Source organism: Streptomyces sp. NPDC052023, assembly GCF_044548465.1.
Classification (GTDB): Bacteria; Actinomycetota; Actinomycetes; order Streptomycetales; family Streptomycetaceae; genus Streptomyces.
The window spans coordinates 111414-155018 of sequence record NZ_JBIUBW010000020.1; the positions used below are offsets into that span (position 1 = coordinate 111414).

General features: G+C 71.0%; 43 protein-coding genes and 1 pseudogene (1 of these 44 cut by a window edge). 22 read left to right on the forward strand and 22 right to left on the reverse strand.

The genetic code is table 11. From position 1 onward, the window contains the following. Positions 1-51: the 3' portion of an alkaline shock response membrane anchor protein AmaP gene (amaP, locus tag ACIHCM_RS30480; protein ID WP_399902796.1), read on the forward strand. It extends 537 nt beyond the left edge of the window; 51 of the gene's 588 nt are visible here — the last part of the coding sequence; its start codon lies off the left edge, out of view; its stop codon occupies positions 49-51. A gap of 5 nt (positions 52-56) precedes the next feature. Here the strand turns inward: amaP and ACIHCM_RS30485 are convergent, their stop codons facing one another. The 5 genes from ACIHCM_RS30485 to ACIHCM_RS30505 all read right to left on the reverse strand — a co-directional run bounded on the left by ACIHCM_RS30485 (position 57) and on the right by ACIHCM_RS30505 (position 4908). Then, positions 57-812, reverse strand: coding sequence for an SDR family oxidoreductase (locus ACIHCM_RS30485; protein WP_399902798.1), 756 nt, complete (start codon positions 810-812; stop codon positions 57-59). Between the two features lie 5 nt (positions 813-817). After that, positions 818-2668, reverse strand: coding sequence for a glycoside hydrolase family 15 protein (locus ACIHCM_RS30490; RefSeq protein WP_399902801.1), 1851 nt, complete (start codon positions 2666-2668; stop codon positions 818-820). 69 nt (positions 2669-2737) lie between these two features. Next, the gene (locus ACIHCM_RS30495; protein ID WP_399902804.1) at positions 2738-3529 is read right to left on the reverse strand and encodes an SURF1 family protein; all 792 of its coding nucleotides are present in this window, start codon (positions 3527-3529) and stop codon (positions 2738-2740) included. A gap of 64 nt (positions 3530-3593) precedes the next feature. Next, positions 3594-3827, reverse strand: a complete 234-nt coding sequence (locus ACIHCM_RS30500) for a hypothetical protein (RefSeq protein ID WP_381348773.1) — start codon at positions 3825-3827, stop codon at positions 3594-3596. A gap of 79 nt (positions 3828-3906) precedes the next feature. After that, positions 3907-4908, reverse strand: a complete 1002-nt coding sequence (locus tag ACIHCM_RS30505; RefSeq protein ID WP_399902807.1) for a DEDDh family exonuclease — start codon at positions 4906-4908, stop codon at positions 3907-3909. Between the two features lie 226 nt (positions 4909-5134). Between ACIHCM_RS30505 and ACIHCM_RS30510 the strand changes: the two genes are divergently transcribed. Continuing rightward, positions 5135-6019 (forward strand): sterol desaturase family protein, encoded by an 885-nt coding sequence (locus ACIHCM_RS30510; RefSeq protein ID WP_399902810.1) that lies wholly within the window; start codon positions 5135-5137, stop codon positions 6017-6019. Then, positions 6016-6753, forward strand: coding sequence for a lysoplasmalogenase (locus ACIHCM_RS30515; RefSeq protein WP_399902813.1), 738 nt, complete (start codon positions 6016-6018; stop codon positions 6751-6753). Before ACIHCM_RS30510 ends, ACIHCM_RS30515 begins: the two co-directional genes overlap by 4 nt. A gap of 80 nt (positions 6754-6833) precedes the next feature. Here ACIHCM_RS30515 and ACIHCM_RS30520 read toward each other — a convergent pair whose 3' ends face one another. Further along, a complete protein-coding gene (locus tag ACIHCM_RS30520) occupies positions 6834-8348 on the reverse strand; it encodes a S8 family peptidase (protein WP_399902816.1) in 1515 nt (504 codons plus the stop codon). A gap of 102 nt (positions 8349-8450) precedes the next feature. Further along, on the reverse strand, positions 8451-9974 hold the full coding sequence (locus ACIHCM_RS30525; protein ID WP_399902819.1) for a S8 family serine peptidase: 1524 nt from the start codon (positions 9972-9974) through the stop codon (positions 8451-8453). A 335-nt stretch (positions 9975-10309) separates the two neighbouring features. Here ACIHCM_RS30525 and ACIHCM_RS30530 point away from each other — a divergent pair, with 335 nt between their 5' ends. The 3 genes from ACIHCM_RS30530 (at position 10310) to moaA (ending at position 13454) form a co-directional block, all read left to right on the forward strand. Beyond that, positions 10310-10669: a DUF485 domain-containing protein gene (locus tag ACIHCM_RS30530; protein ID WP_399902823.1), complete on the forward strand. Its 360-nt coding sequence runs from the start codon at positions 10310-10312 to the stop codon at positions 10667-10669. Beyond that, positions 10666-12291 (forward strand): cation acetate symporter, encoded by a 1626-nt coding sequence (locus ACIHCM_RS30535; protein WP_399902826.1) that lies wholly within the window; start codon positions 10666-10668, stop codon positions 12289-12291. Before ACIHCM_RS30530 ends, ACIHCM_RS30535 begins: the two co-directional genes overlap by 4 nt. Positions 12292-12464: 173 nt before the next feature. Beyond that, positions 12465-13454: a GTP 3',8-cyclase MoaA gene (moaA, locus tag ACIHCM_RS30540; RefSeq protein ID WP_399902829.1), complete on the forward strand. Its 990-nt coding sequence runs from the start codon at positions 12465-12467 to the stop codon at positions 13452-13454. Positions 13455-13486: 32 nt separating this feature from the next. Here moaA and ACIHCM_RS30545 read toward each other — a convergent pair whose 3' ends face one another. Together ACIHCM_RS30545 and ACIHCM_RS30550 are read right to left on the reverse strand one after the other, a co-directional pair. Further along, the gene (locus ACIHCM_RS30545; protein WP_393111355.1) at positions 13487-13702 is read right to left on the reverse strand and encodes a hypothetical protein; all 216 of its coding nucleotides are present in this window, start codon (positions 13700-13702) and stop codon (positions 13487-13489) included. Between the two features lie 202 nt (positions 13703-13904). Further along, positions 13905-14288, reverse strand: a complete 384-nt coding sequence (locus ACIHCM_RS30550; RefSeq protein ID WP_399902832.1) for a DUF3099 domain-containing protein — start codon at positions 14286-14288, stop codon at positions 13905-13907. 244 nt (positions 14289-14532) lie between these two features. Between ACIHCM_RS30550 and ACIHCM_RS30555 the strand changes: the two genes are divergently transcribed. Continuing rightward, complete coding sequence (locus ACIHCM_RS30555; protein WP_399902835.1) at positions 14533-14808, forward strand: GlsB/YeaQ/YmgE family stress response membrane protein; 276 nt, start codon at positions 14533-14535, stop codon at positions 14806-14808. Between the two features lie 67 nt (positions 14809-14875). Here ACIHCM_RS30555 and tyrS read toward each other — a convergent pair whose 3' ends face one another. Genes tyrS through ACIHCM_RS30570 form a run of 3 tightly spaced genes read right to left on the reverse strand, consistent with a single transcriptional unit; the run spans position 14876 to position 19119 of the window. After that, entirely contained in the window at positions 14876-16144 is a 1269-nt protein-coding gene (tyrS, locus tag ACIHCM_RS30560; RefSeq protein WP_399902838.1) for a tyrosine--tRNA ligase, read from the reverse strand. Positions 16145-16201: 57 nt separating this feature from the next. Further along, positions 16202-17599 carry a metallopeptidase TldD-related protein gene (locus ACIHCM_RS30565; RefSeq protein ID WP_399902842.1) on the reverse strand — a complete coding sequence of 466 codons (1398 nt, stop codon included), beginning with the start codon at positions 17597-17599 and terminating at the stop codon, positions 16202-16204. Then, positions 17596-19119, reverse strand: a complete 1524-nt coding sequence (locus ACIHCM_RS30570) for a TldD/PmbA family protein (RefSeq protein WP_399902845.1) — start codon at positions 19117-19119, stop codon at positions 17596-17598. Before ACIHCM_RS30570 ends, ACIHCM_RS30565 begins: the two co-directional genes overlap by 4 nt. A 263-nt stretch (positions 19120-19382) precedes the next feature. Between ACIHCM_RS30570 and fabG the strand changes: the two genes are divergently transcribed. The 3 genes from fabG to ACIHCM_RS30585 all read left to right on the forward strand — a co-directional run bounded on the left by fabG (position 19383) and on the right by ACIHCM_RS30585 (position 21429). Then, positions 19383-20087, forward strand: coding sequence for a 3-oxoacyl-[acyl-carrier-protein] reductase (gene fabG / locus ACIHCM_RS30575; protein WP_399902847.1), 705 nt, complete (start codon positions 19383-19385; stop codon positions 20085-20087). 5 nt (positions 20088-20092) lie between these two features. Then, positions 20093-20860, forward strand: a complete 768-nt coding sequence (gene fabI, locus ACIHCM_RS30580; protein ID WP_399902850.1) for an enoyl-ACP reductase FabI — start codon at positions 20093-20095, stop codon at positions 20858-20860. A 215-nt stretch (positions 20861-21075) separates the two neighbouring features. Then, entirely contained in the window at positions 21076-21429 is a 354-nt protein-coding gene (locus tag ACIHCM_RS30585; protein WP_399902853.1) for a hypothetical protein, read from the forward strand. Here the strand turns inward: ACIHCM_RS30585 and ACIHCM_RS30590 are convergent. After that, positions 21404-22099, reverse strand: coding sequence for a FadR/GntR family transcriptional regulator (locus ACIHCM_RS30590; RefSeq protein ID WP_399902855.1), 696 nt, complete (start codon positions 22097-22099; stop codon positions 21404-21406). The genes ACIHCM_RS30585 and ACIHCM_RS30590 overlap by 26 nt on opposite strands. A gap of 82 nt (positions 22100-22181) precedes the next feature. On the opposite strand from ACIHCM_RS30590, the gene ACIHCM_RS30595 reads away from it, so the two are divergent. From ACIHCM_RS30595 to ACIHCM_RS30610, 4 genes are all read left to right on the forward strand, one after another. Further along, positions 22182-23546, forward strand: coding sequence for a CynX/NimT family MFS transporter (locus tag ACIHCM_RS30595; protein WP_399902858.1), 1365 nt, complete (start codon positions 22182-22184; stop codon positions 23544-23546). Positions 23547-23589: 43 nt separating this feature from the next. Then, positions 23590-23706, forward strand: a complete 117-nt coding sequence (locus tag ACIHCM_RS30600; protein WP_266726844.1) for an SGM_5486 family transporter-associated protein — start codon at positions 23590-23592, stop codon at positions 23704-23706. 196 nt (positions 23707-23902) lie between these two features. After that, entirely contained in the window at positions 23903-24109 is a 207-nt protein-coding gene (locus ACIHCM_RS30605; RefSeq protein WP_399902862.1) for a hypothetical protein, read from the forward strand. Positions 24110-24174: 65 nt separating this feature from the next. Next, on the forward strand, positions 24175-24693 hold the full coding sequence (locus ACIHCM_RS30610; RefSeq protein WP_393111331.1) for a SixA phosphatase family protein: 519 nt from the start codon (positions 24175-24177) through the stop codon (positions 24691-24693). 109 nt (positions 24694-24802) lie between these two features. Here ACIHCM_RS30610 and serB read toward each other — a convergent pair whose 3' ends face one another. Together serB and ACIHCM_RS30620 are read right to left on the reverse strand one after the other, a co-directional pair. Beyond that, complete coding sequence (gene serB, locus ACIHCM_RS30615; protein WP_399902866.1) at positions 24803-26011, reverse strand: phosphoserine phosphatase SerB; 1209 nt, start codon at positions 26009-26011, stop codon at positions 24803-24805. Between the two features lie 629 nt (positions 26012-26640). After that, positions 26641-28638, reverse strand: a complete 1998-nt coding sequence (locus tag ACIHCM_RS30620) for a streptophobe family protein (protein WP_399902869.1) — start codon at positions 28636-28638, stop codon at positions 26641-26643. A 187-nt stretch (positions 28639-28825) separates the two neighbouring features. On the opposite strand from ACIHCM_RS30620, the gene ACIHCM_RS30625 reads away from it, so the two are divergent. Then, entirely contained in the window at positions 28826-31360 is a 2535-nt protein-coding gene (locus tag ACIHCM_RS30625; protein WP_399902872.1) for an FHA domain-containing protein, read from the forward strand. 126 nt (positions 31361-31486) lie between these two features. On the opposite strand, the gene ACIHCM_RS30630 is transcribed toward ACIHCM_RS30625, so the two are convergent. The 3 genes and pseudogenes from ACIHCM_RS30630 to ACIHCM_RS30640 form a co-directional block, all read right to left on the reverse strand. Next, entirely contained in the window at positions 31487-32221 is a 735-nt protein-coding gene (locus tag ACIHCM_RS30630) for a transglycosylase SLT domain-containing protein (RefSeq protein ID WP_399902874.1), read from the reverse strand. Between the two features lie 299 nt (positions 32222-32520). Next, positions 32521-33649, reverse strand: a pseudogene (locus ACIHCM_RS30635) (S-adenosylmethionine:tRNA ribosyltransferase-isomerase). Further along, on the reverse strand, positions 33646-34344 hold the full coding sequence (locus ACIHCM_RS30640; protein ID WP_399902877.1) for an SDR family NAD(P)-dependent oxidoreductase: 699 nt from the start codon (positions 34342-34344) through the stop codon (positions 33646-33648). The pseudogene ACIHCM_RS30635 and the gene ACIHCM_RS30640 overlap by 4 nt, the downstream one beginning before the upstream one ends. Positions 34345-34554: 210 nt before the next feature. Between ACIHCM_RS30640 and ACIHCM_RS30645 the strand changes: the two genes are divergently transcribed. From ACIHCM_RS30645 to chpE, 3 genes are all read left to right on the forward strand, one after another. After that, positions 34555-35700, forward strand: a complete 1146-nt coding sequence (locus ACIHCM_RS30645) for a GAF domain-containing sensor histidine kinase (protein WP_399902880.1) — start codon at positions 34555-34557, stop codon at positions 35698-35700. Further along, the gene (locus tag ACIHCM_RS30650) at positions 35693-36334 is read left to right on the forward strand and encodes a response regulator (RefSeq protein ID WP_399902882.1); all 642 of its coding nucleotides are present in this window, start codon (positions 35693-35695) and stop codon (positions 36332-36334) included. Before ACIHCM_RS30645 ends, ACIHCM_RS30650 begins: the two co-directional genes overlap by 8 nt. 170 nt (positions 36335-36504) lie before the next feature. Then, positions 36505-36750, forward strand: coding sequence for a chaplin ChpE (gene chpE, locus ACIHCM_RS30655; protein WP_393111314.1), 246 nt, complete (start codon positions 36505-36507; stop codon positions 36748-36750). A gap of 185 nt (positions 36751-36935) precedes the next feature. Here chpE and ACIHCM_RS30660 read toward each other — a convergent pair whose 3' ends face one another. Then, a complete protein-coding gene (locus ACIHCM_RS30660; protein ID WP_399902886.1) occupies positions 36936-37718 on the reverse strand; it encodes a hypothetical protein in 783 nt (260 codons plus the stop codon). A 151-nt stretch (positions 37719-37869) separates the two neighbouring features. On the opposite strand from ACIHCM_RS30660, the gene ACIHCM_RS30665 reads away from it, so the two are divergent. From ACIHCM_RS30665 to ACIHCM_RS30675, 3 genes are all read left to right on the forward strand, one after another. Continuing rightward, positions 37870-38667 carry an ABC transporter ATP-binding protein gene (locus ACIHCM_RS30665; protein WP_399902889.1) on the forward strand — a complete coding sequence of 266 codons (798 nt, stop codon included), beginning with the start codon at positions 37870-37872 and terminating at the stop codon, positions 38665-38667. 93 nt (positions 38668-38760) lie between these two features. Beyond that, positions 38761-39192, forward strand: coding sequence for an NfeD family protein (locus ACIHCM_RS30670; protein WP_399902892.1), 432 nt, complete (start codon positions 38761-38763; stop codon positions 39190-39192). 163 nt (positions 39193-39355) lie between these two features. Further along, entirely contained in the window at positions 39356-40306 is a 951-nt protein-coding gene (locus tag ACIHCM_RS30675) for an SPFH domain-containing protein (protein WP_399902895.1), read from the forward strand. Between the two features lie 106 nt (positions 40307-40412). Here the strand turns inward: ACIHCM_RS30675 and ACIHCM_RS30680 are convergent, their stop codons facing one another. The 3 genes from ACIHCM_RS30680 to ACIHCM_RS30690 form a co-directional block, all read right to left on the reverse strand. Next, entirely contained in the window at positions 40413-40919 is a 507-nt protein-coding gene (locus ACIHCM_RS30680; RefSeq protein WP_399902898.1) for an HNH endonuclease, read from the reverse strand. A gap of 187 nt (positions 40920-41106) precedes the next feature. Further along, complete coding sequence (locus ACIHCM_RS30685; RefSeq protein ID WP_399902901.1) at positions 41107-41646, reverse strand: YbhB/YbcL family Raf kinase inhibitor-like protein; 540 nt, start codon at positions 41644-41646, stop codon at positions 41107-41109. 40 nt (positions 41647-41686) lie between these two features. Further along, complete coding sequence (locus tag ACIHCM_RS30690) at positions 41687-42469, reverse strand: sporulation protein (RefSeq protein ID WP_399902904.1); 783 nt, start codon at positions 42467-42469, stop codon at positions 41687-41689. A 138-nt stretch (positions 42470-42607) separates the two neighbouring features. On the opposite strand from ACIHCM_RS30690, the gene ACIHCM_RS30695 reads away from it, so the two are divergent. Beyond that, positions 42608-43258 (forward strand): DNA-3-methyladenine glycosylase, encoded by a 651-nt coding sequence (locus ACIHCM_RS30695; protein WP_399902907.1) that lies wholly within the window; start codon positions 42608-42610, stop codon positions 43256-43258. The last annotated feature ends 347 nt before the right edge of the window (positions 43259-43605 follow it).

A 43605-nucleotide genomic window follows, 5' to 3' on the forward strand; every position in this document is an offset into this window, starting at 1 on the left:
GCGAAGGTGCGGCTGAAGGGCGTCAGGCACCGCGCGGAAAGGGTCAGTTGACGGCCTCAGAAACCGTGCCGCGCCCCGCCGTCCACCGGCACCATGACCCCGGTCACGTAGGACGCGGCCGGTGACAGCAGGAAGGCCGCCGTACGCCCGAACTCCTGCGGCGTCCCGTACCGCCGCAGCGGGATCCGCGACTCGCTGGCCGCACGGGTCGCCTCCGGATCCGCCGACAGCCGGTCCAGTTCCCGCACCCGGTCCGTGTCGATCCGTCCCGGCAGGACGCCGACCACGCGCACGCCCCGCGGACCGAGCTCGTCCGACAGCGACTTGGCGAACCCGGCCAGTCCCGGGCGCAGGCCGTTGGAGATCGTCAGCGCCGGAATCGGCTCGTACACCGACCCCGACAGCACGAACCCGATCACTCCTCCGGCCTCCAGCTCCGCGGCCGCCGCGCGGGCCAGCCGCACCGCGCCGAGAAACACCGACTCGAACGCGGCCAGCCACTGCTCGTCCGTGTTGTCGGCCACGAACCCCGCGGGCGGGCCACCCACGCTGACGAGCATCCCGTCGAAGCGGCCGAACCGCTCCCGCGCCGCGGCGATCAGAAGCGCCGGCGCCTGCGGATCGGCGTTGTCCACGGCCACGCCGTACGCGTTCGGCCCCAGCTCGGCCGCCGCCTCGGCGACCCGCTCCTCGTCCCGGCCCGTGACGACGACTTTCGCACCGTCGGCGACCAGCTCACGCGCGGAGGCGTTGCCCAGCCCGCGGGTGGCCCCGGTGACGACGTACACCCGGTCCTTCAGTCCAAGATCCATGCGACCTATCCTGCCCCCTCGTCCCCGAACAGGGCGAGGGCCGTGTTCACCAGACCGATGTGACTGAACGCCTGCGGGAAGTTGCCGAGCTGGCGGCCGGCCACCGGGTCGTACTCCTCGGCCAGCAGTCCCACGTCGTTCGCCAGCCCCACCAGCTGCTCGAACAACTCGCGGGCCTCCTCCGTGCGGCCCGTCATGTGCAGTGCGTCCGCCAGCCAGAACGAGCAGACCAGGAAGGTGCCCTCACCGCCGGGCAGCCCGTCCACGGCCGTGCGGTCGGCGCTGTAGCGGTGCAGGAAGCCGCCCTGGCAGAGCTCGGCGCGGACCGCGTCGATGGTGCCCGTCACCCGCGGATCGTCCGGCGGCAGAAAGCCCACGCGCGGGATGAGCAATGTCGCGGCGTCCAGTTCGCGGGAGCCGTAGTACTGCGTGAAGGTGTTGCGCTCCGGGTCGTAGCCCTGCTCGCACACCTCCCGGTGCACCTCCTCGCGGAACTCCCGCCAGCCGTCCAGATCGCCCTTCAGGTCCGGATTGCGCTCCATGGTGCGCACGGCACGGTCGGCGGCCACCCACACCATCACCTTGGAGTGCACGAACTGCTTGCGGCCGCCGCGCACCTCCCACAGCCCCTCGTCCGGCTGCCGCCACGCGGACCGCAGGAACTCCATCAGGGCGCACTCCAGTTGCCACATGTGCGGCTTGACGGCCATCCCCGAGATCCGCGCCAGCGACAGCGAGTCCATCACCTGGCCGTACACGTCCAGCTGGAGCTGGCGTACGGCGTCGTTGCCGATCCGGACGGGAGCGGAACCGGCGAACCCGGCCAGCCAGGGCAGCTCGGCCTCGGGCAGCCGTCGCTCGCCGGCCAGCCCGTACATGATCTGCATGTCCGCCGGGGCGCCCGCGACCGCGCGCACCAGCCAGTCACGCCAGGCCTCGGCCTCCTCGTGGTAGCCGGCCGACAGCAGTGCGCCCAGGGTGAGGGTGGAGTCGCGCAGCCAGCAGTAGCGGTAGTCCCAGTTGCGCACGCCGCCGAGCTCCTCCGGAAGGGAGGTCGTGGGGGCGGCGACGATGCCACCGGTCGGGGCGTAGGTGAGGGCCTTGAGGGTGATCAGCGAGCGCAGTACGGCGTCCCGGTGCGGACCGTCGTAGCGGCAGCGCGCCGACCAGGCCTGCCAGTCCGCGAGGCTGTGGCGCAGCGACTCGTACGGGTCGACCAGCGGTGGGCGCGGCTCGTGGGAGGGGTGCCAGGTGAGGACGAACGCGACCTTCTCGCCGGGGCCGACGGTGAACTCCGAGTGCGTGCCGAAGTCCTCGCCCCAGGTGTGCACCGGCGGCTCGCTGCGCAGCCACGCGGAGTCCGGGCCCGCGACGGCCACCCGGTGCCCGTCGGACCTGCGCATCCACGGCACGATCGAACCGTAGTCGAAGCGCAGCCGGAGCGTGCTGCGGACGGTGACGCGGCCGCTGAGGCCCTCGACGATGCGGACGACGTCGGGGGCGCGGTCGCGCTGCGGCATCAGGTCGGTGACGCGGATCGAGCCCTCGGGTGTGTCCCACTCGGTGTCCAGGACCAGGGTCCCGGGGCGGTACGCACGCCGCGTGCAGGTGTGCGGGGTGCCGTCGGCGGCTCCGGCGTCCCCGGTGTCCTTGGGGGCGATGCGCCAGTGGCCGTTGTCCTCGTCGCCGAGCAACCTGGCGAAGCAGGCGGCCGAGTCGAAGCGGGGCAGGCACAGCCAGTCGACGGAGCCGTCCCTGCCGACGAGAGCGGCGGTCTGTTCGTCGCCGATGAGGGCGTAGTCCTCGATACGGCTGGTGGCGATGGACTGGGCGGAGATGCTCGTGGGCGGGTGCACGGAGTGCGGGTTCCCGGGTGACCGGCCGGGCAATCCGGGTGCCCTTGGACGAGGGCCGGCGGGCGCGGGCTACACCGGTGCCGGGGCCGTCTCCTGCTGCTTCTGCGCCGTCGCCGCTGCCCGGTCCCGGGCCTCGCGGCGGGCCAGGATCACCCAGCCGACGGGGACGCCCGCCGCGAACAGCCACCACTGTATGGCGTACGCCATGTGGTTGCCGATGCTGTCGTGGTCCGGGGCGGGGATCAGCTCGGGCGTGTCGCCCTTCGGCCCGGGCTCGGTCAGTTCGACGTATCCGCCGAGGACCTGCCGGCCGAGGCGCTCGGCCTCCCGCGCGCTGTCGATCAGCATGATCTGGCGGTCCGGCAGGCCCTGGACGTTCTTGATCCCGCTCTCGGCGGTGGTCTGGTCGGGCATCAGCCGCCCGGTGACGGTGGTCTCACCCCGCGGGGGCGCCGGAATCCTCGGGAACTCGGTCTGGCTCAGCCCGTCCGAGGGCACCCAGCCGCGGTTGACCAGCAGGACCTTTCCGTCGTCGAGGACGAAGGGGGTCAGCACGTGGTAGCCGACCTCGTCGTCCGCGTTGGTACGGCGGCGTACGACGACCTCGTGGGCGGTGTCGAAACGGCCCTGCGCTGTCACGCGCCGGTACAGGTAGGCGCCGTCGACCTCGGCTCCGGGCGAGGTCAGCGACTCGACGGGGACCGGCTCGGCGGCCAGCGAGCCGGCGATCACGGTGTTCAGCGCGACCCTGCGCTCATGCCGGTGCAGCTGCCAGAAGCCCAGCTCGATCATCGTCGGGATGAGGGCGAGGGCGACAAGGGTGAGGATCACCCACTGCCGGGACAACAGGAAGCGGTACACCCCACGACCGTACATCTCGGGCCGTGGGGTGCGGTGCGTGGGGGTGCGGGAGGGCTGCAGGGGCTCAGACGCGGTCGACGATTCCCACCCTCCCCTCCGCGCGGGCGCAGTGCGCACCGCAGTACCAGTGGCCCTCGACCTCGACCCCCTGCCCGATGATCTGGACCCGGCAGTGCTCGCAGATCGGAGCCATGCGGTGGATCGCGCACGCGAAGCAGTCGAAGACGTGCACCGCGCCCTGCGCGTGGACCTCGAAGGACATTCCGTAGTTATTGCCGCAAACCTCGCAAGTCGCCATGCGCCACAGGGTGAGCCGTCCCCGAGGCGCGGGCGAGCGGGCGCCGGGCGAGTCGCGCACCAATCACCCGTCCGTACGGTCACGCCCCGGACGCCGGCTCCACATCTGCCAGGAGCTGCCCGAACGCCGCCTCGTCGACCACCGGCGTGCCGTACTGCCGGGCCTTGACGACCTTCGACGTGCCCGAGTCCGGGTCGTTGGTGACGAGCAGGCTCGTCAGCCGGGACAGGCTCGTGGCGACATGCAGCCCGGCCTCGACGGCGCGGTCCTCCAGCAGCTCACGTTCGACCGAGGTGTCCCCGGAGAAGGCGATCCGCATGCCCTGCTTGAGGCGCTTGCCCTCCTCGTACCGCCCGGGGTTGGGGTACGGGCACGCGGGCCGCTTCCGGGACGGGCGCCAACTGCCCGGCCGGTAGCCGCTGTAGCCGCCGTGCCCGCCCGCCTGCTGCCCGATGCGCGCCGCGGGTCGCTCCACCCACTCGGTCAGTGGCCGGCACTCGTGCAAGGGGAGCCGCAGCTGCCCCTCCGCCGCGGCCCGCAGGCTCGGCCGGAACGCCTCCGCGAGCACGCGCGCGTCGTCGAGCGCGTGGTGCGCGCGCTGCTGCACGACGCCGAAGTGAGCGGCCAGCGACTCCAGCTTGTGGTTGGGCAGCGGAAGCTCCAGCGCCTTGGACAGGGCGATGGTGCACAGCCGCTGACGCACCGGCGCCTCACGCCGCACGCGCGCGTACTCGCGGGCGATCATCTGCCAGTCGAACACGGCGTTGTGCGCGACGAGCACCCGGCCCTGAAGCCGGCTCGCGAACTCCTCGGCGATGTCCCCGAAGAGCGGCGCCCCTTCGAGCGCCTCGCTCGTCAGACCGTGGATCCACACGGGTCCCGGGTCCCGCTCGGGGTTGACCAGCGTGTACCAGTGGTCCTGGACCTCACCGCGCCCGTCCAGCCGGTAGACGGCCGCGGAGATTATCCGGTCGTCCCGGGCCAGGCCGGTGGTCTCCACGTCAACGACCGCGTATCCCTGGGGATACGCGGTCGGCCAGACTGCCGGGGAGGACGCTGCCGTCGTTCGGTCTTCGAGCATGGTCATTGAGGATACGGGCCGGGACCGACATCGCCGTCCGTCAGGACCCCTGTCCGGTCCGCCTGTTCGAGAGGCGGAGGTCGGTGGGTGTGACGGCCCATCAGGCGTGGGCCTCCGGCTGGGGGTGCGCTTGCCGGAGATCGTCGGCGAACAAGGGCGTACCGCTGGTAATACTTGTCGGTAACAACCTCTAGCCGCGGCCGGTCACGGGCCCTACGGTGCACCCATGCCGAACCTCCCCGATGTCGTGCTCTGGTCCATACCGGCCTTCGTGCTGCTCGCCGTCGTCGAGATGATCGGCGTCCGTCTCCACCCCGACGAGGAGGCGGCCGGGTACGAAGCCAAGGACGCCGCCACCAGCGTCACGATGGGACTCGGCAGCCTCTTCTTCGACGTGCTCTGGAAGATCCCGGCCGTCGCCGTCTACACGGCCCTCTACGAAGTGACGCCGCTGCGGGTGCCCGTGCTGTGGTGGACCGTCGCTCTGATGCTCCTCGCGCAGGACTTCTTCTACTACTGGTCGCACCGCGGTCACCACGTCATCCGCGTCCTGTGGGCCTGTCACGTGGTGCACCATTCGAGCGAGAAGTTCAATCTGACCACCGCGCTGCGCCAGCCGTGGACGTCCTTGACCTCCTGGCCGTTCTACGTGCCTCTGATCGCTCTGGGTGTGCATCCGGCCGCACTGGCGTTCTGCTCGTCGGCGAACCTGGTCTACCAGTTCTGGATCCACACCGAGCGGATCGACAAGATGCCCCGCTGGTTCGAGTTCGTCTTCAACACACCCTCCCACCACCGGGTGCACCACGCCTCCCAAGGCGGCTATCTCGACCGCAACTTCGGCGGGATCCTCATCGTCTGGGACCGTCTCTTCGGCTCCTTCGCCGCCGAGACCGAGCGGCCGGTCTACGGGCTGACCAAGAACATCAACACGTACAACCCGCTGAGGGTCGCCACCCACGAGTACGTCGCCATCGCCAAGGACCTGAAGGCCGCCGGCAGTTGGCGCGAACGCGCGGGACGGGTGTTCGGCGGTCCGGGCCGGCAGCCGGCGCAGCAACCCGGGTCCGCCCCCGCACCGGAGCCGGCCGGCAGGAGTGCGGCCGCGTGAGCGCCTCCCCCGTCCGCCCTCCCGCCCCCGTACCGGCCGCCGCCGTACTCGCCGCCTTCGCGGTGGCCGCCGCCGCCGACCTGGCCTCGCTCGCCGCCGGCTTCGAGCCCGGCCACACCGTCGCCAAGCCGCTGCTGATGCCCCTGCTCGCCTGCTGGGCCTTTCTCGGCGGCGCGCCGCGTCTCCTCGTCGCCGCCCTGCTGTTCGGCTGGGGCGGGGACGTGCTGCTCCTGTCGGACGCCGGGCCCGCCTTCCTGGCGGGCATGGGTTCCTTCGCCCTGGGGCACGTGTGCTACCTCGCCCTCTTCAGGGCGCACGGCCGGCGGGGCACCGTCCCACGCGCGCGTGCGGGCCTTGCCGCCCTCGCCTACGCCGCCGCTCTCACCGGCACCGTCACGCTGCTCTGGCCCGATCTGCCCGGCGGCCTGCGCGTGCCCGTGGCCCTGTACAGCGCGCTGCTCACCGCCATGGCGTACGGCGCGCTGACCCGGCTCGGCCTCGTGGCCGGGCTCGGCGGCGCGCTCTTCATGCTCTCCGACACGTTCATCGCCACCGGCGTCGCCGAGTGGCCGCAGCTGCCGGGGCCGGACTTCTGGATCATGCTCACGTACATCGCGGCGCAGTTCCTGCTGACCCGGGGGACACTCGGCGCGCCCCACACGCCGGTGGTGGCGGAGGATGCGGTGCGGCCCGCCGGCGCACAGGCACGGGCCAGCGCGGCACCGCCGCGCTGAACGGCGGCCGGGCCGGACGGATGACCCGTCCGGCCCGGCCGGTCGTCGCGGGCGCCGCGGGGGACGCCCGTGCGGCGGCGCTACCTGGTCACCGCGTCCAGCGCGTCCGCGGTGCCCCAGCCGTAGAAGCCGTTGTAGTTCTTCGGCCCCTCGCACACCGCGTCGACCTTGCCGTCGCCGTCGATGTCGTACGGGTCCGTGCACGCCGTGCCGTCCGCCTCGGCGTACAGCAGCGCCTTGACGAGCGCCGGCGGGGCGTACGGGTGCGTCGACTTGATCAGGGCGGCGACGCCCGCGACATGCGGCGAGGCCATCGACGTACCGGCCATGTAGCCCCACCTGCCGCCGGGCAGCGTGCCCAGGATCAGGCCGCTGGTCGCGGGGGGCGCCGGCGTCTGGTACGCCGTCGAGTCGCCGCCGGGCGCGGCGATGTCGATGACGCCGAGACCGTGGTTGGAGAAGGACGACTTCAGGCCCTTCGCACCGGTGGCCGCGACCGTCACCATGCCGGGCAGCTGGGTCGGTATGTCGTAGCACTCGGACGGGTCGATCACCCGCTCGGTGGGCGTGGAGTCGTTGGGGGAGACCGGGTCGGTGATCTCGTCGGCCGCGAGGTCGTAGTTCTCGTTGCCGGCCGCGGCGACGTTGACCGCGCCCTTCCGCTCCGCGTACTTCGACGCCCGGGTGATGGCCTCCACGAGTGCCTTCTGGTCCGGGTCGTTCTTGCAGTTGAAGTACCAGGGGTCGGTGTAATAGCTGTTGTTCGTGACGTCCACGCCGTGCTCGGCTGCCCAGACGAAGCCGCAGACGACGGCCTCGGTGTAGAAGAAGCCGGCCGGGGTGGACACCTTGATGCCGGACACCTTCACGCCCGGCGCCACGCCCGTCATGCCGACGCCGTTCTTGGCGGCCGCGATCTCCCCGGCCACATGGGTGCCGTGCGGGCTCTCCGCAGCACCGGGCCGCCAGGCGCCGTCGGTGGTGTCCGGCTTGCCCGTCACGCAGTTGACGGACGCCTCGCGGTCGAAGTTCGGCGCGATGTCCGGATGGGTGTCGTCCACGCCGGTGTCGATCACGGCGACGGTCACCTTGTCGCTTCCGAGCGACTTCTCGTGCGCCTTGTCCGCCTTGATCGCCGGCAGGTCCCACTGGAGCGGCTGGAGCGGGTCCTGGCCCTCGACGGCGTCCACGTCCGCCAGGTCGCCGGCCGTGAGCACCTTCGGCGTGCCGACGTCGGTGGTCGACTGCGCGGGCAGCGGCGCCGTCCGGGTGGAGCCGGCCGACTGCACGCCGCGCACCTTCCTGATGGTCCGGGCGAAGTCCGCGTTCGCCGAGTGCACGACGATCACACCGATCTGGTGGTACGACATGACGATCGTGCCGCCTGCCTTGGCGATCGCCTTCCTCACCTGCTCCGTGTCGCTTCCGGGGCGGACGTTGACGACATAGCTGAGCGAGGTCGTGTCGGCCGTGACCGGCGCGGGGGCCGGCGCCGCGGACGCGGTAACGCCCGGCAGGAAGGCGAGAGAGGTCGCCATGGCCATCCCGACCGGGATCACCAGGGCACGGCGGTAGCGGGGGTGAGGCACTGTCATGGTGTCGGGTCTCCACTTCGTTCGCGGTGCGGGCGGACCGTGCGGGAGGTGCTGGGGGCGGGCGGTGCGGCCGGAGGGCCGGCCGCACCGCCCGCGGGGCGACTACTTGACCGCGCGCAGCGCGTCGACGATGCCGTGTCCGTAGAAACCGTTGACGCGTGCGCCGCCCTCGCACACCGCGTCCTGCGTGCCGTCACCGTCCTGGTCGTACGACCCGGGGCAGGCCGTGTCGTTCGCCTGCGCCTTCAGCAGCCACTGCAACTGCGCCGGGCTCGCCCACGGGTGCTCCGACTTGAGCAGCGCGGCGACGCCCGCGGCGTGCGGCGAGGCCATCGAGGTGCCCTGGAGGAAGGCGTACTGGTTGTTGGGCATGGTCGACAGGATGCGGCCGTTCTTCGACGGCGTGTCCGGGATCTGGTAGAGCCGGTCGCCGCCCGGCGCCGCGACGTCGACGACGCCCTTGCCGTACGAGGAGTAGTACGACTTGAGGTTCTGCACGCCCGTGGCGCTGACCGTGACGATCCCCGGGAGCTGCGTCGGTACGTCGAAGCACTCGTGCGGGTCGATGGTGCGCTCGACCGGGGTGGAGTCGTCGGGGCTGGAGTCGTCGACGATGGCGTCCGCGTCCAGGTCGTGGTTGGAGTTGCCCGCCGACGCCAGGTGCAGGGTGCCCTTCTTCTGGGCGTACAGCTGGGCCCGGTTGACCGCGTCGACGATCGCGCGCTGGTCCGGGTCGTCCATGCAGTTGTACAGCCAGGGGTCGACGTAGTAGCTGTTGTTCGTGATCTCGACGCCGTGGTCGGCGGCGAACACGAAGGCGCAGACGACGTTCTCCGGGTAGAAGAGCCCGTTGTGCGGGTCGCTCACCTTGATGCTGGCGACCTTCACACCCGGCGCCACACCGGCCACGCCGATGCCGTTGCGGGCCGCCGCGATCTCACCGGCGACATGCGTGCCGTGGTAGTCCTCCGGGGTGTACGGCCGCCAGGCGCCCTCGCTGGTGTCCGCGACGCCGCCGACACAGTTGGCGGACTGGCTCGCGGAGAAGTTGGGGGCGAGGTCGGGGTGGGTGTCGTCGACGCCGGTGTCGATCACGGCGACGGTGACCTTGCGGCTGCCCGGGTTGATCTGCGCGGCCTTGTCGGCGCCGATCGCGCGCAGGTCCCACTGGTCGGCCTCGAGGGGCTCGCTCCCGGCCGTCGCGGCCGCCTCGACCTTCGCGGCCTCCGCGGCGGTCAGGTAGTCGGCGGCGCCCTGGTCGGTCGTGCCCGCGGCGACCAGCGGGGCGGTGCGGGTGGCACCGGCCGACTGCACGCCGGGGGCCTTGCGTATCTGTGCGCCGAAGTCCGGGTTCGCCGAGTGCGCGACGATCACGCCGATCCTGTCGTAGGTGGTCACCACGGTCCCGCCGGCCGCGGCGACCGCCTTCTCCACCGACGCGATCGTGTGACGGTCCGTCCTGGTGTTGACGACGTACGCCAGTTTGGGCGAGTCCGCGGTCCGGGCCGTGGACTCCGCGCGCGGGGCGGCCGTGGCGGCCGCCGGCAGGAAGCCGAGCGAGGCGGTCAGCGACAGCACGACGGGCACGGCGAGGGCGAGCCGGCGTCTGGAACGCAGATGAGCCATGGGGTCTCCACATCATCCGGAAACAAAACCGGCCCGAGGCACAGGTGGTGCTCGGGCAGGTACATGACGGGTGGTGCAGGGTGAAGCTATCCCCCTACCTCGCTGGCCAGCAATCATTTCCGGGGATGACTTCGGAGTTTTCCGGCGATGACTTCCGAAAGAACGCACGGGGGTTGAACCGGTTCTCGCGTGGCGCCGTGACGTTGAGCAGGGAGCCCGAGCACGATCGAGGCGGCCCCCTGTCGGATCGCGCACCCGGCCACTGACATCGCCGCCCGGTTCACGTGATCCACATCACTGGCAACCGCACAGCAGCCGCAACACGAGGAGACTCCGTGTCTACCGAAGCACCGCCCCCCTCGAAGGAAACAGAACATCGACTCCCCTCGACCGAGGAGTTCGCCGAGGTGCAGAACAGCGCGGAGTTCGGTGAACTGCGCCGCTCCTACCGTTCCTTCGCCTTCCCGCTGACCGTCGCCTTCATCGCCTGGTACCTGCTGTACGTCCTGCTGTCCAACTACGCGGGCGGCTTCATGGGCACCGAGCTCTTCGGCAACATCAACGTCGCCTTCGTCTTCGGCATCGCCCAGTTCGTCACCACGTTCCTCATCGCCTGGTGGTACTCGCGGCACGCCGCCGCGAAGCTCGACCCCAAGGCCGAGGCCATCAAGTCCCGGATGGAGGGCGGCGCATGAGCCCCGTTCAGCACACCGTTCTCGCGGCCAACGAGGCCAGCGAGCACCGCCCGCTCATCATCACGCTGTTCGCGCTGTTCGTCGTCGCGACCCTCGTCATCACCATCTGGGCGGGCCGCCAGACCAAGGACGCGGCCGACTTCTACGCCGGTGGCCGCCAGTTCAGCGCGTTCCAGAACGGCCTCGCGGTCTCCGGCGACTACATGTCGGCGGCGTCGTTCCTCGGCATCGCCGGCGCGATCGCCCTCTTCGGATACGACGGCTTCCTGTACTCCATCGGCTTCCTGGTCGCCTGGCTGGTCGCCCTGCTCCTGGTGGCCGAGCCGCTGCGGAACTCCGGCCGCTACACCATGGGTGATGTGCTCGCGTACCGCATGCGCCAGCGCCCGGTGCGCACCGCCGCCGGCACCTCCACGATCGTCGTGTCGATCTTCTACCTGCTGGCCCAGATGGCGGGCGCGGGCGTCCTCGTCTCGCTGCTGCTCGGCATCACCTCGGACGCGGGCAAGATCGGGATCGTGGCACTCGTCGGCGTGCTCATGATCGTCTACGTCTCCATCGGCGGCATGAAGGGCACCACCTGGGTGCAGATGATCAAGGCTGTGCTGCTGATCGGCGGCACCCTCCTGATCACCTTCCTGGTGCTGCTGAAGTTCAACTTCAACATCTCCGACCTGCTGGGCTCCGCCGCCGAGAACAGCGGCAAGGGCGCCGCCTTCCTGGAGCCCGGCCTGCAGTACGGCGCCACCAGCACCTCCAAGCTGGACTTCATCTCCCTCGGCATCGCCTTGGTCCTGGGCACCGCCGGTCTGCCGCACATCCTGATCCGCTTCTACACGGTGCCGAACGCCAAGGCCGCCCGTAAGTCCGTGAACTGGGCCATCGGCATCATCGGCGGCTTCTACCTGATGACGATCGCGCTGGGCTTCGGCGCCGCGGCACTCATCTCGCAGAACGAGATCATCGAGTCCAACCCGTCCGGCAACACGGCGGCCCCACTGCTCGCCCTGCACCTGGGCGGCGTCGACTCGGCCTGGGGCGCGATCCTGCTCGCCACGATCTCGGCGGTGGCCTTCGCGACCATCCTCGCCGTCGTCGCCGGACTCACCCTCGCCTCGTCGTCGTCCTTCGCGCACGACATCTACGCCAACGTCATCCGCAAGGGCAAGGCCACCGGCGCCGAGGAGGTCCGCGCGGCCCGCTGGGCGACCGTCTTCATCGGCATCGTCTCCATCGGCCTCGGCGCCCTGGCCCGCGACCTCAACGTGGCCGGCCTGGTCGCCCTGGCGTTCGCGGTCGCCGCCTCGGCCAACCTGCCGACCATCCTCTACAGCCTGTTCTGGAAGCGGTTCACCACCCAGGGCGCACTGTGGTCGATCTACGGCGGCCTGATCGTCGCCGTCGGCCTGGTGCTGTTCTCGCCCGTGGTCTCCGGCGACCCCAAGGCGATGTTCCCCAGCGTCGACTTCGCCTGGTTCCCGCTGAAGAACCCGGGCATCATCTCCATCCCGTTCGGCTTCCTCATGGGCTGGCTCGGCACCGTCCTGTCGAAGGAGGAGCCGGACGCCGGCAAGTACGCCGAGCTGGAGGTCAGGTCACTGACCGGCACCGGCGCCCACTGAGTCCGCCCCCTGAAGCGGCCGCGCCGCAGGGCTCCTGTGGGACCCTACGACGCGGCCGCGTCCCACCTCGTGGGATCAGGCCTTAGCCGATGCCAGTGAGGTCACGTAGGCTCGCAGGTGTCGGAGGAAGTTGTGCTCCGCTGCGTGTGATCCGCCACGAGGGAGGGGGCCACGTGCTCATCGACACCTACGGCCGGGTGGCCACCGACCTGAGGGTCTCGCTGACCGACCGCTGCAATCTGCGCTGCAGCTACTGCATGCCCGAAGAGGGCCTGCAGTGGCTTGCCAAGCCCGACCTGCTCACGGACGACGAGATCGTACGGCTGATCGACATCGCGGTCACGTCCCTGGGGATCGAGGAGGTCCGGTTCACCGGCGGCGAGCCCCTGCTGCGTCCAGGGCTGGTCGGCATCGTGGAGCGCGTCGCGGCCCTTCGGCCGCGCCCCCAGATGTCCCTCACCACCAACGGCATCGGCCTCAAGCGCACCGCGGCGGCCCTGAAGGCCGCCGGCCTGGACAGGGTGAACGTCTCGCTGGACACCCTCCGCCCCGACGTCTTCAAGACCCTCACCCGGCGCGACCGCCACCAGGACGTCCTGGCGGGCCTGGACGCCGCCCGCGAGGCGGGCCTGACCCCGGTCAAGGTCAACACGGTCCTGATGCCGGGACTGAACGACGACGAGGCCCCCGACCTGCTGGCCTGGGCCGTCGAGCACGACTACGAACTGCGTTTCATCGAGCAGATGCCCCTCGACGCCCAGCACGGCTGGAAGCGCGACGGCATGATCACCGCGGGCGACATCCTGACGTCCCTGCGCACCCGCTTCGAGCTCACTCCCGAGGGTGACAAGGCCCGCGGCTCGGCCCCCGCCGAGCGCTGGCTGGTCGACGGCGGCCCGCACCGCGTCGGCGTCATCGCCTCGGTCACCCGCCCGTTCTGCGCGGCCTGCGACCGTACGCGTCTCACGGCCGACGGCCAGGTGCGCACGTGCCTGTTCGCCACCGAGGAGACCGACCTGCGCGCCGCGCTGCGCTCGGGCGCTCCCGACGAGGAGATCGCCCGGATCTGGCGCCTGGCGATGTGGGGCAAGAAGGCGGGCGCGGGACTGGACGACCCGGCATTCGTGCAGCCGGACCGCCCGATGTCCGCCATCGGCGGCTGACCGGGGCAGGCAAGGGAGCCGGCCCCGCCGGCTCAGCCTTCCCGCTGCTGCCACTCCTTGAGCAGGACCACGTCCTTCAGGAACCCGCGCACCCCGAGGAACTGCGACAGATGCTCCCGGTGCTCCTCGCACGCGAGCCACGTCTTGCGCCGCTCCGGCGTGTGGATCTTCGGGTTGTTCCAGGCCAGCACCCACACGGCGTCGGTGCGGCAGCCCTTGGCGGAACAGATCGGGGTCTCGTCACTCACAGGTTCGTCTCACCAGCGCGGGAAAAGGCGACGCCGAGCAGCCACGGGGGGAGCTGCCCGGCGTCGGTCTGTCGCTCCGACGGGGGATGCGGAGCGCGTACGAAGTATGTCACGGGTAACCGGCCGCCGGGCACCTGAACAACATGATTGATCCGGGCTTTTCGGAACCCCGGCACGGGGCCTTGAGCGGAGCCCTGTCGTCCTATTCCGGCCGCGCCTTCGTGGAATCGCCCACCGCGTCCTCCGGTACGGGTTCCGTGAAGCGGTCGTCCTCGGCGCGCGGTGGCGCGATCATCGGCCGGGGCGGTACGGCGACGAACGTCGACGGCAGCGAGGGCACGTTCTCCCGGCCGGCGTTGGCGATCACCACGGCCACATAGGGGAGCAGCGCGCCCACCACCAGCGCCACGATCGCGACATGCCGTTCCACGTTCCACAGGGTCGCCGCGAGGATCACCGAGAGCGTGCGGACCGACATCGAGATGACGTACCGTCGCTGCCTGCCGCGCACGTCGTCATGGAGGCCCTGCCGGGCCCCGGTGATCCGGAAAACCTGGCCGTTGCCGTCACCATGCCTGTTCCGCATGACATTCCACCATCCGCCCGCCTCGGGACTCTCCCCGGACCGTCCCGGCTCCACACCCGGCCGTACCGGGGCCGGACAGCATCCACGGTACGCCGCCGCCGCGCCGCCCACGAGACCGGGTCCGACCCCTGCCTGGGCGAACGCCCTCGGACGTAGCGCGTACGGCCGTACCCGACATGCGCCGTACGGAGTACGGCCCGAGACTGGGCGTAATGCTCACGTCGAGCCGTACGAGGAGGCAGCCATGGGCTGGTTGTGGGCGATCATCGTGGGATTCGTGCTGGGCCTGATCGCCAAAGCGATCATCCCTGGCAAGCAGCACATTCCGCTCTGGCTGACCACCATCCTGGGCATGATCGGCGCCATCGCGGGCAACGCCATCGCCCGGGGCTTCGGCGTCGCCGAGACGCCCGGCATCGACTGGAGCCGTCACATCTTCCAGCTCGTGGCCGCGATCGTCCTCGTCTTCCTGGGCGACATGGCGTACATGCAGCTCAGGGGCGGCAAGCGACGCGCCTGAGACCACGTACGGCGAACGGGGCGGCCTGCGCTGACCGAAGGCCGCCCCGTTCGGCACGCTGTCCCGCTCAGGCGCCCGTGACCTCGACCGCCGCCAGGTTCTTCTTGCCCCGGCGCAGCACCAGCCAGCGCCCGTGCAGCAGGTCCTCCTTGGCCACGACCGCGTCCTCGGAGTCGACCTTCGTGTTGTTCACGTAGGCGCCGCCCTCCTTGACCGTGCGGCGCGCTGCCGACTTGCTGGGCACCAGGCCGACCTCGGCGAACAGGTCCACCACCGGTGCCGGTTCGGCGACCTGGACGTGCGGCAGCTCCGACAGCGCCGCCGCCAGCGTCCGCTCGTCCAGATCCGCCAGCTCGCCCTGCCCGAACAGGGCCTTGGACGCGGCGATCACGGCGGCCGTCTGGTCAGCGCCGTGCACCAGCGTCGTCAGCTCCTCGGCCAGCGCGCGCTGCGCCGCCCGCGCCTGCGGACGCTCCTGCGTCTGCTTCTCCAGCTCCTCGAGTTCCGCGCGGGACTTGAAGGACAGGATCCGCAGGTACGTCGTGATGTCCCGGTCGTCCACGTTCAGCCAGAACTGGTAGAACGCGTAGGGCGTCGTCATCTCCGGGTCGAGCCAGACGGCGCCGCCCTCGGTCTTGCCGAACTTGGTGCCGTCCGCCTTGGTCATCAGGGGCGTCGCCAGCGCGTGCACGTTGGCGTGCGGCTCCAGCCGGTGGATCAGGTCCAGGCCGGCCGTGAGGTTGCCCCACTGGTCGCTGCCGCCCTGCTGGAGCGTGCAGCCGTACCGCCGGTAGAGCTGGAGGTAGTCCATGCCCTGCAGGATCTGGTAGCTGAACTCGGTGTAGCTGATGCCCTGGTCGGACTCCAGACGCCGGGCCACCGAGTCCTTCGTCAGCATCTTGTTGACACGGAAGTGCTTGCCGATGTCCCGCAGGAACTCGATCGCGGAGAGGTTCTCCGTCCAGTCGAGGTTGTTGACCATCACGGCCGCGTTCTCGCCCTCGAAGGACAAGAACGGCTCGATCTGGCGGCGCAGCTTGCGCACCCAGCCGGCGACCGTCTCCGGGTCGTTCAGCGTGCGCTCCGCCGTGGGGCGCGGGTCACCGATCAGACCCGTCGCACCGCCCACCAGCGCCAGCGGCCGGTGACCGGCCTGCTGGAGCCGGCGCACGGTGAGCACCTGCACCAGGTGCCCGACGTGCAGGGACGGAGCGGTCGGGTCGAAGCCGCAATAGAACGTGACGGGACCGTCCGCGAGCGCCTTGCGCAGTGCTTCCTCGTCGGTGGAGAGGGCGAACAGCCCGCGCCACTTGAGCTCGTCGACGATGTCCGTCACGGTTCTCTTGTCTCCTCGGATGATCTCGGGGCAGTCGGGTGACCGCCGCCTACGAGGTTATACGCCCCGGCTGACAGAGCTCATGTTGAAATCGGGGATCCGCAGCGGCGGCATCGCGGCCCTGGTGAACCAGTCGCTCCACTCGCGGGGCAGCGTCTTCTCCGTGCGCCCGGCCTCGACGGCCCGGCCCAGCAGCCCCACCGGCGACTCGTTGAACCGGAAGTTGTTCACCTCGCCGGTCACCTCGCCGTTCTCGACGAGGTAGACGCCGTCGCGGGTCAGGCCGGTCAGCAGCAGTGTCGCCGGGTCGACCTCGCGGATGTACCACAGGCACGTCAGCAGCAGCCCGCGCCCGGTGTCCGCGACCATCTCGTCCAGGGAGCGGCCCTCGCCCCCGTTCTCGAGGATCAGGTTGTCGATGCCCGGCGCCAGCGGGAGCCCGGTCGTCCCCGCGCTGTGCCGGCTGGTGAGCAGATGCCTCAGCTCGCCCTCGGCGACCCACTCGGTGGGCGTCAGCGGCAGACCGTTGTCGAACACCGACGAGTCGCCCCCGGAGGAGTGCGCGAGCACGAAGGGGGCGGACTCCAGGCCCGGCTCGTTCGGGTCACTGCGCAGGGTCAGCGGCAGGTCGGTGAGGCGCTCGCCCACGCGCGTGCCGCCGCCCGGCCTGGAGAACACGGTCCGGCCCTCCGCCGCGTCCCGGCCCGACGCCGACCACATCTGGTAGATCAGCAGGTCCGCGACCGCGGTCGGCGGCAGCAGCGTCTCGTACCGCCCGGCGGGCAGCTCCACGCGCCGCTCGGCCCAGCCCAGGCGTACGGCCAGCTCGGCGTCCAGCGCCGCAGGGTCGACGTCCTTGAAGTCCCGTGTCGACCGCCCGGCCCACGCCGAACGGGTACGGTCCGGGGACTTCGCGTTCAGCTCCAGCGTGCCGTTCGGCTGGTCGTGCCGCAGCCGCAGGCCCGCCGAGGTGCCCAGATAGCTGGAGGTCAGCTCGTGGTTGGCGAAGCCGTACAGCTCGCGGCCGCCCGCACGCGCGCGTGCGAAGGCCTCGCCCAGTGCCGGTGCGAAGTCGGCGAACACGGCGGACGACGTCTCGGCGGGCGCGTCCGAGAAGCCGGGCGACCGAGGCACGTCCGTCACCAGCGGCTGCGCGTCCTCGGCCGGCCCTGCGCCGCGCGCGGCGGCCTCCGCGGCCCGCACCAGCGGCTCCAGCTCGTCCGCGGTCACCGCCGACCGGGACACCACTGCCGACGCCGTGCCCTCCTTGCCGTCGACGGTCGCTACTACGGTGAGCGTCCGCCCGCGCGTGACGCCGTTCGTGGTCAGCGCGTTTCCCGCCCAGCGCAGGTTGGCGGTCGAGTGCTCGTCGGCGATCACGACACAGCCGTCGGCCCGGGACAGCTCCAAGGCGCGCTCGACGATCTCGTGCGGCTTCTTCGTCGGGGCGCTCATCGACCGGCCTCCTGCGTGGTGTTCAGAATGTTGACGCCCCTGAAGAGGGCGGAAGGGCAGCCGTGCGACACGGCCGCGACCTGGCCGGGCTGGGCCTTGCCGCAGTTGAAGGCGCCGCCCAGGACATACGTCTGGGGACCGCCGACGGCCGCCATGGAGCCCCAGAAGTCGGTCGTCGTCGCCTGGTAGGCGACGTCCCGCAGCTGCCCCGCGAGCCGTCCGTTCTCGATCCGGAAGAAGCGCTGGCCGGTGAACTGGAAGTTGTAGCGCTGCATGTCGATCGACCAGGACCGGTCACCGACGACGTAGATGCCGCGCTCCACACCCCCGATGAGGTCCTCGGTCGACATCCCGGCCGGATCCGGCCGCAACGACACGTTGGCCATCCGCTGCACCGGCACGTGCGCGGGGGAGTCGGCGTAGGCGCATCCGTTGGAGCGGCCGAATCCGGTCAGCCGGGCGATCCTGCGGTCGAGCTGGTAGCCGACGAGGGTGCCCTCCTTGACGAGGTCCCAGGACTGCGCCTCGACCCCCTCGTCGTCGTAGCCGATGGTGGCCAGCCCGTGCTCGGCGGTGCGGTCACCGGTGACGTTCATCAGCTCCGAGCCGTACCTCAGCTTCCCGAGCTGGTCGAAGGTGGCGAAGGAGGTGCCGGCGTAGGCGGCCTCGTAGCCGAGTGCGCGGTCCAGCTCGGTGGCGTGCCCGATCGACTCGTGGATGGTCAGCCACAGGTTGGACGGGTCGACGACGAGGTCATACAGGCCCGGCCGGACGCTCGGCGCGCGCATCTTCTCGGCCAGCAGCCCGGGCAGCTCGGCGAGTTCGGCGTCCCAGTCCCAGCCGGTGCCCGTGAGGTACTCCCAGCCGCGTCCGACGGGTGGCGCGACGGTGCGCATGGAGTCGAACTCGCCGGTCGACTCGTCGACCGACACGGCCGTCAGCTGCGGGTGCAGCCGTACCCGCTGCTGGGTGGTCACGGTCCCGGCCGTGTCGGCGTAGAACTTGTTCTCGTGCACCGTGAGCAGCGACGCGTCGACATGGTCGACCCCGTCGGCGGCGAGCAGCCGGCCGCTCCACTCGGCCAGCAGCCCCGACTTCTCCTCGCCGGGCACGGTGAACGGGTCGATCTCGTACGACGAGATCCACGTCCGGTCCGTGTGCACGGGCTCGGCGGCGAGCTCCACCCTCTCGTCCGACCCGGCGGCCTTGATCACCTGCGCGGACAGCTTCGCCATCGCGACGGCCTGCCCCGCCACCCTCGCGGCGGCGTCCATGGTCAGGTCCACACCGGACGCGAACCCCCACGTCCCGCCGTGCACGACCCGCACCGCGTATCCGAGGTCCGTGGTGTCCGACGATCCGGACGGCTTGCCGTCCCGCAGCCGCCAGGAAGCGCTGCGCACCCGCTCCAGCCGGAAGTCGGCATGCTCCGCTCCCAGCGCACGCGCGCGTGCGAGCGCGGCGTCGGCCAGAGCACGTAGCGGAAGCGCCGTGAAGGCTTCGTCGATGGTATGGGGCACCGAGGGTCTCCCTGCTGTCGTCGCCTGTCGGGTCCGATGTCGTCGCCTGTCGGGTCCGATCATGTCGCGGGAGCGGTCCCGCGGACCACACGTTTCCGTCCGGTGAACGCAACTTTCTGTAGGGATTCGACAGTGAGTCACCACAGCCACTGTCGGTGCCCGAATGTCCCGCGGCGCTTGCCGACCGATAGGTTTTCGGTGTAGCCGCCTGCCATCCAGGTGTTCGGGCGGGGGTACCAGACCGCTATCGAAAGGGTGATCCGTTGAGCCGCTCGGTTCTCGTCACCGGAGGCAACCGGGGCATCGGCCTCGCCATCGCCCGCGCTTTCGCCGACGCCGGCGACAAGGTCGCGATCACATACCGCTCGGGTGAGCCGCCGGCCGGTTTCCTCGCCGTCAGGTGCGACATCACCGACCCCGAACAGGTGGAGCAGGCCTACAAGGAGATCGAGGCCGAGCACGGCCACGTGGAGGTCCTGGTCGCCAACGCCGGCGTCACCAAGGACCAGCTCCTGATGCGCATGTCCGAGGAGGACTTCACCTCGGTCATCGACACCAACCTCACCGGCACCTTCCGGGTGGTCAAGCGCGCCAACCGCGGCATGCTGCGCGCCAAGAAGGGCCGCGTCGTCCTGATCTCGTCGGTGGTCGGGCTGCTCGGTTCGGCGGGCCAGGCGAACTACGCCGCCTCCAAGGCCGCGCTGGTCGGCTTCGCGCGGTCGCTCGCGCGTGAGCTGGGTTCGCGCAACATCACCTTCAATGTCGTCGCACCTGGTTTCGTCGACACCGACATGACCCGGGTGCTGTCCGACGAGCAGCGCGCCGAGTACGTGGCACAGGTGCCGCTGCGGCGGTACGCGCAGCCGGAGGAGATCGCCGCGGCGGTGCGCTTCCTCGCCTCGGACGACGCCTCGTACATCACTGGAGCCGTCATCCCCGTTGACGGCGGACTGGGAATGGGTCACTGATCACCATGAGCGGAATTCTCGAGGGCAAGCGCGTCCTGATCACCGGTGTGCTGATGGAGTCCTCCATCGCCTTCCACGCCGCCAAGCTGGCCCAGGAGCAGGGCGCCGAGATCATCCTCACCGCCTTCCCGCGGCCCACGCTGACCGAGCGCATCGCCAAGAAGCTCCCGAAGCCCACCAAGGTCATCGAGCTCGACGTGACCAACGACGAGCACATGGGCCGGCTCGCCGACGTCGTCGGCGAGGAGCTCGGCGGCCTCGACGGCGTCGTGCATTCCATCGGCTTCGCGCCGCAGGACGCGCTGGGCGGCAACTTCCTCAACACGCCGTTCGAGTCCGTCGCCACCGCCATGCACGTGTCGGCGTACTCCCTGAAGTCGCTCACCATGGCCTGCCTGCCGCTGATGCAGAACGGCGGCTCGGTCGTCGGCCTCACCTTCGACGCCCAGTACGCGTGGCCGCAGTACGACTGGATGGGCCCCGCCAAGGCCGCCCTGGAGGCCACCAGCCGCTACATCGCGCGCGACCTGGGCAAGCAGAACATCCGCTGCAACCTCATCTCCGCGGGCCCGATCGGCTCCATGGCCGCCAAGTCCATCCCGGGCTTCAGCGACCTGGCCTCCGTGTGGGACCACCGATCCCCGCTGGAGTGGGACCTCAAGGACCCGGAGCCGGCCGGCAAGGGCATCGTCGCCCTGCTGAGCGACTGGTTCCCGAAGACCACCGGCGAGATCATCCACGTGGACGGCGGTCTGCACGCGATCGGCGCCTGATCGATCGCCATCGGCGCCTGAGGGATCGATCGCCTGGCGATCCGCTGGTCATCGCCGGTCATCGCTGATCGAGGGCCCGCATCCGGTTCGGGTGCGGGCCCTCGGCATGTCCCCCGTTCGGCCCATCCGGCCAGGCGGGAGCCTCGGGCTACCAGGCACTCTGGAGGGGCGTTCACCACGCACCCCTCCCCAGCCCGGCCGAGGAGGTTTCCCTTGTGCGCCTGTACCGCAGCCTGGCCTCAGTGACCGCCGCCCTGGCCCTCGTCCTGTTCACGCCGTACGACGCGGTGCCGCACGCGCGCGTGGCGGGCGGGGAATCCCGGGAGCCGACGCCGTTCGGGGCCACGTGCCGCACCAGCGTCGAGGGCTCCCATGTGGTCGCCCACTGCCACAACCCCTATGTGGACATCGACCGGGTCCGCCTGCACATCGAGTGCGACCGATGGTGGGACCTCGACACCGACAGCGCCCCCGTGGACACCGAGCCCGCGATGACCGTGCGCCTGACCGGCCGCTGCTGGATGGAGGTCCGCTCGGCGTGGGTCAGTCACCAGAAGCGGGGGAGCTGACCCGGCCCGGACGGCACTGGAAGGGGTAGCCCGCCGCCTCCGAGGCCGCCGTCGCGGCGTCGCCCGCGCGGATGGCGTCCAGCAGCCGGCTGTGGTCCATGTACGTCTCCGGCGTCAGCTCCTCGCCGACGTCCTCGCGCAGCCAGTCCCGCATCACCTCGCCGAGGTCGGCATACATCGCGGTCATCACGTCGTTGTGGGAGGCGGCGACCACGGCCAGATGGAAGGTGGCGTCCGCGGAGACGAACGCCTCCGCGTCGCCCGACTCCCAGGCCTCCTCGCGCCGCAGCAGCAGCGCGTCGAGCTGCTTGAGGTCCTTCTCCGTGCGTCGTCCGGCGGCCAGCCGCGCGGCGGCCGACTCCAGCGTGGAGCGCACTTCGGCGATGTGCCGGGGATCGGCACCGGCGAAACGGCGGTGCATGACGCCGGCGAGCTCACTGGTGGCCACCACGTACGTGCCGGAGCCCTGGCGGATGTCCAGCAGCCCGTTGTGGGCCAGCGCCCGGACGGCCTCGCGGACCGTGTTGCGGGCGACCCCGAGCTGCTCGACCAGCTCGGGCTCCGTCGGGATGCGCGAGCCGACCGGCCACTCTCCCGACGCGATCTGGTTGCGCAGTTCGGCGATGACCTGCTCGGACAGCGCCGAACGGCGGGGATGGGTCAGGGGCATGGCACACCTTCGCACGGGAACGGCGGCCGCGGACCGCACCGGGATGGACAACCAATCATCCCATGATTCTATGATGGGCGGCATGGCAGGCGAGGAAACCCGGACGCAGAACCACCCCGACATACGCAGTTCGGCCACGGCCGAGCCCCAGGGCGCGGCGGAAGCCTCACCCGCGCGCGCGGGGAGCGGCACGGCGGCCGTGGCGCCACCCGCGCGCGCGTGGACCATGCGCCTGATCGTCGTCGCCATCGTGCTGTCCGCGCTGAACCTCCGCCCCGCCATCACCAGCCTCGGCGCTCTTCTGGAGGAGGTCCGCGACGGGCTCGGCATGAGCGGCAGCGTGGCCGGTCTGCTCACCTCCGTGCCGCCGCTCTGCTTCGCCGTCTTCGGTGTCATGGCCCCCCGGCTGGCCCGCCGCTTCGGCCTGGGCGCCGTCGTGTGCGCCGGCATGGCGGCCGTTGCCGCCGGCCTGCTCGTCCGGCCGTACGCGGGCGGCACGGCCGGGTTCCTGGCCGGCAGCGCCCTCGCCCTGATGGGCATCGCGGTCAGTAACGTGCTGATGCCGGTCATCGTCAAGCGCTGGTTCCCGGACCGGGTCGGCTCCATGACCGGCCTGTACTCGATGGCGCTGGCTCTCGGCACCTCCCTCGCGGCAGCGGTGACCGTGCCGGTGACCGAGGCCATGGGCGGCGGTTGGCAGTCGGGGCTCGCGGTGTGGGCGGCACTGGCGGCCGCGGCCGTGGTGCCGTGGATTCCCTTCGTACGGGACCGGGGCGGCGTACGCGCCGGGGGGCCGCCGCCCGCCGCCGAGGCGGCCGGACGCGAGCCGCACGCGCGCGAGGAGAACACCCCGGCACCCGCCCTGCGGATCACCCGGAGCCGCACCGCCTGGGCGCTCGCCGTCTTCTTCGGGCTCCAGGCCACCGCCGCGTACATCACGATGGGCTGGATGGCGCAGATCTTCCGCGACGCCGGCGTCGCCGCGGGCACGGCCGGAGTGCTGCTCGCCGTCACGATGGTGATGGGTGTACCGCTGGCCTTCGTCATCCCGCGACTCGCCACCCGGCTGCCGCGGCAGGGCCCCATCGCCGTCGCGCTGGGCATCTGCGGCCTCGCCGGATACGCCGGGCTGTACCTCGCGCCGGCCGGGGGCGCCTGGGCCTGGGCGCTGCTGCTCGGCGTCTCCAACTGTGCCTTCCCGCTCGCTCTCACCATGGTGGGGATGCGTGCCCGCACGGGCGCGGGCGTCGCCCAGCTGTCGGCCTTCGCGCAGAGCACCGGCTATCTGATCTCCATCCCCGGGCCGCTCCTGGTGGGCGTCCTCTACCAGCACAGCGGGGGCTGGGGCCTGCCGCTCGCGATGATGGCCGCGCTGATGATCCCGCAGATGGCGGTGGGCATCCTGGCGGGGCGCGACCGCACGGTCGAGGACGAGGCGGCTCGCTGACCCCGGCGGGTCCCGCCCGGGAGCGGGGTGCGAGACTTGCCGTATGCCAGTGCTCGACCCGAATCCCCGCAACGGCCAGAAGAAGATGCTGCTCGTCTTCGGCTCGTTCCTCGCCATCTTCGTGATCATCGCCGTCATCGCGACGATCGCCTCACCGTGACGATCTCCTCGCCATGACGCCTTCCCCGGCCCCGCGGGCCGGGAGGGTGGGGCTGGCACCACCATCCCCTAGGGGGTAAGGGTCAGGGTCAAGTGGGTGGATCACCGGATGGGTTGGCGGCCCCCGTTTCCGTAGCTTCGAAGTGTGGCCGGGGGATCCGGGCCACCGCCCATCGAGGACGGACCACGGAGGCAGCATGTCGGCCAGCACGCACACCCGGCCCCGCTCGGCTACCACGGGCCGTGTCGACATCCGGCTCCCCTGGTGGGCCGTCGCCCTGCCGACGCTCGCCTTCGTCGCCCTGCTGGCACTGATCCTGAACCCCGCCGACGCCCACGCGGCGACCGGCGAGCCAGCGATCGCCCACCTCGTCGAGCGCGCTCATCAGCTGATATCGCGCTGAGCACGCCTCAGGACGCCCGTCAACTCCCTGCGCCCCATGGCCTGTTTCATGCGAAGCTGGATCTCATGAGCGTCGCTGAACCCCGCAGGATTGTCCTCTTCCGGCATGCGAAAGCCGACTGGCCACAGGTGAACGATCATGAGCGGCCGCTCGCCGAGCGGGGCCGCAAGGACGCCCCTGTCGCCGGCCGCAAGCTGGCCGACTCCGGCATCTCCTTCGACCTGGCCCTCTGCTCGACGGCGACCCGGACCCGCGAGACCTGGAAACTCGCCGTCCACGAGTTCCCGCACCGGCCGAGGACCGTCTACGAGGAGCGGATCTACGAGGCCTCGCCCGGCGAGCTGATCGCCGTGCTCAACGAGACCCCCGACGACGCGCAGAACGTCCTGCTGATCGGCCACAACCCGGGCGTGCAGGGCCTCGCCGAGGTGCTGTCCGGCTCGGCGGACAGCGACGCCCGCGAGCGCATGAGCCGCCGCGGCTTCCCGGCCGCCGCCTTCGCCGTGCTGTCCTTCACCGGCTCCTGGAAGTCCCTGGAACCGGGCGTGGCCACCCTGGTGGACTACTGGGCTCCGTCCGAGTGACCCTCCGCGCATCTCGGGGCCCGGCGCCGCACGGCACCGGGCCCCACGCATGCGAGCACAGCGAAGACAGGGGGAGGGGGACGAGGGGAGGGGACGGTGGGAGGATGCCTCAGTCCTCCTCGTGGGCGTCCGCCGCCTCCACCTCCTCGCGGGTGACTCCGAGCAGATAGAGGACCGTGTCCAGGAAGGGCACGTTCACCGCGGTGTGCGCGGCCTCGCGCACCACCGGCTTGGCGTTGAAGGCGACCCCGAGGCCGGCCGAATTCAGCATGTCGAGGTCGTTGGCGCCGTCACCGATCGCCACCGTCTGCGCCAGCGGTACGCCCGCCTCCGCGGCGAACCGGCGCAGCAGCCGCGCCTTGCCCGCCCGGTCCACGATCTCGCCGGTGACCCGGCCGGTCAGCCTGCCGTCGACGATCTCCAGCGTGTTGGCCTGCGCGAAGTCGAGGCCCAGCCGCTCCTGCAGATCGTCGGTGACCTGGGTGAACCCGCCAGAGACGACGCCCACTTGGTAGCCGAGCCGCTTCAGCGTGCGGATCAGCGTGCGCGCGCCCGGGGTCAGCCGCACCTCGCTGCGCACCTTGTCCACCACCGAGGCGTCCAGCCCCTTCAGCAGCGCCACGCGCGCGTGCAGCGACTGCTCGAAGTCCAGTTCCCCGCGCATCGCGGCCGCCGTGACCTCGGCGACCTCGTCCTCACAGCCGGCGTGCGCGGCGAAGAGCTCGATCACCTCGTCCTGGATGAGCGTGGAGTCCACGTCCATCACGACCAGCCGCTGAGCACGCCGGTGCAGACCCGCCGCCACGACCGCCACGTCCACACCGAGAGCCGCCGCCTCGACCGCCAGGACGGTGCGCAGCGGCTCGGTCTCCACGCCGGAAACCGCGAACTCGACGGCCGTCACCGGGTACTTGGCGAGCCGGAAGATACGGTCGATGTTGCCGCCGGCCTTGGTGATCCGCGCGGTGATCGCGGCCGTGGCCTCGGCGGTGAGCGGATGCCCGAGCACGGTGACCAGGGACCGGCCATGGCCGCGCGGCCGGTTGTCGCCGTGGCCGGAGATGATCTCGGCCTGCATCTTCATCGACTCCGCCCAGCTATGGACGGTCGCCCGCAGCTCGCCTTCCAGGCCCGTGGGCGGCTCGGTCACGAGCGCGCACAGCACCATCCGGCCTCGCGTCACGACCTGCTCGATGTCGACCACGTCGACGGAGAAGGCGGCGAGGGTGTCGAAGAGTCCGGCCGTGATGCCCGGCCTGTCCCTGCCGAAGATCTTGACAAGGAGAGTCGGGACGTCAGAGGTCTGCGAAGCGCTCATGGTGTTCCCAAGGTAACCGGCACGCAGTGCCGATCGCCCGCGAGGTCCGTCTGACGGACACGGAACACTCGATAACCCTGGATGGCGCTCCGGTGGCGAACGCCTGACAGACCACCCACGCTGCCCGCCCTCGCAGGGGGCAATCCGCGACCCCGCCCTGCCTGCGGCACATCGGCGGACGTGCGCCCGCGGCCGGCTCTCGCGCATCACGTGACCGGCGGGCGCCCGACGACAGCCTCACCGGCGGGCGCCCGACGACAGCCTCACCGGCGGGCGCCTCACGAGGCGTATCGGCGGCCCGCTTCACGGGCGGCGCCTCCGCGGACGCGCATCGGCGGCCCGCCCCACCGGCGACGCATCGGGGCCGGGCATCCGCTGCTGCACATCGCGAGCCCGCGGACCGGCCTCGTCTCACCAGCGCATCAAGCCACATGATCGGCACGGCGTACCCGATGGCGCATCGGCCTCCTCTCTGGCGACGCATCGGCGGCCCGCCCCACCGGCGACGCATCGGGGCCAGGCATCCGCTGCCGCACATCGCGGGCCCGCGGACCGGCCGCGCCTCACCGGCGCCCTGATCGCTCCTGCCTCACCGGCGCCCCGTCCGGGCGGTCCTACCGGCCCCCGCCTCACCTCCCCCGCCTCGGCGGCCCCGGAGGCGGTGGCGTAGGAGGTGGGCGCCCGGGTGGCGGGGGACCGGGCGGTGGAGTTCCCCGGGGCGGAGAGCCGGGCCGTGGAGTGCCAGGCGGCGGCGGTCCGGGCGTCGGCGAGCCGTCCTCCCCGGAGGACGCCCCGGAGGACGCCTCAGCGGACGCCCCGGAGGACGCCCCCGAAGGCGGCCCCGGAGTGCGCCTCCCGGGCGGCGGCACCCCCCGCGCACCCGGCCGCCCCGGCACCTCCGGCGCCCCCCGACGCATCCGCGGCGACGGCGGCTCGAACGGACGCGTCACAGTAGGCGCCCCGAACACGTCCTCCCCGGACACCTCGCCGCCCCCTGGCGCCCCGTCGTCACCCTCCACCCGACCCGGCGGCCGCGCGTCCTCCGGCTCCCGCAGCCCTTCCGGAAGTCGCAGGTAGGGATTCGTGTCGGGGTTCGGCGGCCGGTACGGCGTACTGACGGCGTACGGCCCCGAGTCCGCCCCGTACGCACGTGCCCCGGCCGTCACCTCACCGCGTGCCATCGGTGCAGCCCGCCGCCCCGCGGCCCCGCTCGCGTACGCCAGCAGTGCCCCGGCCGTCCCGGCCCCGGCACCCCACAGCGCCCCGAGCAGCAGTGCCATCCCCGGATGCCCGCGCAGCTCCGCTCCCGTCCCGAACGCGGCGAAGCCGAGCACGGACAGCGAGGCGTCCACGGACACCTCCGTCAGCCATCCCAGCAACGGCAGTGCCACCGCGCTCACGCACCCGAGCCGCAGTGCGCACCGCGCGGCGAAACCGAGCGCACCGACGCCCCGTGCGCCCCCCGCTCCCGTGACCCCTCCCGCAGCCGTCGACAGCGGTGTCCGCACCCCCACCAGGACCCCGGCCAGCAGCATCATGATCGCCGCGGCCACGCCCAGCAGCCACACCCGGCCGTCCAGTTCCGCCAGCCGCCCGAGAGTCACCGGCTGGTCCGAGCCGACCAGCAGGTCGTCCAGTGGATCCGGCAGGAACCGGGTGAGCGCGCCCGACGCCTCCCCGTGCCAGGGCACGAACAGGCCGACGGGGATGCCCAGCCACACCCCGTTCGGCGCGCCCAGCAGCGCCGCCCCGGCGATCCACCGGGGACGGTCGTCGCCGATCGCCGCGTAGGCCGCGGCGGCGAGCCCCGCCGCCACGGCCACCAGCATCACCGTGACGAGCGCCGACACGGCCGGCCGTACGACCCGGTGCACCGCCTCCCAGCCGCGCGGCAGGGGAGTGCGGCGGGAAGCCAGCAGCGCGATGAGCAGCACGCCGGTGGCCCAGCCCAGCCCGCCGAGCAGCGTCGGCGCCGTGTCGACGCCGAATCCCACCGCCGCCTCGGCGTCGATCAGATCGCCCATCCGGTCGGGCAGCAGCCCCCCGACGTCCCCCACGTCACCGAGCCCGGGAATCTCGATGCCGCCGGACTCCGAGCCGCCGGGCAGGTCGTCGAGACCGAGCGCGCCGCCGTCGATCGTGACGACGTCGTGCCCGGCCCAGGCCGGCACGCCCAGTGCCGCCACGAAGAGCACGACCACCGCGCCCGCGCGCGCGAGGAGTTCGGACGCGCGGATCACAACTCCGGCCGCGCGCAGGGACCGTAGGAAGAACCATGACAAAAGGAGCGCGCCTACCAGGCTCACGCCCAATGGCGTGATCTCGACGGCCGTGGTGACCTCCGCGCCCTTCAGCCCGAACGCGGACACGTCACCGGACGGCGTGACCGAACCACCCGCCCCCAGGGCCACCACCGCCGCGGTCATCGGCCCCAGTGAACCTGCCGAGTCCGCCTGCAGCAGCCGCAGCCCGAGCGCAGCCGTACCGGCCATCCCGATCAGTGCCCAGCTCACGGACGCGATCGCGGACAGCAGGATGTCGGCCCACGGCAGCCTCGTGCCGGACCCGCCCCTGTCGACCCTCACGGCAGACCCCCCGATCCGCGGCACGGCGTCATCGCCGCGCATGTCCCCCTCGCGGGGGATTACCACTCTCCGGGCCGGTTTCCACCCCGTCAACGGCGCACGGAGACACGCCCGTACGCGGTCTTCACAAGGCCCGACTTTCGGTCAGGGGGGCGCTACTGAAATAGTTCCCCCCGATGTTCGACATCCCTAGACTCCCTGCGACGGGGGTAATTCGGGGGACAACTCAGTGGGGCATGGAGTGCCGGAACTCGTACTGCAAACCAATGGACGGACCTGGACGCTCGACCCGTCCAGGGCTTACACACTCGGACGCGATCCGCAGGGCGACATCGTGTTCGACGACGCCAGAGTCTCCTGGCGGCACGCCACGGTCAGTTTCAACGGCCGTAGTTGGGTCATCGAAGACCACGGCAGCACCAACGGCACGTTCGTACAGGGCCAGAGAATCCACCAGTTGGAGATCGGCCCCGGCTCGGCCGTCCACCTCGGCAACGCGACCGACGGACCGCAGCTGAGCCTGGCCGGCGCCGCGGCCGCGGTCGCGCCCCAGGCGCAGCCGCAGCAGCAGCCGTTCGCCGCGCAGGGCGCGAACGCGGGCTGGTCCCCGCAGGCGCCGCAGCAGCAGGCGCCGCAGGCGGGCCCGCAGCAGCACGCCCAGCCGTTCCCGCAGCAGCAGGGCCCGGCGGAGCAGTACGCGCAGAAGGTGCCCGGCGGTGCGGCGGGGGCGCCGCCGGTCTACGGCGATCGCAGCCCGACCACGTTCCACCAGTTCTCGCTCGGCCGGGTGATGCGCATCGGCCGTGCCCTGGAGAACGACCTGGTGGTCTCCGACCTCCAGGTCTCGCGCAACCACGCCGAGTTCCACTCCACGCCCGACGGGCGCATGGAGATCCGTGACCTCGGCTCGCACAACGGCACGTACGTCAACGGTCTGCCGATCCCCAAGGGCGGCTCCCAGCTGCTGGGCCCGACCGACATCGTGGGCGTGGGTCACTCGACGTTCCGGATCGTCGGCGACCGTCTCGAGGAGTTCGTCGACACCGGTGAGGTGTCCTTCTCGGCCCGCCACCTGACGGTCACGGTCGACGGCGGCAAGCAGATCCTCAAGGACGTCTCCTTCGGCGTCCCGGAGAAGTCGCTGATCGCGGTCATCGGCCCGTCCGGCTCCGGAAAGTCGACGTTGCTGAAGGCGCTGACCGGCTACCGGCCCGCCAACCAGGGCGAGGTGCTGTACGACAACCGGAACCTGTACAAGCAGTTCGCCGAGCTGCGCCAGCGCATCGGTCTGGTCCCGCAGGACGACATCCTGCACAAGGAGCTGACCGTCAAGAAGGCCCTCAAGTACGCGGCCAAGCTGCGCTTCCCGGCCGACACCACGGCCGCCGAGCGCGAGGCCCGCATCGACGAGGTGCTGCGCGAGCTCAAGCTCGACATCCACAAGGACAAGAAGGTCACCTCCCTCTCCGGCGGCCAGCGCAAGCGCGTCTCCGTCGCCCTGGAGCTGCTGACCAAGCCGTCGCTGATCTTCCTGGACGAGCCGACCTCCGGTCTCGACCCGGGCATGGACCGCGATGTGATGCAGCTGCTGCGCGGCCTCGCCGACGACGGCCGTACCGTCCTCGTGGTCACCCACTCCGTGGCCGAGCTGGCACTGTGCGACAAGCTCCTGGTGATGGCGCCGGGCGGCTCGGTCGCCTACTTCGGCCCGCCCGAGGAGGCGCTGAACTTCTTCGGCTACGACACCTGGGCCGACGTCTTCTCCGCCTTCGAGAACTACCGCGACTACGACTGGGCGGGCCGCTGGAAGGGCTCGCAGCACTACCAGATGTACGCCGCGGACATCGACGCCGTCGCCCCGCAGGCCGTGGCGATGCCGGCCATGCAGGCGATGAAGCCGCCCAAGCCGCAGGGCTGGATGTCGCAGTTCGTCACGCTGGTGCGCCGCTACGTGTCGGTGATCGCCTCCGACAAGGGCTTCCTCGCCCTGATGGTGATCCTGCCGGCCGTCCTCGGCGCGGTCAGCCTGCTCATCGAGCCGGACAACGGCCTGCTGCCCAACGAGCCCAACCAGACGGGGCGGATCATCCCGAACGGCACGGCCACCACGGTGCTGCTGATCCTCGCGGTCGGCGCGTGCTTCGCCGGCGCCGCCAACTCGGTCCGCGAGCTGATCAAGGAACGGGTCATCTACGAGCGGGAGCGCGCCACCGGCCTGTCCCGCTCGGCCTACCTGATGTCCAAGGTGTTCGTGCTCGGCATGATCACCGTGTTCCAGGGCCTGCTGGTCGGCGTGATCGGCTTCTCCAGCCGTGAGCTGCCGGAGGAGGGCCTGATCCTGGGCAGCGCGACGATGGTCGAGCTGTCCCTGCCGATCATGGCGCTGGGCTTCACCTCGATGATGTTCGGCCTGATCATCTCGTCGCTGGTGAAGACCGCCGAGAAGACCATGCCGCTGCTGGTCATGTTCGCGATCATCCAGGTCGTCTTCACGGGCTGTCTGTTCGCCCTGAACGGCGCGGTCGGCGTCAACCAGTTCTCGTACCTGATGCCGTCCCGCTGGGCGGTCGCCGCCGCGGGCGCCACGCTGGACTTCAACAAGATCAGCCCGCCCGAGGAGGGTGCCGGCAACGACCCGCTGTGGGAGCACACGGCCGGCGCGTGGACCCTGGACATGGTCGCGCTGATCGCGCTCGGTGCGATCTGCGGCTTCTTCGTGGCCCGCTTCCTGCGCCGCCACGAGCCGGAGGTCATGCGCAAGTAGTCGCGGCCCCTGAACGCCCCGAAGGGCGGCACCCCGTCAGGAGGGTGCCGCCCTTCGGCGTCGTATGGCCGGCGTCTTTACGGCGGGCAGAGGCCCGCGCTCGCCTCAGCACGCGCCGTGCGTCGGTCAGTACGCGCTGTTGACGTTGTCGATCGAGCCGTACCGGTCGGCCGCGTAGTTGGCGGCGGCGGTGATGTTGGCGACCGGGTCGTAGATGTTCCAGGAGGTGCCCGGCACGTGGTACGCCTTGAACGTCGGCGGGATCACCTGGAGCAGGCCCTTGGACGGGATGCCGTTCTGGGCGTTGATGTCCCAGTTGTTGATCGCGTTCGGGTTGCCCGAGGACTCCCGCATGATGTTCTTGTGCAGGCCGTGGTACGAGCCCGGGATGCCCTTGGACTTCATGATCGACAGTGCCTCACGGATCCAGCCGTCGAGGTTGTTGCCGTAGGCGGCCTTCTTCGCGGCGACGGGCTGGAACGCGATGCGCTCGACCGACCGGCTCGCGGCGGCCTGCGCCTCGCGCTGACGCTCCGCCTTCTTCTTGGCGGCGGCCTCGGCGGCGGCCTTCTTCTTGGCGGCGACCTCGGCGGCGGCCTTCTTCTTCGCCTCGATGGCCTGGACCTTCAGGCTGGCACCGGCGAGCTGGTCGGTGACGCTGGCCTTGACGCCCTTCACCGGCTCGGCGCTGTAGGCGACCTTGGCCGGGGCGGCGGCATCGGTCGTGGTGGTGGTCTGCCCGCCCGAGGGCACCGTGGTGAACGCGAGGGCAGCGGCGCCAAGGGTGCCTACACCGGCGATGGCGATCTTGTTCGTCTTCGTCAGGGTGCGACTGCGGTCGCGAAGGGTGTTCTTGGGCATGGCGGACGGACCTCTTCGAATAGCGCGGAGGTCGCTCACTTCAGGGCGGGGCCTGGTGCTTCCCGCGTGGACGCCGCGGGTCAGACAACCCACGGCGCTGAGCGACGGCAGCCATTCTTAGCGGCCGCAAAAACCGCTGGCAAAGCTGTGACCTACGATCCCGGGTAGTGGATCAGGTAGGGGCAAATCCGGACAGACCAGAGCGTCCTTCCCGCTCGCTCTGGGTGTATTTATCTCCTATTGACCTTCGTACGTGACTTAGGCCCTATGTGCGGCCTCACACCCGAGGTGGGTTGGTTTCACCAACAGTTGCTGGAGCAATGCTCACAGTGATCGGCTCTCGCCCGGCAGGAGGAGATGGACGTCCCCGAACTCGTGCCACAGGTAGCGATGGCGCAACGCCTCCTCGTACCCCCGGTCGATCACCGTGGCGCCGGCCACCGCCTCCAGCATCAGCAGATGCGAGGCCTCCGGCTCGTGCAGCCCGGTCAGCAGCCCGTCCACCACCCGCACACCGCGCTCCGGCGTCACCACGAGATCCGTCCATCCCTCGGCTGCCCGGACCACCCCGTCCGGCCCCGCGGCCGACTCGACGGCGCGCACGGCGGTCGTGCCCACCGCGACGACCCTGCCGTCCCCGGCCCGCACGGCGTTGATCAGCCGCGCCGACGCCTCCGGCACCGCGAACCGCTCGGGATACGGCGGCTCGTGCGCCTCCGCCGAGGCCACCCCCGTGTGCAGCGTGATCGGCGCGAACTGCACACCCCTGCTCACCAGCTCGGCGACCATCCGGTGGGTGAAGGGCCGCGCCGCACTCGGCATCTCCGCGCTGCCCGGCCCACCGGCCGGCGGATCGGGCAGCGCGAACACCGTCTGGTAGACGGACAGCGGCTGATCCCGCTCCGTGTAGCGGTAACGGATGGGCCGCCCGTACTCACCGAGCAGCTCGCACACCTCCGCCCCGTCCACCCGGGCCCACCACAGCCGCTCGCCCCGCTCACTCAGCGGCTCCTCCAGCACCAGCCGCCCGTCCCCGGGCAGCCGCACCTCCGTCCCCACCGGACCGCCCGCACGCGCGCGTGTGGTGCCCTGCCCGTCCGGATCCCGCAGCTCGACGGCCCACCGCCCGTCGTCGCCGAGCGTCGAGAAGTGCACCACCACGCGCGTGTGCCCGGCCCACCCGTCCACCGCGGCGGCCAGCGTGGGAGAGGTGTTCACGACCAGCAGATCGCCGGCCCGCAGCAGCCGCGGCAGCTCCGCGAACGCGTGGTGCGACACCTCCGTACCCCGCGACACCAGCAGCCGTACGGCGTCCCGGTCCAGCCCCGGCCCCCGCTGCTCCGCCGGCACGCGCGCGGACAGCTCCCGCGGCACCTGGCCCCACGCGCGCACGGGCCCGGCCGGCGGTACTCCCAGCGCCGCCGTCATCGCGTCTCCTCCAGCAGGGCCGGCGCGCCGTAGCGACCGCTCGCCGGCCGCTCGTCGAGCAGCCGCAGGAACGCCGGCACCACACTCGCCGGCTCCGGCCGCGGATCGTCGTCCTCCGGTACGGCCGCCGCGTACAGCTCCGTCGCCATGTCCCCGGGGTCGACCGACCAGACCCGCAGCCGGGGCTCCTCCGCGGCGAGCACCGCCGCCAGGTGGTCCAGGGCCGCCTTCGACGCCCCGTACCCGCCCCATGTCTCGTACGCCTCGGCGGCCGCGTCCGAGCTGACCGTGATCACCGCGGCCTGCCGCGCGGCCCGCAACAGCGGCAGCGCCTCCTGGACCAGGCCCAGCGCGGCCACCACGTTCACCTCCAGCGCCCGCCGCAGCCCCTCCAGCGGCAGGTGGTCCAGCCGGACCAGCGGTTCGGCGCCCAGCGCGCTCGCGTTGTTCACCAGCAGGTCGACGCCGCCCAGCTGCCAGGCCGCCGCCACCAGCCCGGCCCGGTGCCCGGCGTCCGTGACGTCTCCGGCCAGGGCCTCCACGCGCGTCCCGTACGTCGCGAGCGCCGCCGCCGTCTCCTTCAGTGCCCGCTCGCCCCTGGCGTCGAGCACCAGGTCCCACCCGCGCGTGGCCAGGGCCTCGGCGAGCGCCCGCCCCAGACCTTTCGACGCCCCTGTGATGATCGCTACCGGCATGACCGTTCCCCTCGTCCTCGGCGCCGCGAGATCGGCGTGCCCTCAACGTAGGAAGCGGGGGCCCGCCCCGCCTCGGACGCGGGCCGCAAAGCGGCGGGGCCCTTCGACCTACGCCACGGGGCCGCGACCTCGGGCCTAGGCCCAGCGGCCTAGGCGGCTGCCGTCAGCGGTCCGATCCGCACTGTCACCCCCCGCCGGTAGCGTGGAGCCATGAGTCAAGGTCCCCGGTCCGGCCTCGCCGCGGTGAGCTCCGCGCTGCTGGCCATGAGCAGGCATCTGGAGGTCCGCGACGTCCTCAAGACGATCGTGGCCTCGGCCCGCGAGCTGCTCGACGCGCAGTACGCCGCGCTGGGCGTCCCGGACGACCACGGGGGCTTCGCCCAGTTCGTGGTGGACGGGGTCAGCGACGAGCAGTGGAAGCAGATCGGCCCGCTGCCCCGCCAGCACGGCGTCCTCGCGGCGATGCTCCGCGACGCCAAGCCGCAGCGCCTTGCCGACGTCCGTACGGACCCCCGCTTCGGAGGCTGGCCCTCCGCCCACCCCGACCTCGCCGACTTCCTTGGCCTGCCCATCCGCGACGGCGACGAGGTGATCGGCGCCCTCTTCCTCGCGAACAAGAACTGTCCCAAGGCGGAGGGCACCTGCGGCTTCACCGCGGACGACGAGGAGCTGCTGGCCATCCTCGCCCAGCACGCCGCGATCGCACTCACCAACGCCCGGCTCTACGAGCGCAGCCGCGAGCTCACCATCGCCGAGGAGCGCTCCCGGCTGGCGCACGAACTGCACGACGCCGTCAGCCAGAAACTCTTCTCCCTGCGCCTGACCGCCCAGGCCGCCAGCGCCCTGGTCGACCGGGACCCGGCCCGCGCCAAGGGCGAACTGCAACAGGTGGCCGCGCTCGCCGCCGAGGCCGCCGACGAGCTGCGCGCCGCCGTCGTCGAGCTGCGCCCCGCGGCCCTCGACGAGGACGGCCTCGTGGCCACCCTGCGCACCCAGGTGCAGGTCCTCGACCGCGCGCACACCGCGCGCGTGACCTTCACCGCCCATGGCGTGCGCGCCCTGCCGGCCGCCCAGGAGGAGGCCCTGCTGCGCGTCGCCCAGGAAGCCCTGCACAACGCCCTGCGGCACTCGGGGGCCGAGCGGGTCGGCGTGACGCTGGCCAGGTGCGACGGCGGCGCGGTCCTGCGGGTCACGGACGACGGCGGCGGCTTCGACCCGCGGGCGATCCGCCGTGCCGGACGCCACCTCGGCCTGGTCTCCATGCGGGACCGGGCGGGCGGAGTGGGCGGCAGGCTCACGGTGGAGTCCGCGCCCGGCAAGGGCACCACGATCGAGATGGAGGTCCCCGGTGGCTGACGCAATCAGGGTGCTGCTCGTCGACGACCACCAGGTGGTCCGCCGTGGCCTGCGCACCTTCCTCGAAGTCCAGGACGACATCGAGGTCGTGGGCGAGGCGGGGGACGGCGCCGAGGGCGTCGCCCAGGCCGAGGAACTGAAGCCCGACGTCGTCCTGATGGACGTCAAGATGCCTGGCATGGACGGCGTCGAGGCGCTGCGCAGACTGCGCGAGCTGGGCAACCCCGTGCGCGTGCTCATCGTGACCAGCTTCACCGAGCAGCGCACGGTGGTCCCGGCCCTGCGGGCCGGCGCCGCCGGGTACGTCTACAAGGACGTCGATCCCGACGCGCTCGCCGGCGCCATCCGCTCGGTGCACGCCGGGCACATCCTGCTCCAGGCCGAGGTGGCGGGCGCCCTGCTCTCGCAGGAGGAGGCCAACTCCGGCCAGGGCAGAGCGGGTTCACTCACCGACCGGGAGCGCGAGGTGCTGGGCCTGATAGCGGACGGCCGTTCCAACCGGGAGATCGCCCGCGCGCTGGTGCTTTCCGAGAAGACCGTCAAGACGCATGTGTCGAACATCCTGATGAAGCTGGACCTGGCGGATCGCACCCAGGCCGCACTGTGGGCCGTTCGCCATGGCGTGACGGGCTGAAACAGGCCGAAAAGCACTCGGTACGGCAATACGGAAGGTTCCGCTCCGAGCTGAGATTCATACCGTCGTGGGAATGTCCCCCGGATGGCGCATCCTCCGTGGAGCGCCGGCGTTCTTCAGTGCGTGCTACGGCGACTGGCCGTGGCAATCGCATCAGAAGGGCTTACGAAGTGAAGAACCTGAAGAAGGCAGCGGCCGTGACGATGGTGGCCGGTGGTCTGGTGGCTGCCGGTGCCGGTATGGCCTCCGCCACCGACGGATCGCTGGCCACCGGCAAGGCCGAGCACTCGCCGGGTGTCGTCTCGGGCAACCTCGTCCAGGCCCCGGTGCACATCCCGGTGAACGCCGTCGGCAACAGCGTGAACGTCGTCGGCGTGCTGAACCCCGCCTTCGGCAACCTCGGCATCAACCGCTGAGCTCCGGCCGTACCGGCCGTCGGCCCGAAGGACGTGGGCAAGCTCCCGACCCACGTCCTCACCGCCTGACGCCGGTCGGGCACCGAAGGGCGCCGCGAGTCATGGGACGGCTCGCGGCGCCCTTCGCCATGCGCCGCACGGCGACGTCCGCCCCCCGGGCGCCGGCACCGGAGCCCGGGGCGGCCTCACCGCCGCTCCCGCTCCTCCACCACGGAGTTGTACGCCGCGACCTGCGCCCGCCGGGCCGTCCGCTCCACCGGCCGCAGTACCTCCGCCCGAGCCGCCATCTCCGAGGCGCTCACCGCACCCCCGTGCCCGTTCTCGTACGCCACCGAGATCAGCACCCCGATCCGCTGGGCCAGCTCCAGCACCCGCACGGCCCGTCCCGGATACCCCGGCGCGAGCACCTCCCGCCCCCGCTCGGCCCGCGCCCGATACGCGTCGATGGCCGCCTCGGCCACCGGTCCCGAAGCGGCCACGTCCAGCCGCGTCAGCACCTCGGTCGCCTCCCTGAGCGCCTCGGCCAGCTCCCGCTCCGCCTCCCCGAGCGACGGCACATCGGCCGGCGGCGCCTCCCGCACGGGCAGGCAGTGCCATACGACCTCGACATGTACATCACCGTCGGGCCCGGCCTCGTACACCTCGGGTACGAGCCCCAGCGCGCCGCCGTGGCAGATCACCGCCTCCTCGGCCGCCAGCGCCCGCGCATTGAACTCCGGCGGCCCGCTCAGCCCCAGCGGATGCCCCGGCGCGGGCAGCGCGACCCGCAGGCCACTCACCCCGAGCGCCCGCAGCCGGCCCAGTGCCAGGGTGAGCCCTACGGGCGACGCCTCACCGGGCAGCCCGTCCACCCGGTGCACGGCGTCCTCGCCGACGATGGCGAGGGCGGCTTCGTCCGGCGAAATGAGTCCGACAAAAAGGGCATTTCCCCAAGCGGCGAGGCGTCCAGAGCGCGGTTCCGAGAGCATGCTCCCACCCTAAGTACCGGGCCGAGGGAATGGACCGCCGGACCGGTGGCGTAGATTTCCTTGAGGGCTGCGCCCACCGGCGCGGCGGACCGAGCCACAGGCCTACGCGACAGCCGAGACCGGCCACACTGCAAGGGGAGACAACGCGCTCATGAGCGATGTTCTGGAGCTTCAGGACGTATCCGTGGTCCGTGAGGGCCGGGCTCTGGTGGACCAGGTCTCCTGGTCGGTGAAGGAGGGCGAGCGCTGGGTCATCCTCGGCCCCAACGGCGCCGGCAAGACCACCCTCCTCAATGTCGCGTCCAGCTACCTCTACCCCAGCAAGGGCACCGCCACCATCCTCGGCGAGACCCTCGGCACTCCCGGCACCGACGTCTTCGAGCTGCGCCCCCGCATCGGCATGGCCGGCATCGCCATGGCAGACAAGCTCCCCAAGCGCCAGACCGTCCTCGAGACCGTGCTGACGGCCGCCTACGGCATGACGGCGGGCTGGCAGGAGGAGTACGAGGACATCGACGAGCAGCGCGCCCGCGCCTTCCTCGACCGCCTCGGCATGTCCGACTACCTGGAGCGCAAGTTCGGCACCCTCTCCGAGGGCGAGCGCAAGCGCACCCTGATCGCCCGCGCCCTGATGACCGACCCTGAGCTGCTCCTGCTCGACGAACCCGCCGCCGGCCTGGACCTCGGCGGCCGTGAGGACCTGGTACGCCGGCTCGGCCGGCTCGCCCGCGACCCGATCGCCCCCTCGATGCTCATGGTGACCCACCATGTCGAGGAGATCGCCCCCGGCTTCACCCACGTGCTCATGATCCGCCAGGGCAAGGTGCTCGCCGCCGGCCCGCTGGAGCTCGAACTCACCTCCCGCAACCTCTCCCTGTGCTTCGGCCTCCCGCTCGTCGTCGAGCAGGTCGGCGAGCGCTGGACCGCCCAGGGCCTGCCGATGGCGTGAGCCGGTGAAGTCCCCGCGAAGGCAAGGGCAATAAGCCCGCCCGAACCAGATCGCGCCCTGTCCGCGCACGATCCGCGGTCCTACCATGACCGTGTGGAAATCGACGCGTGGGTGTGGTGGTTGGTCGCGGCGGCCGGGCTCGGCATCGGGCTCGTGATCACGGCGATGCCCGAACTCGGCATGCTCGCGGTGGGCGCCCTCGCGGCCGCGGCGACCGACGGCATCTTCGGCGGTGACGCCGTCCCCCAAGTCGTGGTCTTCGCCGTCGTCTCCACCGCCCTCATCGCGGTGGTACGCCCCATCGCCAACCGGCACCGCGCCCAGCGGCCCCAACTCGCCACCGGCGTGGATGCCTTGAAGGGCAGACAAGCCGTCGTACTGGAACGAGTCGACGGGTCCGGCGGACGCATCAAGCTCGCCGGAGAGGTCTGGTCGGCCCGCGCCCTCGACAGTGGCCACGTCTTCGAAGTCGGCCAGGAGGTCGACGTCGTGGACATCGAAGGCGCCACGGCGATCGTCATGTGACCTCGCCCGCCCCCAAGGTGGCCGAACACCGCACCTGCCGTGCGACGGTCTGTCAGACTCGACCAGCAAGATCTTCAACAACCATAAGATCTGCATCAAGAGGGATCCGCCGAGCGCGGATCCACCGAACGCGCCGAGGCGGAGAAGGGTACGGGGAGCGACGATGGAACCGGTCATCATCGTCCTGATCATTCTGGTGGTGTTGGTCTTCATCGCCCTGATCAAGACGATCCAGGTCATCCCACAGGCCAGCGCCGCCATCGTGGAGCGCTTCGGTCGCTACACGCGGACACTGAACGCGGGCCTCAACATCGTCGTCCCGTTCATCGACACCATCCGCAACCGCATCGACCTGCGTGAACAGGTCGTGCCGTTCCCGCCGCAGCCGGTGATCACCCAGGACAACCTGGTCGTCAACATCGACACGGTCATCTACTACCAGGTCACCGACGCGAGGGCCGCGACGTACGAAGTCGCCAGCTACATCCAGGCGATCGAGCAGCTGACCGTCACCACCCTGCGCAACATCATCGGCGGCATGGACCTGGAGCGCACCCTCACCTCCCGCGAGGAGATCAACGCGGCCCTGCGCGGCGTCCTGGACGAGGCCACCGGCAAGTGGGGCATCCGCGTCAACCGCGTCGAGCTCAAGGCGATCGAGCCGCCCACGTCCATCCAGGACTCGATGGAGAAGCAGATGCGCGCCGACCGCGACAAGCGCGCCGCCATCCTCCAGGCCGAAGGTGTCCGGCAGTCCGAGATCCTGCGCGCCGAGGGTGAGAAGCAGTCCCAGATCCTGCGCGCCGAAGGTGAGGCCAAGGCCGCCGCACTGCGCGCCGAGGGCGAGGCCCAGGCCGTGCGTACGGTCTTCGAGGCGATCCACGCCGGCGACCCGGACCAGAAGCTCCTCAGCTACCAGTACCTCCAGATGCTGCCGAAGATCGCCGAGGGCGACGCCAACAAGCTCTGGATCGTGCCCAGCGAGATCGGCGACGCCCTCAAGGGCCTCTCCGGGGCCATGGGCAACTTTGCCCCGAGGACCGGCGGTTCGGGTTCCTCGGACAACGGCACCGGCTCGGGCACGGAACGCCGGGAGCGGCCGAGCATCGACTGACGGCTCATTCTGTACGTGGTTCGGCCCCGGCGCCCTGGTCTCCAGGGGCGCCGGGAACCGCGCGGTCAGCCACACCGTGCCGCCGGCCGGCGAACCTCCGCACCTCTCAAGCCGCAGCCGACGCCAACCACTCAGGCAACGACTCGTAGTCGTCCTGCGCCAGAGCCAGAAGCATCGCGTCCGCAGGCGTCGGCTCGAACGGCTCCCGGAGCAGCGGCATCCCCGCCTCCTCCGGCGTCCGGTTCGCCTTGCGGTGATTGTCCTCCGCGCACGAGGCCACCGTGTTCAGCCACGTGTCCTGACCCCCCTGGGACCGCGGCATCACGTGGTCCACGGTCGTCGCCCGACGACCGCAGTACGCGCACCTGTGCCTGTCCCGCACCAGTACACCCCGCCTCGACCACGGCGCTTGTCTTCGGAACGGCACCCGCACATACCTGCACAACCTGATGACCCGGGGCGCCGGTATGTCGACCGCGGCTCCCCGCATGCGCAGCTCGGGGTGGGCCTGCTCGACGACGGCCTTGTCCTGAAGCACCAGAACGACGGCTCGGTTCAACGTCACCGTCGACAGCGGCTCGAAACTCGCGTTCAGCACCAGCGTGTCCCGCATACCAGCCCACCTCCCGTGTGCACCCGGCCCACCCCTTGGCAGGCTGGGATCAACTCTGGCCGGGCACGCCGAGATGGACAACGCAATATCTGCTGCTCCACGAGGTAAGACCCCGTGTCCCCCTGGCGACAAAAATGCCCGCCTCCGATCACTCCCAGACCAGAGACGGGCAAACGTTCGGTGAACGTCAGGCTTCCGCGGGCACCTCGTACTCACCGATGAGCTGGGCGCGACCCAGCGTGTGGAACCGCAGGTTGAACCCCACGACGGCCGGACTGGCGTCCGCGTCCGGACCGAGCTTCTCCTGGTCCACGGCGTACACCGTGAACACGTAGCGGTGCGGCCCGTCCCCGGGCGGCGGCGCGGCACCCCCGAAGTCCTTCGTGCCGTAGTCGTTGCGCGCGTGCACCGCGCCCTCCGGCAGGCCCTCGAACTTGCCGCTGCCCGCACCCACCGGCAGCTCCGTCACCGAGACCGGGATGTCGAACAGGACCCAGTGCCAGAACCCGCTCCCCGTGGGGGCGTCCGGGTCGTAGCAGGTCACGGCGAAACTCCTGGTCTCGGCCGGGAAGCCCTCCCACCGCAGCTGCGGTGAGGTGTTGCCGGCCGCGTGGACCTGAGCGTCCTTGAGGGTCGCACCCTCCTGCACGTCCTCACTCGTCACCGTGAACGACGGCACGGGCGGGTGGAAGTCGTGGGGGAGCGGCCGCCTCTTGAGCTCGGTCACCTCGGTACCTCCTGATCGGATGGTTCAGTGACTTCCGAGCCTAGAACCAGTTGCGCTTGCTGCCGACTTCGGACAGCCACTGGTTGAGATAGGCCACCCAGTCGGTGCCCTGGTAGTCGTGCAGCCCCACCTGGAACGAGCGGAAGGTGTCGCTGCCCTCGCTGAACAGGCCCGGCTTCTTGTCCATCTCCAGCACGACGTCCATCGTCTGCGCGTCAGCCACGAAGCTCAACTCGACCTGGTTCAGCCCCCGGTACTGCTGCGGCGGCAGGAACTCGATCTCCTGGTAGAACGGCAGCTTCTGGCGCGTGCCCCGGATGTGACCGCGCTCCATGTCCGCGTTCTTGAAGCGGAAGCCCAGCTGGATGAAGGCGTCAAGAATCGCCTTCTGCGCCGGCAGCGGGTGCACGTTGATCGGGTCCAGGTCACCGGAGTCCACCGCGCGCGCGATCTCCAGCTCGGTGGTCACACCGATGTGCATCCCGCGCAGGGCCTGCCCGTCGATCGTCGTGATCGGCGTCTCCCACGGGATGTCCAGCCCGAAGGGGACCGCGTGCACGGCGTTCGCCTGGAGCTCGAAGGCACCGCCGAGCCGCACCTTCGTGAACTCGATGTCCTGCTTGTACTCCGTGTCCTGGCCCTCGACCTCGACCTTGGCCTGCAGTCCGACCGACAGCGCCTCGATCTGCTGGTTCACGGACCCGCCCTGGATGCGCACCTCGCCCTGGACGACGCCACCCGGAACGACGTTGATCTCGGTCAGAACGGTCTCGACCGAGGCCCCGCCGGCCCCCAGACTCGCGAGCAGCTTCTTGAACGCCATGTCTCTCCCTCGTTCACTACGTCTCTGATCACTACCAACGCGATCCGGCCCTGGCCGGTTCCGGGACCCACCCTGGCAAGACGAACGTCCTCTGGCCACCCCGCCCGCCGCTGCCCGTCTCCATTACCCTCGGACGGCATGATCGCGACCTCCGACCGTACGCCCCTGCCCCGGGAGTTCTTCGACCGGCCCGTACTGGAAGTGGCCCCCGACCTCCTCGGCCGCACCCTCGTGCGCACGACGCCGGATGGTCCGATCAGCCTCCGCCTGACAGAGGTCGAGGCCTACGACGGCCCGAACGACCCCGGCTCCCACGCCTACCGCGGCCGCACACCCCGCAACGACGTGATGTTCGGTCCGCCCGGTCATGTGTACGTCTATTTCACCTACGGCATGTGGCACTGCATGAACCTGGTCTGCGGACCGGACGGCACGGCGAGCGCCGTGCTGCTCAGGGCCGGCGAGATCATCGAGGGCGCCGAGCTGGCCCGGACCCGTCGACTCTCGGCCCGGAACGACAGGGAACTGGCCAAAGGCCCGGCCCGCCTTGCCACGGCCCTGGAGGTGGACCGCGCCCTGGACGGCACCGACGCCTGCACCTCCGGAGACACACCCTTGCGCATGCTGAGCGGCACCCCGGCCCCCTCTGACCAGGTACGCAACGGCCCACGCACCGGAGTGGCCGGTGACGGAGGGGACGGCGAGGCCCACCCCTGGCGCTTCTGGATCGCCAACGACCCGACGGTGAGCCCGTATCGGGCCCACGTTCCGAGGCGGCGCCGAAGTTGACGCGCCCCTGGAAGGTGCGTAATGTAGCCCGAGCCGCTGAACCGGGTACTGCGATCGTCAGCAGCCGGAGCGGCCAAACCACTACTTCACGAGCACCCCTCAGCGGGGTCGTTTCCGGTGTGTTCGCATGCCTGAATTCGAATCCGCAGCCCCCGATTATGAATCGGGCGGGGGAATCGGTTAACGTAGTGAATGTCGAAAGGCCGCGAGGCCGAAAGGCAAACCCCGCCGACGGGGAATCGGAGCCGAAAGGATCTGATAGAGTCGGAAACGCAAGACCGAAGGGAAGCGCCCGGAGGAAAGCCGCGAGAGAGAATCTCGGGTGAGTACAAAGGAAGCGTCCGTTC

Coding starts and splice junctions, on each gene's coding strand:
- ACIHCM_RS30485 (WP_399902798.1), bottom strand. CDS start 812: ATGGATCTTGGACTGAAGGACCGGGTGTACGTCGTCACCGGGGCCACC.
- ACIHCM_RS30500 (WP_381348773.1), bottom strand. CDS start 3,827: ATGGCGACTTGCGAGGTTTGCGGCAATAACTACGGAATGTCCTTCGAG.
- ACIHCM_RS30505 (WP_399902807.1), bottom strand. CDS start 4,908: ATGCTCGAAGACCGAACGACGGCAGCGTCCTCCCCGGCAGTCTGGCCG.
- ACIHCM_RS30510 (WP_399902810.1), top strand. CDS start 5,135: ATGCCGAACCTCCCCGATGTCGTGCTCTGGTCCATACCGGCCTTCGTG.
- ACIHCM_RS30520 (WP_399902816.1), bottom strand. CDS start 8,348: ATGACAGTGCCTCACCCCCGCTACCGCCGTGCCCTGGTGATCCCGGTC.
- ACIHCM_RS30525 (WP_399902819.1), bottom strand. CDS start 9,974: ATGGCTCATCTGCGTTCCAGACGCCGGCTCGCCCTCGCCGTGCCCGTC.
- ACIHCM_RS30535 (WP_399902826.1), top strand. CDS start 10,666: ATGAGCCCCGTTCAGCACACCGTTCTCGCGGCCAACGAGGCCAGCGAG.
- ACIHCM_RS30550 (WP_399902832.1), bottom strand. CDS start 14,288: ATGCGGAACAGGCATGGTGACGGCAACGGCCAGGTTTTCCGGATCACC.
- ACIHCM_RS30555 (WP_399902835.1), top strand. CDS start 14,533: ATGGGCTGGTTGTGGGCGATCATCGTGGGATTCGTGCTGGGCCTGATC.
- ACIHCM_RS30565 (WP_399902842.1), bottom strand. CDS start 17,599: ATGAGCGCCCCGACGAAGAAGCCGCACGAGATCGTCGAGCGCGCCTTG.
- fabI (WP_399902850.1), top strand. CDS start 20,093: ATGAGCGGAATTCTCGAGGGCAAGCGCGTCCTGATCACCGGTGTGCTG.
- ACIHCM_RS30590 (WP_399902855.1), bottom strand. CDS start 22,099: ATGCCCCTGACCCATCCCCGCCGTTCGGCGCTGTCCGAGCAGGTCATC.
- ACIHCM_RS30595 (WP_399902858.1), top strand. CDS start 22,182: ATGGCAGGCGAGGAAACCCGGACGCAGAACCACCCCGACATACGCAGT.
- ACIHCM_RS30600 (WP_266726844.1), top strand. CDS start 23,590: ATGCCAGTGCTCGACCCGAATCCCCGCAACGGCCAGAAGAAGATGCTG.
- ACIHCM_RS30605 (WP_399902862.1), top strand. CDS start 23,903: ATGTCGGCCAGCACGCACACCCGGCCCCGCTCGGCTACCACGGGCCGT.
- ACIHCM_RS30610 (WP_393111331.1), top strand. CDS start 24,175: ATGAGCGTCGCTGAACCCCGCAGGATTGTCCTCTTCCGGCATGCGAAA.
- serB (WP_399902866.1), bottom strand. CDS start 26,011: ATGAGCGCTTCGCAGACCTCTGACGTCCCGACTCTCCTTGTCAAGATC.
- ACIHCM_RS30620 (WP_399902869.1), bottom strand. CDS start 28,638: ATGCGCGGCGATGACGCCGTGCCGCGGATCGGGGGGTCTGCCGTGAGG.
- ACIHCM_RS30630 (WP_399902874.1), bottom strand. CDS start 32,221: ATGCCCAAGAACACCCTTCGCGACCGCAGTCGCACCCTGACGAAGACG.
- ACIHCM_RS30640 (WP_399902877.1), bottom strand. CDS start 34,344: ATGCCGGTAGCGATCATCACAGGGGCGTCGAAAGGTCTGGGGCGGGCG.
- ACIHCM_RS30645 (WP_399902880.1), top strand. CDS start 34,555: ATGAGTCAAGGTCCCCGGTCCGGCCTCGCCGCGGTGAGCTCCGCGCTG.
- ACIHCM_RS30660 (WP_399902886.1), bottom strand. CDS start 37,718: ATGCTCTCGGAACCGCGCTCTGGACGCCTCGCCGCTTGGGGAAATGCC.
- ACIHCM_RS30665 (WP_399902889.1), top strand. CDS start 37,870: ATGAGCGATGTTCTGGAGCTTCAGGACGTATCCGTGGTCCGTGAGGGC.
- ACIHCM_RS30675 (WP_399902895.1), top strand. CDS start 39,356: ATGGAACCGGTCATCATCGTCCTGATCATTCTGGTGGTGTTGGTCTTC.
- ACIHCM_RS30680 (WP_399902898.1), bottom strand. CDS start 40,919: ATGCGGGACACGCTGGTGCTGAACGCGAGTTTCGAGCCGCTGTCGACG.
- ACIHCM_RS30690 (WP_399902904.1), bottom strand. CDS start 42,469: ATGGCGTTCAAGAAGCTGCTCGCGAGTCTGGGGGCCGGCGGGGCCTCG.
- ACIHCM_RS30695 (WP_399902907.1), top strand. CDS start 42,608: ATGATCGCGACCTCCGACCGTACGCCCCTGCCCCGGGAGTTCTTCGAC.